The sequence below is a fragment of the Rossellomorea aquimaris genome (assembly GCF_020172085.1).
Taxonomy (GTDB): Bacteria; Bacillota; Bacilli; order Bacillales; family Bacillaceae_B; genus Rossellomorea; species Rossellomorea aquimaris_E.
The window spans coordinates 229,794-286,889 of sequence record NZ_JAIVAT010000003.1 but is presented as its reverse complement, the minus strand read 5'-3'; the positions used below and the strand labels follow the sequence as shown (position 1 = coordinate 286,889).

At 39.0% G+C, this 57,096-nt stretch carries 72 protein-coding genes and 3 pseudogenes (2 of these 75 running past the window's edge); 9 read left to right on the top strand and 66 right to left on the bottom strand.

Going from position 1 to position 57,096, the window contains the following annotated elements; genetic code table 11:
• A protein-coding gene (locus LCL96_RS02120) for a pyruvate oxidase (protein ID WP_224939839.1) crosses the window boundary here: on the top strand, nt 1-714 show its final stretch. Its footprint begins 987 nt before the window's first position; 714 of the gene's 1,701 nt are visible here — the last part of the coding sequence; its start codon lies beyond the left edge, outside the window; the stop codon is at nt 712-714.
• A gap of 75 nt (nt 715-789) precedes the next feature.
• Here LCL96_RS02120 and LCL96_RS02115 read toward each other — a convergent pair whose 3' ends face one another.
• From LCL96_RS02115 to LCL96_RS02045, 15 genes and pseudogenes are all read right to left on the bottom strand, one after another.
• Nucleotides 790-1,758, bottom strand: coding sequence for a glycerophosphodiester phosphodiesterase family protein (locus tag LCL96_RS02115; RefSeq protein WP_224939838.1), 969 nt, complete (start codon nt 1,756-1,758; stop codon nt 790-792).
• Nucleotides 1,759-1,881: 123 nt separating this feature from the next.
• Nucleotides 1,882-4,473: a phosphoenolpyruvate synthase gene (gene ppsA, locus LCL96_RS02110; RefSeq protein WP_224939837.1), complete on the bottom strand. Its 2,592-nt coding sequence runs from the start codon at nt 4,471-4,473 to the stop codon at nt 1,882-1,884.
• Between the two features lie 231 nt (nt 4,474-4,704).
• Nucleotides 4,705-5,538 (bottom strand): permease prefix domain 1-containing protein, encoded by an 834-nt coding sequence (locus LCL96_RS02105; RefSeq protein ID WP_224939836.1) that lies wholly within the window; start codon nt 5,536-5,538, stop codon nt 4,705-4,707.
• Nucleotides 5,535-5,876 (bottom strand): PadR family transcriptional regulator, encoded by a 342-nt coding sequence (locus LCL96_RS02100; protein ID WP_224939835.1) that lies wholly within the window; start codon nt 5,874-5,876, stop codon nt 5,535-5,537. The genes LCL96_RS02105 and LCL96_RS02100 overlap by 4 nt, the downstream gene beginning before the upstream one ends.
• A 128-nt stretch (nt 5,877-6,004) precedes the next feature.
• A complete protein-coding gene (locus tag LCL96_RS02095; protein WP_224939834.1) occupies nt 6,005-6,427 on the bottom strand; it encodes an SRPBCC family protein in 423 nt (140 codons plus the stop codon).
• A gap of 283 nt (nt 6,428-6,710) precedes the next feature.
• A complete protein-coding gene (locus LCL96_RS02090; protein ID WP_224939833.1) occupies nt 6,711-7,253 on the bottom strand; it encodes a DUF402 domain-containing protein in 543 nt (180 codons plus the stop codon).
• 16 nt (nt 7,254-7,269) lie between these two features.
• On the bottom strand, nt 7,270-7,479 hold the full coding sequence (locus tag LCL96_RS02085; protein ID WP_224939832.1) for a hypothetical protein: 210 nt from the start codon (nt 7,477-7,479) through the stop codon (nt 7,270-7,272).
• Nucleotides 7,480-7,500: 21 nt separating this feature from the next.
• Nucleotides 7,501-8,274 (bottom strand): class I SAM-dependent methyltransferase, encoded by a 774-nt coding sequence (locus LCL96_RS02080; RefSeq protein WP_224939831.1) that lies wholly within the window; start codon nt 8,272-8,274, stop codon nt 7,501-7,503.
• 27 nt (nt 8,275-8,301) lie between these two features.
• Nucleotides 8,302-8,472: a hypothetical protein gene (locus LCL96_RS02075; protein ID WP_224939830.1), complete on the bottom strand. Its 171-nt coding sequence runs from the start codon at nt 8,470-8,472 to the stop codon at nt 8,302-8,304.
• A gap of 54 nt (nt 8,473-8,526) precedes the next feature.
• The gene (locus LCL96_RS02070) at nt 8,527-9,189 is read right to left on the bottom strand and encodes an AraC family transcriptional regulator (protein WP_224939829.1); all 663 of its coding nucleotides are present in this window, start codon (nt 9,187-9,189) and stop codon (nt 8,527-8,529) included.
• Between the two features lie 30 nt (nt 9,190-9,219).
• A pseudogene (locus tag LCL96_RS02065) lies at nt 9,220-9,384 on the bottom strand (GNAT family N-acetyltransferase); the annotation flags it as partial.
• A gap of 33 nt (nt 9,385-9,417) precedes the next feature.
• The gene (locus LCL96_RS02060; protein WP_224939828.1) at nt 9,418-10,086 is read right to left on the bottom strand and encodes an HAD family hydrolase; all 669 of its coding nucleotides are present in this window, start codon (nt 10,084-10,086) and stop codon (nt 9,418-9,420) included.
• An 81-nt stretch (nt 10,087-10,167) separates the two neighbouring features.
• The gene (locus LCL96_RS02055; protein ID WP_224939827.1) at nt 10,168-10,557 is read right to left on the bottom strand and encodes a hypothetical protein; all 390 of its coding nucleotides are present in this window, start codon (nt 10,555-10,557) and stop codon (nt 10,168-10,170) included.
• 39 nt (nt 10,558-10,596) lie between these two features.
• Nucleotides 10,597-10,818: a hypothetical protein gene (locus LCL96_RS02050; RefSeq protein ID WP_224939826.1), complete on the bottom strand. Its 222-nt coding sequence runs from the start codon at nt 10,816-10,818 to the stop codon at nt 10,597-10,599.
• Between the two features lie 21 nt (nt 10,819-10,839).
• Nucleotides 10,840-11,163 (bottom strand): hypothetical protein, encoded by a 324-nt coding sequence (locus tag LCL96_RS02045; protein WP_224939825.1) that lies wholly within the window; start codon nt 11,161-11,163, stop codon nt 10,840-10,842.
• Nucleotides 11,164-11,598: 435 nt separating this feature from the next.
• On the opposite strand from LCL96_RS02045, the gene LCL96_RS02040 reads away from it, so the two are divergent.
• Complete coding sequence (locus LCL96_RS02040) at nt 11,599-14,631, top strand: efflux RND transporter permease subunit (RefSeq protein ID WP_224939824.1); 3,033 nt, start codon at nt 11,599-11,601, stop codon at nt 14,629-14,631.
• A gap of 168 nt (nt 14,632-14,799) precedes the next feature.
• Here the strand turns inward: LCL96_RS02040 and LCL96_RS02035 are convergent, their stop codons facing one another.
• Entirely contained in the window at nt 14,800-15,231 is a 432-nt protein-coding gene (locus tag LCL96_RS02035; protein ID WP_224939823.1) for a hypothetical protein, read from the bottom strand.
• 266 nt (nt 15,232-15,497) lie between these two features.
• On the opposite strand from LCL96_RS02035, the gene mraY reads away from it, so the two are divergent.
• Nucleotides 15,498-16,454 carry a phospho-N-acetylmuramoyl-pentapeptide-transferase gene (gene mraY / locus LCL96_RS02030; RefSeq protein WP_224939822.1) on the top strand — a complete coding sequence of 319 codons (957 nt, stop codon included), beginning with the start codon at nt 15,498-15,500 and terminating at the stop codon, nt 16,452-16,454.
• A gap of 82 nt (nt 16,455-16,536) precedes the next feature.
• Here the strand turns inward: mraY and LCL96_RS02025 are convergent, their stop codons facing one another.
• The 20 genes and pseudogenes from LCL96_RS02025 to LCL96_RS01925 form a co-directional block, all read right to left on the bottom strand.
• The gene (locus tag LCL96_RS02025) at nt 16,537-16,965 is read right to left on the bottom strand and encodes a hypothetical protein (protein ID WP_224939821.1); all 429 of its coding nucleotides are present in this window, start codon (nt 16,963-16,965) and stop codon (nt 16,537-16,539) included.
• Between the two features lie 50 nt (nt 16,966-17,015).
• Nucleotides 17,016-17,549, bottom strand: a complete 534-nt coding sequence (locus tag LCL96_RS02020) for a GrpB family protein (protein WP_224939820.1) — start codon at nt 17,547-17,549, stop codon at nt 17,016-17,018.
• A 40-nt stretch (nt 17,550-17,589) separates the two neighbouring features.
• On the bottom strand, nt 17,590-17,916 hold the full coding sequence (locus tag LCL96_RS02015) for an antibiotic biosynthesis monooxygenase family protein (RefSeq protein WP_224939819.1): 327 nt from the start codon (nt 17,914-17,916) through the stop codon (nt 17,590-17,592).
• Between the two features lie 64 nt (nt 17,917-17,980).
• A complete protein-coding gene (locus LCL96_RS02010) occupies nt 17,981-18,517 on the bottom strand; it encodes a 2'-5' RNA ligase family protein (RefSeq protein WP_224939818.1) in 537 nt (178 codons plus the stop codon).
• Between the two features lie 39 nt (nt 18,518-18,556).
• Nucleotides 18,557-19,081, bottom strand: coding sequence for a GNAT family N-acetyltransferase (locus LCL96_RS02005; RefSeq protein WP_224941261.1), 525 nt, complete (start codon nt 19,079-19,081; stop codon nt 18,557-18,559).
• 35 nt (nt 19,082-19,116) lie between these two features.
• A complete protein-coding gene (locus LCL96_RS02000) occupies nt 19,117-19,632 on the bottom strand; it encodes a DinB family protein (RefSeq protein WP_224939817.1) in 516 nt (171 codons plus the stop codon).
• A gap of 293 nt (nt 19,633-19,925) precedes the next feature.
• Nucleotides 19,926-24,002, bottom strand: a complete 4,077-nt coding sequence (locus LCL96_RS23575) for a S8 family serine peptidase (protein WP_318246395.1) — start codon at nt 24,000-24,002, stop codon at nt 19,926-19,928.
• Between the two features lie 362 nt (nt 24,003-24,364).
• Nucleotides 24,365-24,595 carry a cyclase gene (locus LCL96_RS01980; RefSeq protein WP_224939816.1) on the bottom strand — a complete coding sequence of 77 codons (231 nt, stop codon included), beginning with the start codon at nt 24,593-24,595 and terminating at the stop codon, nt 24,365-24,367.
• A gap of 106 nt (nt 24,596-24,701) precedes the next feature.
• Entirely contained in the window at nt 24,702-25,604 is a 903-nt protein-coding gene (locus LCL96_RS01975; RefSeq protein ID WP_318246394.1) for an alpha/beta fold hydrolase, read from the bottom strand.
• A 367-nt stretch (nt 25,605-25,971) separates the two neighbouring features.
• A pseudogene (locus tag LCL96_RS01970) lies at nt 25,972-26,386 on the bottom strand (M23 family metallopeptidase); the annotation flags it as partial.
• A gap of 50 nt (nt 26,387-26,436) precedes the next feature.
• Nucleotides 26,437-26,616, bottom strand: a pseudogene (locus tag LCL96_RS01965) (phage holin family protein); the annotation flags it as partial.
• Nucleotides 26,543-26,875, bottom strand: a complete 333-nt coding sequence (locus LCL96_RS01960; RefSeq protein ID WP_224939815.1) for an ArpU family phage packaging/lysis transcriptional regulator — start codon at nt 26,873-26,875, stop codon at nt 26,543-26,545. The gene LCL96_RS01960 and the pseudogene LCL96_RS01965, both read right to left, overlap by 74 nt.
• A 56-nt stretch (nt 26,876-26,931) precedes the next feature.
• A complete protein-coding gene (locus LCL96_RS01955; protein ID WP_224939814.1) occupies nt 26,932-27,657 on the bottom strand; it encodes a hypothetical protein in 726 nt (241 codons plus the stop codon).
• 179 nt (nt 27,658-27,836) lie between these two features.
• Nucleotides 27,837-27,959, bottom strand: coding sequence for a hypothetical protein (locus LCL96_RS23365; RefSeq protein ID WP_263628039.1), 123 nt, complete (start codon nt 27,957-27,959; stop codon nt 27,837-27,839).
• 9 nt (nt 27,960-27,968) lie between these two features.
• Nucleotides 27,969-28,247, bottom strand: a complete 279-nt coding sequence (locus tag LCL96_RS01950; RefSeq protein ID WP_412103553.1) for an ATP-binding protein — start codon at nt 28,245-28,247, stop codon at nt 27,969-27,971.
• A gap of 158 nt (nt 28,248-28,405) precedes the next feature.
• Entirely contained in the window at nt 28,406-28,858 is a 453-nt protein-coding gene (locus LCL96_RS01945) for an NUDIX hydrolase (RefSeq protein WP_224939812.1), read from the bottom strand.
• Between the two features lie 64 nt (nt 28,859-28,922).
• Nucleotides 28,923-29,393, bottom strand: coding sequence for a GNAT family N-acetyltransferase (locus tag LCL96_RS01940; protein WP_224939811.1), 471 nt, complete (start codon nt 29,391-29,393; stop codon nt 28,923-28,925).
• 38 nt (nt 29,394-29,431) lie between these two features.
• Nucleotides 29,432-29,902, bottom strand: a complete 471-nt coding sequence (locus tag LCL96_RS01935; RefSeq protein ID WP_224939810.1) for a GNAT family N-acetyltransferase — start codon at nt 29,900-29,902, stop codon at nt 29,432-29,434.
• Between the two features lie 34 nt (nt 29,903-29,936).
• The gene (locus LCL96_RS01930; RefSeq protein WP_224939809.1) at nt 29,937-30,203 is read right to left on the bottom strand and encodes a hypothetical protein; all 267 of its coding nucleotides are present in this window, start codon (nt 30,201-30,203) and stop codon (nt 29,937-29,939) included.
• Between the two features lie 49 nt (nt 30,204-30,252).
• The gene (locus LCL96_RS01925) at nt 30,253-30,711 is read right to left on the bottom strand and encodes a hypothetical protein (RefSeq protein ID WP_224939808.1); all 459 of its coding nucleotides are present in this window, start codon (nt 30,709-30,711) and stop codon (nt 30,253-30,255) included.
• A 275-nt stretch (nt 30,712-30,986) separates the two neighbouring features.
• Here LCL96_RS01925 and LCL96_RS01920 point away from each other — a divergent pair, with 275 nt between their 5' ends.
• Nucleotides 30,987-31,673, top strand: a complete 687-nt coding sequence (locus LCL96_RS01920; protein WP_224939807.1) for a DUF4386 domain-containing protein — start codon at nt 30,987-30,989, stop codon at nt 31,671-31,673.
• Here LCL96_RS01920 and LCL96_RS01915 read toward each other — a convergent pair.
• Nucleotides 31,670-32,266, bottom strand: coding sequence for a Crp/Fnr family transcriptional regulator (locus LCL96_RS01915; RefSeq protein ID WP_224939806.1), 597 nt, complete (start codon nt 32,264-32,266; stop codon nt 31,670-31,672). The two genes, LCL96_RS01920 and LCL96_RS01915, sit on opposite strands and share 4 nt — an antisense overlap.
• 192 nt (nt 32,267-32,458) lie before the next feature.
• Here LCL96_RS01915 and LCL96_RS01910 point away from each other — a divergent pair, with 192 nt between their 5' ends.
• Together LCL96_RS01910 and LCL96_RS01905 are read left to right on the top strand one after the other, a co-directional pair.
• Nucleotides 32,459-32,629 (top strand): hypothetical protein, encoded by a 171-nt coding sequence (locus LCL96_RS01910; protein WP_224939805.1) that lies wholly within the window; start codon nt 32,459-32,461, stop codon nt 32,627-32,629.
• Between the two features lie 167 nt (nt 32,630-32,796).
• Complete coding sequence (locus tag LCL96_RS01905; RefSeq protein WP_224939804.1) at nt 32,797-33,714, top strand: class I SAM-dependent methyltransferase; 918 nt, start codon at nt 32,797-32,799, stop codon at nt 33,712-33,714.
• Between the two features lie 69 nt (nt 33,715-33,783).
• On the opposite strand, the gene LCL96_RS01900 is transcribed toward LCL96_RS01905, so the two are convergent.
• The 4 genes from LCL96_RS01900 to LCL96_RS01885 all read right to left on the bottom strand — a co-directional run bounded on the left by LCL96_RS01900 (nt 33,784) and on the right by LCL96_RS01885 (nt 36,056).
• Nucleotides 33,784-34,212, bottom strand: a complete 429-nt coding sequence (locus tag LCL96_RS01900; protein WP_224939803.1) for a hypothetical protein — start codon at nt 34,210-34,212, stop codon at nt 33,784-33,786.
• A 182-nt stretch (nt 34,213-34,394) separates the two neighbouring features.
• Nucleotides 34,395-34,811: a hypothetical protein gene (locus LCL96_RS01895; RefSeq protein ID WP_224939802.1), complete on the bottom strand. Its 417-nt coding sequence runs from the start codon at nt 34,809-34,811 to the stop codon at nt 34,395-34,397.
• On the bottom strand, nt 34,798-35,574 hold the full coding sequence (locus LCL96_RS01890; protein WP_224939801.1) for a GNAT family N-acetyltransferase: 777 nt from the start codon (nt 35,572-35,574) through the stop codon (nt 34,798-34,800). The genes LCL96_RS01895 and LCL96_RS01890 overlap by 14 nt, the downstream gene beginning before the upstream one ends.
• A gap of 98 nt (nt 35,575-35,672) precedes the next feature.
• Entirely contained in the window at nt 35,673-36,056 is a 384-nt protein-coding gene (locus LCL96_RS01885; protein ID WP_224941258.1) for a DUF4181 domain-containing protein, read from the bottom strand.
• Between the two features lie 309 nt (nt 36,057-36,365).
• Between LCL96_RS01885 and LCL96_RS01880 the strand changes: the two genes are divergently transcribed.
• The gene (locus LCL96_RS01880; RefSeq protein ID WP_224941257.1) at nt 36,366-37,895 is read left to right on the top strand and encodes a BCCT family transporter; all 1,530 of its coding nucleotides are present in this window, start codon (nt 36,366-36,368) and stop codon (nt 37,893-37,895) included.
• Between the two features lie 440 nt (nt 37,896-38,335).
• On the opposite strand, the gene vanY is transcribed toward LCL96_RS01880, so the two are convergent.
• The 17 genes from vanY to LCL96_RS01795 form a co-directional block, all read right to left on the bottom strand.
• A complete protein-coding gene (gene vanY / locus LCL96_RS01875; protein ID WP_224939800.1) occupies nt 38,336-39,202 on the bottom strand; it encodes a VanY-A/VanY-F/VanY-M family D-Ala-D-Ala carboxypeptidase in 867 nt (288 codons plus the stop codon).
• A gap of 103 nt (nt 39,203-39,305) precedes the next feature.
• The gene (locus LCL96_RS01870; protein WP_224939799.1) at nt 39,306-40,403 is read right to left on the bottom strand and encodes a sensor histidine kinase; all 1,098 of its coding nucleotides are present in this window, start codon (nt 40,401-40,403) and stop codon (nt 39,306-39,308) included.
• Complete coding sequence (locus tag LCL96_RS01865) at nt 40,396-41,097, bottom strand: response regulator transcription factor (RefSeq protein ID WP_224939798.1); 702 nt, start codon at nt 41,095-41,097, stop codon at nt 40,396-40,398. Before LCL96_RS01865 ends, LCL96_RS01870 begins: the two co-directional genes overlap by 8 nt.
• Before the next feature lie 277 nt (nt 41,098-41,374).
• Nucleotides 41,375-41,722, bottom strand: a complete 348-nt coding sequence (locus LCL96_RS01860) for a hypothetical protein (protein WP_224939797.1) — start codon at nt 41,720-41,722, stop codon at nt 41,375-41,377.
• A 92-nt stretch (nt 41,723-41,814) separates the two neighbouring features.
• On the bottom strand, nt 41,815-42,102 hold the full coding sequence (locus LCL96_RS23675) for a TIGR04104 family putative zinc finger protein (protein WP_224939796.1): 288 nt from the start codon (nt 42,100-42,102) through the stop codon (nt 41,815-41,817).
• A gap of 65 nt (nt 42,103-42,167) precedes the next feature.
• Nucleotides 42,168-42,680, bottom strand: a complete 513-nt coding sequence (locus LCL96_RS01850; RefSeq protein ID WP_224941256.1) for a DinB family protein — start codon at nt 42,678-42,680, stop codon at nt 42,168-42,170.
• Nucleotides 42,681-42,827: 147 nt separating this feature from the next.
• Nucleotides 42,828-43,031 carry a hypothetical protein gene (locus tag LCL96_RS01845; RefSeq protein WP_224939795.1) on the bottom strand — a complete coding sequence of 68 codons (204 nt, stop codon included), beginning with the start codon at nt 43,029-43,031 and terminating at the stop codon, nt 42,828-42,830.
• A gap of 64 nt (nt 43,032-43,095) precedes the next feature.
• Nucleotides 43,096-43,296 (bottom strand): hypothetical protein, encoded by a 201-nt coding sequence (locus tag LCL96_RS01840; RefSeq protein ID WP_224939794.1) that lies wholly within the window; start codon nt 43,294-43,296, stop codon nt 43,096-43,098.
• Nucleotides 43,297-43,536: 240 nt separating this feature from the next.
• Nucleotides 43,537-44,037, bottom strand: a complete 501-nt coding sequence (locus LCL96_RS01835; RefSeq protein ID WP_224939793.1) for an AAA family ATPase — start codon at nt 44,035-44,037, stop codon at nt 43,537-43,539.
• 475 nt (nt 44,038-44,512) lie between these two features.
• A complete protein-coding gene (locus tag LCL96_RS01830; RefSeq protein WP_224939792.1) occupies nt 44,513-44,884 on the bottom strand; it encodes a VOC family protein in 372 nt (123 codons plus the stop codon).
• 27 nt (nt 44,885-44,911) lie between these two features.
• Nucleotides 44,912-45,121 (bottom strand): hypothetical protein, encoded by a 210-nt coding sequence (locus tag LCL96_RS01825; RefSeq protein ID WP_224939791.1) that lies wholly within the window; start codon nt 45,119-45,121, stop codon nt 44,912-44,914.
• A gap of 15 nt (nt 45,122-45,136) precedes the next feature.
• Nucleotides 45,137-45,481: a cell division protein FtsK gene (locus tag LCL96_RS01820; RefSeq protein ID WP_224939790.1), complete on the bottom strand. Its 345-nt coding sequence runs from the start codon at nt 45,479-45,481 to the stop codon at nt 45,137-45,139.
• A gap of 96 nt (nt 45,482-45,577) precedes the next feature.
• Nucleotides 45,578-46,408, bottom strand: a complete 831-nt coding sequence (locus LCL96_RS01815) for an aminoglycoside N(3)-acetyltransferase (RefSeq protein WP_224939789.1) — start codon at nt 46,406-46,408, stop codon at nt 45,578-45,580.
• A 78-nt stretch (nt 46,409-46,486) separates the two neighbouring features.
• Nucleotides 46,487-46,693, bottom strand: a complete 207-nt coding sequence (locus LCL96_RS01810; protein ID WP_224939788.1) for a hypothetical protein — start codon at nt 46,691-46,693, stop codon at nt 46,487-46,489.
• Between the two features lie 24 nt (nt 46,694-46,717).
• Complete coding sequence (locus tag LCL96_RS01805) at nt 46,718-47,614, bottom strand: hypothetical protein (RefSeq protein ID WP_224939787.1); 897 nt, start codon at nt 47,612-47,614, stop codon at nt 46,718-46,720.
• 15 nt (nt 47,615-47,629) lie between these two features.
• Nucleotides 47,630-48,259: a hypothetical protein gene (locus LCL96_RS01800; RefSeq protein ID WP_224939786.1), complete on the bottom strand. Its 630-nt coding sequence runs from the start codon at nt 48,257-48,259 to the stop codon at nt 47,630-47,632.
• Nucleotides 48,260-48,298: 39 nt separating this feature from the next.
• Nucleotides 48,299-48,736: a VOC family protein gene (locus LCL96_RS01795; RefSeq protein ID WP_224939785.1), complete on the bottom strand. Its 438-nt coding sequence runs from the start codon at nt 48,734-48,736 to the stop codon at nt 48,299-48,301.
• Between the two features lie 249 nt (nt 48,737-48,985).
• Here LCL96_RS01795 and LCL96_RS01790 point away from each other — a divergent pair, with 249 nt between their 5' ends.
• The gene (locus LCL96_RS01790) at nt 48,986-49,558 is read left to right on the top strand and encodes a dienelactone hydrolase family protein (RefSeq protein ID WP_224939784.1); all 573 of its coding nucleotides are present in this window, start codon (nt 48,986-48,988) and stop codon (nt 49,556-49,558) included.
• A 119-nt stretch (nt 49,559-49,677) separates the two neighbouring features.
• Here LCL96_RS01790 and LCL96_RS01785 read toward each other — a convergent pair whose 3' ends face one another.
• The 8 genes from LCL96_RS01785 to pgsA all read right to left on the bottom strand — a co-directional run bounded on the left by LCL96_RS01785 (nt 49,678) and on the right by pgsA (nt 55,633).
• Nucleotides 49,678-50,127 carry a hypothetical protein gene (locus LCL96_RS01785; protein ID WP_224939783.1) on the bottom strand — a complete coding sequence of 150 codons (450 nt, stop codon included), beginning with the start codon at nt 50,125-50,127 and terminating at the stop codon, nt 49,678-49,680.
• A 168-nt stretch (nt 50,128-50,295) separates the two neighbouring features.
• Nucleotides 50,296-51,024: a GNAT family N-acetyltransferase gene (locus LCL96_RS01780; RefSeq protein WP_224939782.1), complete on the bottom strand. Its 729-nt coding sequence runs from the start codon at nt 51,022-51,024 to the stop codon at nt 50,296-50,298.
• A 157-nt stretch (nt 51,025-51,181) separates the two neighbouring features.
• Nucleotides 51,182-52,219 carry a serine hydrolase domain-containing protein gene (locus LCL96_RS01775; protein WP_224939781.1) on the bottom strand — a complete coding sequence of 346 codons (1,038 nt, stop codon included), beginning with the start codon at nt 52,217-52,219 and terminating at the stop codon, nt 51,182-51,184.
• A gap of 182 nt (nt 52,220-52,401) precedes the next feature.
• Nucleotides 52,402-53,199 (bottom strand): aminoglycoside adenylyltransferase domain-containing protein, encoded by a 798-nt coding sequence (locus LCL96_RS01770; RefSeq protein WP_224939780.1) that lies wholly within the window; start codon nt 53,197-53,199, stop codon nt 52,402-52,404.
• Between the two features lie 91 nt (nt 53,200-53,290).
• Nucleotides 53,291-54,037 carry a GNAT family N-acetyltransferase gene (locus tag LCL96_RS01765; protein WP_224939779.1) on the bottom strand — a complete coding sequence of 249 codons (747 nt, stop codon included), beginning with the start codon at nt 54,035-54,037 and terminating at the stop codon, nt 53,291-53,293.
• A 144-nt stretch (nt 54,038-54,181) separates the two neighbouring features.
• Nucleotides 54,182-54,376 (bottom strand): hypothetical protein, encoded by a 195-nt coding sequence (locus LCL96_RS01760; protein WP_224939778.1) that lies wholly within the window; start codon nt 54,374-54,376, stop codon nt 54,182-54,184.
• Between the two features lie 99 nt (nt 54,377-54,475).
• A complete protein-coding gene (locus tag LCL96_RS01755) occupies nt 54,476-55,009 on the bottom strand; it encodes an HAD-IIIA family hydrolase (protein ID WP_224939777.1) in 534 nt (177 codons plus the stop codon).
• Between the two features lie 48 nt (nt 55,010-55,057).
• Nucleotides 55,058-55,633 (bottom strand): CDP-diacylglycerol--glycerol-3-phosphate 3-phosphatidyltransferase, encoded by a 576-nt coding sequence (gene pgsA, locus LCL96_RS01750; protein ID WP_224939776.1) that lies wholly within the window; start codon nt 55,631-55,633, stop codon nt 55,058-55,060.
• A 425-nt stretch (nt 55,634-56,058) separates the two neighbouring features.
• Here pgsA and LCL96_RS01745 point away from each other — a divergent pair, with 425 nt between their 5' ends.
• Nucleotides 56,059-57,096, top strand: partial view of a M3 family oligoendopeptidase gene (locus tag LCL96_RS01745; RefSeq protein WP_224939775.1) — the 5' portion only. Its footprint extends 657 nt past the window's final position; the window shows 1,038 of its 1,695 coding nt (coding positions 1-1,038); its start codon is at nt 56,059-56,061; its stop codon lies beyond the right edge, outside the window.

The following is a 57,096-nucleotide window of genomic DNA, read 5'->3' as shown; positions in this document are numbered from 1 at the left end:
AATCGAGAATTCCTGGAGAAGAATCAGGAAAGGACGAGCAAATGGTGGGACACGCTGGAGGCACAAGAAGAGAATGGTTCAGTTCCACTCAAGCCTCAGCGACTGATCCATGCCCTCAAGGAAGTGGCGTCAGATGACGCCATCCTGTCTGTGGATGTTGGTAATGTAACGGTGTGGATGGCACGTCATTTCCCAATCACCAATCAGTCCTTTATCATTTCGAGCTGGCTCGCAACCCTTGGCTGTGGTCTGCCGGGAGCTCTTGCCGGTCAAATCGCCTATCCCGATCGACAGGTGTTCGCGATTTGCGGAGACGGCGGATTCGCCATGACGATGGCAGACTTCGTAACGGCAGTCAAATATGACTTACCCATCATCGTCGTGGTCCTAAACAACCATAAAATCGCCATGATCAAATTCGAACAGGAAGTGATGGGGAATATTGAATTCGGTACAAACCTTCAGAACCCTGACTTCGCCAAATATGCAGAAGCCTGCGGTGGAGTCGGATATCGAGTTGAACGCCCAGAAGACATCCTGCCATCACTGCAAAAAGCCATCCAACAAAAGAAACCATGCATCATCGACGTCGTCGTCGATGCCAACGAAGCACCAATGCCGGCCAAAATCCAGTTCTCCCAAGCCGCCGGCTACACCAAACACATGCTAAAACAACTATTCGAAGAAGGAAAATTTGACCTTCCACCGTTGTAAAAGAAGAGGGACGGACCTTCAAATGCAAGGTCCGTCCCTTTAACTTTTTGAGAAACAAGGTCCGTCCCTCAAAAATTATTCCTTCACAACCGGAGCAATCCGATCAATCCTATTTGTCCAAATCCAACCTGTATACCCTTCTGGAATTCGCTCAAGATCTGACTCTTCATCAAACCCTTCGGACCAATTCCCGTCTCCAGCTACAAGGATCACCCTCGTATTGACCTCTTCCATTCGATTTACGAACTTAGTTGGAAATCCCCAGAGGTAATGAGCATACTTTTCCGGTATATGAATTTGCGTGTTTTTACAAGCGTCAGGTATGTAGCCGGTCCAGCTTATTGCTTCGTAGGACAGAACACAGCTTTTGAGTGTTTCTTTGGACATTGCACGCAAGCCAGGCATCTTCTCTTTTAGAGTTTTGATTGGTTCATCCCCGCCGTACACAGATAAATCGTCCATCCTTGTCTTTGAGTAACGGGAAAGGTACTCTGCCAATTGTGTTCCTTCCACAGGGTCATTACTCTTAATGTGGATGAGGAATTCTTTATTCGGGAAGTGTGTTAAGACTTCGTTTAAGGTAGGCATCTTTCCTACCCCTTTCCCTCGAAAAGGATACGTCTTTCCATTGTCAGCCGTATAGCCATATCCGACATCTAACTTTCTAAGCTCATCCATCGTATAATCTCTCGTTTTCCCAGTGCCATCGGTTCTGCAATCCAGGGTCCAGTCGTGGAAAATGGCAAATTCCCCATCTTTCGTAGGTTGAATATCAATCTCGACTAGATCTGCCCCCTCTTTGAAGGCTGCTTCCATCGAAGGAATCGTGTTTTCCAAGTATGGATGTTCAGGTTCATGGATGATTTCAGCCGTACACGTATCCCCTGTTACGCCTTCCATTGGAAACGTTTGAGCCAATCCCCGATGAGCCAGAAGCAACGGATCCCCTACTCCTTCCTTTGTAAACAAAGAACTATTGTTAAGAAAAACAAAAATGGACAACGCTAGGAAAAACAGAATCGTACGTTTCAAACCTTTTTTCATTTGTTCCCCACCTATCACCACATCTAGTAAAACGATGAAAATACTACTCTAAATCAGTTTACCATTTCCCATAAAGTAAGGCGTAATCCATTTAAGGAACTACGCCTTTTATACCTTCATGAATTAATCCAATATCTCAACATACCCATCTGTTCCATGCAACCGGATCCTTTGGCCGTCCTGGATCCTCTCTGTAGCACGTTCAACACCTACAACAGCCGGCAGTCCATATTCCCGTGCAATCACTGCTCCATGAGTCATCAGTCCGCCAACCTCTGTGACTAATCCTTTGATGGATACAAATAAGGGTGTCCAGCTTGGGTCGGTAAACCTGGTAACGAGTATATCTCCCTCTTCCAGATTGGCGTCTTCCATGTTGACAATCACACGTGCCCGCCCCTCTATTACACCAGATGAAACAGCCAGGCCGGCGATGGCATCTGCCGGTAAATCCTTCCGCTTATATTCACCGGTGATGATTTCTCCGTCAGACGTGATCACCCGAGGTGGAGTGAGCTTTTCATAAAAGTGGTACTCTTCTTTTCGCTTACAAATGAGAGCATCTTCCGGTTCAAGCGTTCTCACTAAGTGCTGCAATTCCTCAAATGTAAAATAGAAAATGTCTTCTTTTTCTTGAAGAATATTCTGTTCGATAAGCTGTTCAGCTTCTTTTAATAATGCCTGCTTATAAACGAAGTAGCGGTGAATCATGCCGTATTTCGGATATTCCCTGTACCCGCTGAAATGTCGGATGATATCGATCCTGCGTTTCGTCTCTTTTACCTTTTGTTCGCCATCTGGTGATAAGCTTAATCGCTCCAGTAATTCTTGTTCTTTTTCGAACGCTTCCTGCCGCCCTTGCTCAAATTTACGCTTGCTTTCCTGCGGCTCAAACTGTTCGATGTTCCTGAGGATCATGGGGACAATGGTTGTTGGCTTTTCGCTCCAACGTATTCTCGAAATATCGATTTCTCCACTGCATCTCATCCCGTATTTCGTGAGAAAGTCTTCGATGGCTTTCCGGGCTTCCTGTCCACCGTCGATATTCACCAATTCATCCAGGAAAGTGTCCTCTTTTACCTGACGCAAGTAATCGATTACTTCTTTGTGTGGCCTTATCACATCGGCGACGTCCATCAATGCCAAGCCCATTTCGGAAGTGATGTTATTCGGGACCGATTGAGACAGGGTATCTGCCACATTTTTTTCTCCCAACCACTTGGACATATGGTCATTGATCCAGAATAAAGCATCCATCGCGGCCATGATCACTTGAGAACTTTGCGGATCAAATAGAATCCTCTTTAATTCCTTCATATCCTCTAAGATGAAATCGATTAACTCGGATCCTGTTTTCGTATGGATGGTTTGTTTCAACTCTTCGATCGAGGACTCAGTTTTCTTCATTAATTCAGCAACGATTGCAGGATCGGGGTCAATTGGATCGACTCCACCTTTCCCCTGTGATGGGATTCCTTCACCCTCGACTGTTTGGATGAAACCTTCCCGCTCTACAATTTTTGTGAGAGCATTTTTTATAAGCGGTTCAGATTTGCCCATTAGATCAATGAATGATTGTCTGATTGCCGGGGATGACAATCGAGGTGTGCAATCAACAAACAACCGTCCACCGGCTACTTTCATCGGTGCAGGGGTCGTTAACAGGAAAAAGGACAACCCCAGCGGCTTCATGGCATCCGTCATCATTTGCTGATGCCCGACAGAAAGATACACACGATTCTCTTCATCCGCCGCTTCCGGAATCGGGAATAAGGTCGTAATTGGCCGGCTTTGGACAATATAAAAAGTATCATCCTCTAGACACCACTCAATATCTTGTGGAGAGCCAAATTGTGCTTCGATCTTTCTTCCAAGGCGTGACAATTCTATAATCTGTTCATCCGTAAGGACTGTGTCTTTCTGCTGATCAGGATGAATGGACTGCGTCACCGTCCCTCCACCACTTCGTCCATAGATAGCCAATTTCTTCGTTGGAATCTTTTTATCTATAATCATTCCGTCCTGTACTTTATAGGAGTCTGCTGAAACCAAACCGGAGACCAAGGCTTCACCAAGCCCGAAGCCTGCGTCGATGGATACGACCTTCCGATTAGAATTCATTGGGTCAGCCGTAAAAAGAATGCCTGAAACCTGTGGGGATACCATCCTCTGAACGATAACGGCAATGTGAACTTGACTGTGACTAAACCCATTTTGCATACGGTAAATCACTGCACGATCTGTAAATAGGGAGGCCCAACATTTGCGGATATGCTCCAGAATGGCTTCTTTGCCGATGATATTGAGGTACGTATCCTGCTGCCCGGCAAAAGAGGCATGTGGCAAGTCCTCAGCCGTGGCACTGGAACGAATGGCATATGCATGCTCCTCTCCAAACTGGAAGAGATAGTAAGTCACAGCTTCGACCACTTCGGGAGGAATCGTTACACCAAGAATGATTTCCCCAATCTCCTTACTGATTTCCCCAACTTGATTCCTGTCTTCCGGTGTAAGCTTGGATAACCGAGCAAGCAAAGTGTGATACGTTTCATTTTGTTCAACCGATCTTTGAAATCCAATTGTCGTCACACTGAATCCGTCCGGCACCAGTACCCCTTCAATCTTCGATAATGCACCGAGGTTCACCCCTTTTCCACCTACAAGCGAAAGCTGGGATTGTTCCATTTCCTGAAAGCTGAGAACCAATGAACTCATACTGCCACTCCCCCTATCCATGAATGTTATTTGATTTTAGCAGGAGGGTAGTGAAAGAAACAGTCTGTAATACATTTTTTCAGCGTGGTATAATGAAAGTAGGAAGAGAAGTTTGGTTTGTAGATAACAACGAATAAAATGGATACATATGAAAAAGCTCAGAGGTGTTTGCTCTGAGCTTTTTTCATTCATTTACTCTTATCAAATTCATATGTTCACTTACCTAAAAATTTATGCTTCCTTAAAACTCATATAACGCTTTTTTCTCCCCACAACGTAATAAACCAAATATCCCAAAACATTAAACAAAGCAAACACCACTATCCACCCAATGTTTAATCGCCTATGATGATAAGCATTAATGGTTGCCCAAATCGTGAACAACGTGATATAAATCGCCATTCCCGAGAACAAAATGATCGACAACCAGTCTCCTATATGTCTTGTTTCCATTTGGATATACCACTGCTTTCCATCCCCGTTTCCGTATGGAAAGAAATCTGCTTGTAACCATTCAGGATTCCACACTTTCTGTTCAAAACGGTAATCGGGCTTTGCGTCTCTCACATAATCAAAAATCATATTATTATTCTTCACACTACTAACATCATAAATCTCAACACTTGCGATTTGATCCGTCATTTCAATTAAACTATTTATTTTCATTTTCATCTCATCCGTGAGACTTGTCTTATTTTCTAAAACATAAGCGACCTGGGTAGCGATTTCAGCATTTTCCAAAGCATTTTCTTCTTGGATCGACCATACATATCCGAATGCCGAAATGGTAAAAAGAAGTACTGCCAGTGCAAGATAAAGGACCCATTTAGCAAACGTTTTTTGAGCCTTAAAGAGCTGCCCTACAATCGACCGCATCTCCTGCTCTCCACCGAAACGGTCAATAGCCATGTCAACAGCTTCTTGCTCAAGCATACCTTCCGCTTTAAGTTCATGAACGGCCTCTATTAAGTGACTTTTCATCTCAGCTTTTAATTCCTGAATTTCTTTTCGATTACCCCCGATATTCTCATAAACAGAATCTACATATGCATCAATCTGTCTCAAGATATCTCTCCCCCTTCGATAAAGGTATCAATCATTTTCTTTACGAATTGCCACTCCCTGCGCTTATCTTCAAAACCTTCTTTGCCGATTGGAGTGAGAGTGTAATATTTTCTTCTTCCCCCAGGTCCCCGTTCATCACCCCAGTAAGAAGAGATCCACTGGTTTTTTTCCAACCTTTTCAAGGATAAATAAAGCGTACCTTCTTTTAGCTCGAATTGATCTTCGCTTTTTTCGCGAACCGTTTTTGCTAATTCATATCCATACATATCACGGCTATTCAAGAGCGAGAGAATCAATGTATCGATATGTCCTTTTAAGACCTCTTTATTAATTTCCAAATTTTGCACCCCCTTACATATTTATAATATACATTACCTTATAATGCAAGGTATTCATTTATATAAAAATCATCCTTCAGTAAGAGGATGATTTTTATAAAGGCACTCATTTAGACTAACTCTACACCTCACTTAACAAGCGATGCTCTAAGATTCACACCATACTCCATGTATCCCTTCAAGCATGTTAGCATATACACCCAGCCTTCTTTATTGTCTACTAACTGGCTGATCAAATTTTCATTGTTCTCGTCGAATCCCTTTTCTTTCACTCCAACGATCGTGCTGCCATTTTCTTCTTGAATAAAGGTTATGGTCACTTTATGGTTTCCTGCCCATTCGAAAACGATCTTCTTTTGTTCTTGGATTTCTAATATATGTATATCACCTTGTGCGTCATACTCCTCATATCTCAAAGTAACCGTCTTTCCTTCCTCCCACCGTTCAGAGCTTGAAGAAAACCAGAACCCCCCTATCTTTTCAGGATCAACAAATGCCTCGAAAATTTCATGTGCCGGCTTTTGAATTTTCATTTGAGAGATAGTATTCATTCGTCATCCACTCGCTTTCATTTTTATACTCACAATATTATTTATCACTCATTATACCTTAGGCTCTTCCATTCGAAATCCATTGATTTACAAATTCTAAAGAAGGTATATTCATTAAATTTGAGATCAACAGAAGATCAGTGGAATCACCTGAATGTTTAGTAGGTTTGAGAGGAAAGTTAACTAAGGCAATGAAGAATAAATCGAAGTATTTCGGAAAGGATTTTTAATATAAAAAGGGTGTCTGGCTCTTTATGCTGAGGTTCAGACACCTTTACACTGTTTACTTAAGTTTGTTCTCCAACATTCTCATATGCTCGGGAGCCAGTTTTAGTAGCATAAATTCATCATTTTGAATTTGCTTCATAATCTCTCTGCTTTCATTCATAGTCAAATCATACAAGCTATCAGAAATCATGCCTTTTGTATGCGCCTGCTCCAGCTCATTCTCGTCCAATAGATAGACCTCACCTGATGGCAGCACTACAACATCCAAATAGAGATCATCCATCCATGGAACATCATCCTCCACTCCATTTTCCAGGCAAATATCGATGTACCATTGCACAACCTCTCCATTTGCATCAAACATGGTAGTAACGGAATGATGTTTCCCAACAGGGAACTGCTGAAGCCACATATACCCATTATCAACGATGCATATTTCTTTATCTCCGTATCGGGCGATTAATGGTTCGTTCACTTTCATTGTATTCAACAGAGTAATGTATCCATGGTATTCCTTCGTATTAAGATTGGTTTGAGCGTATTTCCTTTGGTTTACTCTCTTCCAATCGGCACGGTTTCCGTACTTTCTTTTAAGCATGTAAGAACCCCTTCAATTAATTTTCAGCCAATCCCAATAGGTCAGCAACAATTTCAGCGCTCCCAGGTGTAAACATAAAAATAGATAACCCAATCAATGCAGCACCCATTACACCATAAAGAAATACCCTAGGCTTAAAAATGGAGCCCTGCTTAAACGCCTGCAAACCTGCCCTTAAAATAAGAAAAAAACCTAAAAATAGAATAGCAAAATAATAAACTCCCACTAGATCACCCCGTTCAATTTTTTAAACGACTAAAAAGAAATGGCCACAGTCATACTCATTTAATTTCAAGATGTATTTGTAGTTTTCATGCCATTGTCCATTCTCCAGATCCGTATGCAATTGATCCAGGCACCTCTTAACTTCCTCTCCTTTCGCAAGAGGAGAAGTGCCGCGTTGAAAATCCTTGTCTAAGTATAGTTCAGGTTTTCTCCAGCCAGTAAAGAAAAACTGATCCATCAAATCATAAGGCAGTGGATAAGGAACGATATCAACTGGACGTTCCACCTGCTCTTTAAGCAATTTAGCTAACTCCTTCACTGGAGGATGAATCTTATATGCATTTTTTAGAATTGGACCAAAATAATCAAACAGCCAGCATTCCTCTTCGCATAATCTAGGATCTAGAGTCAAAATTACAATTTTACCATCTTCCTTTAACACTCTTTTCATCTCACGAAAACAAAGGGATAAATCTTGAAAATGGTGAGAAGCAAGCGTGCAAATAATCCCGTCTACAGACTTATCTTCTAAAGGGATCCTCTCTGCAAACCCTTCTTTCCAAGTCATATTTATGTGTTGCTTGCCTTGATTTCTCATGATTTCAGATGGTTCAAGAGCGATAACCTTATAGCCTTTATGTGCAAGTTCACAGCTGTAATTTCCAGTACCCGCACCAATATCTAAAACGGTTGCATGTGGTTGTAGCATAAGTTGTTGAAGTATCTTTTCAGTGATGCGTGGATCAGCTTTTCTGGTTGTGTTATAAGTCTTTCCTATTTGATTGTATATAGGCATTCACTCTTCACTCCTCTTTAGCAAATATCAATTTCCCAGGAACCAAACCACACTGAAAACCACCATAAGGCTCCCCCACACCACACTCGAGAATAATAATGTTTTTCCTTTTTTATATCGTTTAAAAATGGTCAATCCAATCAATTCAACCGTAACGGCTATTACAAACAAAATACACAGCAACACGAAATGATTCAATGATATTCTCCTTCACACTCATTTCCTTTGCTGAATGACTGATTTAAAAGATTGTCATCGATTCTGACGACACTCCTTAATCATTTCAATATACTGCGTATCCCCTAATCCATACTCTTTAAAATTCTCGATCAAAAGAGACACGAGCTCCTCTGCCGGGACGTCATGATGTCTCTGAATATACAGCATAAGATCGCTATCCTTCTCCAGATAATTCAAATATCGTTCAATCCCTTTAGATAAAGGAGTCAGACCAACATCCTCAGGCAACGTTTTATTGATCATCACTTGTTTGTAAAGTGCGGCATATCCTTTTGCCTCTAAGCTGTAGTCACCTACAGGCTGATACTGATGATCGACAAGATGGAGATCAATCTCACCCTTATAATTTCTTTTGTCCAACCAGGCGAGTATCGTCAGAAGGTTCATTTGACAGAACATATCTTCATCAAACCACAAGGCTATTCGTTCAACGCTTCCTTTAAAAAGGGGCTGCAACGGTTTTAAAGTGATCTCAGCATATTGAGCCGGTGTTACATGATGAACCATTGCGCGCATCTCAATAAACGCCTCGGAAAATATGTCTTCACAGGTTTCCCCATAACACATGGCTTCGTTAAAGGGAGTCATCGTTTCTGGTTCAAGAAGCTGTGTATTTTCGAAGTTCTTATACATCTCTGTTCCATTTAGAATATGTACCGTTTTTGTTTGAATCATATGGAAACCTCCAGTGCACAAAATCTAAAATTAACCTAAATTCTTCACAAATAAAACCCTATCTTGATCGAGACCATCATAATCGGAAAAGACAGGTACGCAGTTGACTCCTTTGTCACCTTTCTCCATTTCAAATCCCATCTTGGTGTGATAAGCAATCGATACCATATTTACTGGTGAAGTCACGACCCGGACATCAACTTTAAGAAAAATCAACTATTGCCTATTTCATTTAACACTTTGAATTTTTTCAGGAACAAGTGTTTTCAATTCCAGTAAGTCATCAATAATCAGATCGGCTTGAGCAAGCTCCTCTTCTCTTGCGAAATCAAACCGGCAGCCAACTGACACCAAATTATTGTCCTTCCCAGCATTTATATCAGACAAGCGATCCCCTATCACAGTTCCACTCGTAATCTTGTATTTATCTACAATATGTTGGACTAAATCTGATTTATTCAGTGTGTTAATTTGCTGGATACTAAATGTTTCCGTTACCCATTTGTCTAAGCCATAATAACCGACAATCGCTTTTAAGTATTCTGTTAAACCATTACTGGCTATGTAAATGGAGTAATCATTCTCTTTTAAAAAGCTGAACACTTCTTGAACATGAGGATATAGTTCACCTTTTCCATTACTTATATTGTGGATTAACCTCTCTAGGAAAAAAGCATCCGTCTGTTCTCTTTCTTCTAGAGAATGATCAGGCAATAGCGCCTCCCACACCTTAGGCAAAGGAACCCCCATTATCTTTCGGTATGTATCAATGGGTGTGTCAGCATCCCATCTCTTTTGTGACCGTAAACGATTAAACGCATCATCAAGGGATATTTCTAATATTTTATCTGTTTGAAAGAGTGTTCCATCCATATCGAAAATCAGTGCTTTTGTCATTTTTATGTTCCTTTCCTAACCATGAATAAGACTACTTTACGTCATTGTGATTTCACTTAATGCTCTCTTCTCTCGTTCTGCTCACAACCCAACAACTTCATCAAAAACGGCAGGCTCCTCATCAACCAGTACATGTATTACTTCTTGACCTGGATCTCTTGTTAAATAATAAACATGTTGCTCCACAGTATCCCCTTGTGAATCAGAAGTACTGAACTTTATCGTGACCGTATCGTCCATTGTTTCAACATTGGTTTCTACTTCTCCACTTGATTGAAATACGATATAAGAACCTTTTTCTCCTTCATCCATCAACTGAAGTTTCAAATTCGAATCAATATTTTCTTGTACATTATGAGGTACATTTTCAATTTCATGAAAATTGAACGTGGATGAATCATTTGATGATGATAGATTACATGCAGATAAAATCGAGAACATGAACAAGGCTAATCCAACGATTCTTTTCATTCCCACTCTCCTCCTGCCTTTGAAGAACTTGCGTAGAAGTTATTTCTCATAAGCATACATAATAATCTCCATGCCACTATGTGTCTTACGCCAATCGTAGACCACGATGACCTCCTGACCATTTCTATCCTCAACATCTGTCTTAAATTCCTTTATCACCTCTTCAATGATCACTTTCTTATGATCATATTTCCCTGAGTTCACTTCTCTTCTGTCATCATATACGATGGTGTAATCAACTAATTTATTTGATATATTCATATCGTGCATTTCCTCCCCTTTTTACGGACCTGTCCCACAAGCCACTTCATACTCTTCATTCTCATTCGCCTTCGCATAACATATGCTGGCTGTTTCACCAGTAGGACTATTATAGTCATACCAATAAACATGGTACTGCTGACCATATTCTTGATCCTGATAATCCTCTTTTTTAATGAAGGCAAAAAAGCTTTGATAAGGATGCCCATCCTTGTAAATAGCTTCTCTTAAAGCTGACCTCGGTGAATCATGATCGTGAATTTTTGGAGCCAAAAGTGGTGGCAATGCAACGAACACCACTGCTATCAGTAAAATAAACGCTAAAACCTTTTTTCTCTTCGTCACATGTTCCCCTCTTTTCTACTTGCCTGCACACTAGCTCAATTCCAATTATTCCAAATTCTTCATTATTAGACAATCCCTCATGTGACTAAATCCCATTCACCTCTCAAACTTTTTCATATTTTTGTAAAAAATACCAAGAATATATTCCCATGCTTTTCTATTCATACTATAATTCTATATTGTGACATGTATCTTTTTACATATAAAAAACGATCACAGCAGAGACCAATCTTAAAAATAATTTACATTTTTTTAAGAATAAGAGGCTCTTTTCCTCAGTAAAATGAACTTTGTGGTCACCTGTTGGGAAAGTCAGGTGAACTACGCCTCAAGACCTAGGCGAATATTAGTCTGGAGGAGGCTGTGATCAGGTCAGAAATCAAGTATCTTTAAAAAGAAGGTTTGAAAACCAAATCAGTATTAGGGGGGAAACACATGCAAGCTTTAACCAATTGGGTATTCCGCAATAAGGCGGCCATGGGACTCTTTATCGTCATCACATTGCTTATCGGCATCATTAGTTATTTCCGTTTGCCTATGGAATTCTTGCCAGAAGCGGATAATCCACAAGTCACAGTCGTGACCTTGGGACAGGGGTATGACGCCGGATCCATGACAACGAATATCACAGAGCCCGTGGAACAAGCGGTCGCATCCATTTCCGGAAAAACATCGATCCTATCCACTACAGGGGAAGGGTATTCCCAGATTTCCATCAACTTTGATTCCAAAACAGATATGAAGGAAGCCAAGTTGAAAGTGGAGGATGCCATTAAAGGGATTCAGCTTCCTGAGGGAGTCGGCCAACCGCAGATCTCTCAGCTGAATACGTCAATGATTCCAATCGGTCAGGTTTCCGTGACATTTGATGACGGATTAACGAAAAAGAACCTGGATCTCGTCAACGACGAATTCAAACCACTGTTTGAGAATCAATCCGGTCTGTCTCAAGCCAGTGTCGCCGGTGAAAACACTGCACGTGTCCAAATCAACCTTGACCAAGATAAACTGGAAAAGTTACATATCCCGGTTAACGCGGTGATGGGAGTGCTGCAAGGACAACATGTATCTGCTTCTGCCGGAAGCACAACGATTGATGGGCAGAAGAGTACAATCAATGTAACGGACAATTTGACTTCCGTAGATGCGTTGAAGAATTTGCCTATTCCGCTGCAAGTCCAGAATGCTCCTGTCGTTAAACTGAAAGACATCGCAACCGTTGAAAAAGTAAAAGCAGAAAACACAATCACACGGGTAAACGGGAAAGAAGCCCTGGCCATCATCCTGTTCAAAGAAAGTGATGCCAGTGCGGTAACAGCAGGAGAAGAAGTAAAAGACACAGTAGATAAAATCAATAAAGACTATGACGGTGTCGAAGCAAAGACATTGTTCACAACAGGGGATATGGTCAAGAACTCGGTGAACAGCATGGTTCGCGAAGTCGCTTTAGGCGCTCTGTTCGCAACGCTTGTGATTCTTTTATTCTTAAGAAAATTCAAGCCGACCCTGATTACCGTCGTTTCCATTCCATTATCACTTTGTATCACTCTATTCCTTCTCTGGTTATCCGGAGTCACCTTGAACATCCTAACTCTGGGAGGAGTCGCTGTGGCTGTCGGTCGACTGGTCGATGACAGTATTGTCGTCGTCGAAAATATTTTCAGGCGCAGCCAGAATGAGAAGCTGTCTAAACAAAATGTTCTACTTGCTACCAAGGAAGTTACCCGTGCGATTACGTCGTCCACACTCATTACCGTGGCCGTATTCTTGCCGATGGGACTTGTCAATGGATCATTGAAGGCGTTCCTGCTTCCATTTGGATTGACGGTTACGTACTCATTGCTCGCTTCCCTGCTTGTAGCCGTGACGGTCGTGCCGTTGTTAAGCCGAAGTATGTTGAAAAATACTACACTGCCTAAACACAACACGCCTCACCGCTACGTAAATGTGTTGAGATGGTCCTTAAATCATAAGTTCGTTCCGATCCTTTTGGCCATTCTTGTCTTCGGAGGTTCGATCGCTCTTTATATCACGTTACCGAAAGCAGCGACAAGTGCAAACGATGCATCATTTGTAGCTGTATCAATGAATTTCCCGAGCAATACGCCTAAAGACACCATTAAAGAGCGTATGACAAGCTTTGAAGATAAACTATCGGAGTTTGAAGGATTCGATTTCTTGATCACCCAGTATGGATCTAGTGAAGAAGCAGCTCAATACGGAGAAGTAAGTGATCCAGATACCGTTTCTTACAGCGTGATCATGAAGGAAGATGCTGATGCTGAAGCCTTCATAGAAAAGGTGAATGAAGCGAAAAAGGATGAAAAGGACGTCATTATCACGGCATCACCTGCATCCATCTTTGGAGGATCACCCAATTCAAGTATTACGTATGATATCGTCGGAAATGACACCAATGAACTTCTGAAGACTTCCAAATCGATCATGGATAAGATCAAAGATATCGATGGCGTAAAGAAAGTCTCCAGCAATCTGGAGAAAACGTCACCTGTCTTTACGGTGAACGTCAACACGGAGAAAGCAAATGCCCAGCAAACGGCTATGCAAATCCGCTCATTACTGAATCCACAGCCGATCGGGGTAGTCAACCTGGATGACCAAACAACTCCTGTGTTCCTGGACGCCGGTGTCGACCTCACGAAACAGGCCGATTTAAAAGGATTAACGATTGCAACGAACTCGGGCATCCAGCCACTATCCGATGTGGCATCCATCACGGAAGAAGAGAAACCGAGTACCGTCCTGCATAAAGACGGTGACTTATATGTCCGAATCACAGCCGAGGTAGACCCTGAAGAGCTTTCAGTCATCTCGAAAAATATCGATACCAAAGTCAAGGATGTTGAACTTCCAAAAGGTGTGTCTCTTGATACCGGAGGCGCCGCTGCCCAACAGGCCGACGACTTTAAGGATCTTGGAATGACGATGCTTGCTTCCATCATGATTGTTTACCTGATCATGGTCCTTACCTTTAAGACATTGAAAGCACCACTTGCGATATTGATTACGTTGCCGCTCGCTTCCATTGGTGCCGTTCTTGGACTGCTTATTGCACGGGTTCCTGCAGACGCAACGGCTCTCATCGGAGCATTGATGCTGATTGGAATCGTTGTTACAAACGCCATCGTCTTAATTGACCGCGTGAAGCAGAATGAAGAAACGATGATCATTCGTGACGCGATTTTAGAAGCATGCGGCACTCGTCTCCGTCCAGTTGTCATGACAGCGATTGCCACCATTTGTGCTATGCTTCCACTTCTATTCGGTCACACTGAAGATGGAAGTCTTGTATCAAAATCGCTGGCTGTTGTCGTCATCGGTGGTCTTGCCGGTGCTACTGTGCTGACGCTTGTGGTAGTTCCTGTGTTCTACGAATTGCTGTATTTCAGGAAATCGAAGCGTCAACGTGCTCAGCAGTTGGAAAGTGATGAGAAAGTAGCTCAGTAAGGTTTATGTGTGCTGAGTGTATGATAGAAAAAGGTGCTTATCCGATTCTGGATAGGCACCTTTTGTTTTTTAATATGGAATGGGTGTATGAATGATTCAGCTGTTAAACTTAGGCTTATATTCAGCTGCTAAGAATCAGCAGCTGAATCCAACACCTATCCCCTTACCTCAATAATGATTCACATATTCTTTCAATTCCTGATACATTCTTTCAATGACTTCATTCTTTCTTAGTTCAGGATTTCTCATCATACACTGAATGATCGCCCCCACTAAATCATTCAGATCACATTTTTCTTCAAATACTGTTTTTACATCATACCCTTTTTCAAAAACCCGAATGGCGACATGTGTTTGATCTAATCTATTGAATTCCCATGTGTACTCAACCGGTTCATCCAGCATTGTAAAACGGAGTTCCTTTCTTGGGAATGCAGCCAAACCAGGTAATAATTGATAGACAGCCTTTAAAAACTCTTCCAATGGATTATGGAATAAGTAGGAACACACAAATTCAAATCTAGTTTGATCAATCCTTATGAAACCTGAAGCCCACCCTGTATCCGTTAATGCATATTGAAATTCTACGTCATTTGGCAAATGTATCAACTCCAAAAGGTTTATATCAGTCATCCTATCATTAATAACCATCTAGGTTCATGATGAATTCAGCTGTGGAATATCCACTTATAATCAGCTGCTGACATAATTGGAATATTCAACTGCTGAATATCGTTATAAAATCAGGAGCTGATCCCACCTCCATTTACTCACTATCTCCATTAATTTAAAAACACATTAAAGGATATCCATACTCTTCATAGAACTTATGTATAGATAGTTTATAAAAGAGGAGTAGATAAGAAGTGAGTGATCAAATCATACCGGCAGTCATTGCTTTTATATTAGTTGTGGTACTATCTCCCCTATTCATTGAACTCTTAAGAAAATTAAAGCTCCTGCAACCGATAAGAAAGGAACTTCCCTCCAATCATCAAATCAAAAAGGGTACTCCGTTAATGTTTGGAATCATTCTTTTTATAGGAGTGGTTGTATCCTTATTTTTCTCCCCTACGCCACTAATGTTCTTCTTGGCTATTACGTATATTCTATTCAGTTTTATAGGATTCTTGGATGATTTTTGGAAAGCGTCACGTCAAGATCCTGGAGGTGTATCGAGTAGAACCAAGCTTATTTTCCAATTTCTATTTACCGGTGGCCTTCTTTTCTACGTGATAAACGAGCTTGAGTTAGACACGACGATTCGTATTTATCAACATCTCTCAATTGATCTTCCAATGGTCGTATATTTCATAGTGATCACCTTATTTGTTGTGGCCTCTGCCAATGCCATTAATTTTACAGATGGCTTGGACGGGCTTTTAGGAGTGGTGGCCATTCCTACATACTTTTTCTTCTTTATGATTTCAGACAAATCAGAGGTACAGCTCTTCTGTTTAATCATGATTGGCTGCTTACTTGGCTTTCTCATCTATAACATCTTTCCAGCCCGAGCTTTTATGGGGGATACAGGGTCATTGGCGATAGGGGGATCCCTTTCCTTTCTTGCCGTTATCGAGAAAGTGGAGATCCTCATTCCCCTATTATTCTTTATTTATTTCGCTGAACAACTTTCGGTCATCTTACAAGTTGCATCATTTAAATCGACAGGGAAACGAATTTTCAGGATGACACCCATTCATTATCACTACGGCTTAAAATATGGTTGGGGTGAAACGACCATTGTCACCGCCTTTGGGTTTGTTTCGTGGATTTGTACGTTTATTTGTTTCGCTTATTGGAAGTTTATTCTCTATCCATAAGGGATATAAAAGGAACTTCGTATGTTGAAGTTCCTTTCTTCATTCTCGATTAAAATCTCCGTCTTCGTCATGTAGAATGTTTTTACGAATCTATAGATTGCAACGCGTCAAACAATTCTTCCTGTACCTTTTCATCTTCACTCACATAAAACACCAATAGATTATGTATTCCATATACCTGATGTTCTATTAAATCATACGTTGCTGTTTTCTCTTCAAACGCCTGCACTGCTTTTCCCCGTTCATTTGAAGTGGGAAAAATATAAATGGATAAAGTGTTTCCCTCCAAACCGTACACTTCAGGGGTAACACCGTTTAATTTTTGAATAAAGACGTTCTCTTTTGGTAAATCTGACGTGTCTTCTAATTCCAACCCTTGTTCTCTGATTACATTTAAAACTTTTTCTAAAGTAATGTCTTTCGTATTTTGAGAGGAGTCTTCTGCTTCTTGTTGGTTGCAAGCACTCAGTAAAAGGATGAATAGTACAGAGAATAATAGTTTTTTGGTCATATTCTTACCTCCAATCCTATTAGTCTTTTTTTAACTGCTCTCCTTTTACATCAAAGCATACCTTTTCTCAATATGCGATTGATAAATTCTGTTTTGCCTTCTGTATAAGAGTCTCGGCTAGTTACTGTATTAGCTAATCTCCTTTTAATCTGTTCATACTCGATAACAGCTTGTGGGTTATCCCTCATATAATCTCTGAAAGCTAAATGCCTTGCCAGCTCTTTACTATCTTTGTGACATACATAGAGATGGTGCGCCATCCATTGTGTGCCTTTTCCGTCCCATGGAGTCAAAAGATTCTTTCTCCCAAATGCTTCTCTACCTTCAAAACTCCATTCTTTCTGGTGAAAATACCCTATCTGTTCAAGTTGCAGAATGACACTATGGAAAACATCATAACTTTCTATCACAATATCAATATCCAAAACCGGCTTTGCACCGAGTCCTGGTATGGAGGTGCTACCCACGTGTTCAATCCAGATTATGACATCCTTTAAAGCAATACTCAAAACCCGTTTTATGGAATGAAATTCTTCTGACCATCGATCATCATACTGAACAATTTCTATGCCAAGTTCCGCCAATTTGCTCCCCCTTAATCCCTAACAGAACCTTACAACTCCTTTACATCTCAAAAAAACGATCTCTTTCAACCCTACATACTCTTACAGCAAAGTTTTTGTACCATTCTTTTTTTCCTCTATCCTGTGCCACTTGATGGGCTGAATGTTCTTTCCACTGCTTGATGGCTTCTACAGATTCCCAGTAAGAAATCGTGATTCCCAGACCTTCATCGCGGGCGCTTTCTATCCCTAAGAAACCTTTCTGTTGCGATGCTAACTCTACCATTTTTTCAGACATCTTCTCATACCCTTTGTCATTCTCGGTTCGTTCTGAAGCAAATATTACCGCATAGTAAGGTGGTTGAGGAGTTTTTGCCAATCTATCCAATTCCAGTACCCCCAATGCTTTTTTCTCAGCTCAATAGATATTTTTTAAAAATACATATATAAGGTTAGATTTTATCCCCTAGATAAAGATCATCAAATTTCACATACTTATTTTGTTCCATTTCTCTATAAATCCTAATAAAGTTTACATCGAGTACGGGATATGGACCAATTTCCGTTTCTACTACTGCAGCCATATCTTTCAAATCTTGTTTTGTAAGGCCATAAGTTGTCTTCCCTAAAGTCAAGTGGGGTACGAAATGATCTAGTTCAAAATACTTTTCTATTACCTTTGAAGGTTCTACTGAGTTTACTATTTTCTCGTGTAACTTGTGAAGGTCTTCTGATAGCGCACTTAAATATAGTATCTCTTCACCAAAAAACATGGCTTTATTTAATTCAATGCGAAAGGGTTCTGTTTCAGAACACACTTCCTTGATACGACTTATCCACTTTAAATTTTCAGTTAATCCTCCTTGTGCTTTCAAAGTAATATGAGGTTCAACAATCTGATCAATGCGGTTATTTTTCCATCTGTTTCGAAATGCTGAAATCCTATCTTTATATTCCTCTGGTGGAATAATGCCTATAAAAAATTTCAATTGCCCTCTCCCTTTATTATCTCTAGAATCTTTCTACAACTAAACAAACTTGTACATCAAAACGTCGTCCACATATGTATGTTCATTTATTTTAAATTCCTTAATCTTACGGCCTTCCTCAATAAATCCCATACTTTTGTATAATGAAATAGCCCTATGATTTGTAGAAAACACTCCCAAACTCACCTTTTCGATTTGTGGGTGGTTTTCTGCCCAATCGAGCATTGCTTTAAGAAGGAATTTACCAATCCCTTTACCCCTATATTCTTCCATGATCGACATCGAAATCGATCCCGTATGAGATAATCTTTTTAATTGATTTGACCGAAAGACAATGGATCCTACAACCATGTCATTTACCTCAGCAACAATTAAATTTTCTTTATCATTATTTACTATGTCCTGAATGATTGCTCTTTGCTGTTTGATAGGCTTCTTTTCGAGTTCATCAGGCAACGAGATGAAGTAGTCTCCTTCAGTCATAATGGAAGTTGATATTTCTAATAGTGTTTCTGCATCTTCTTGCTTAGCAGTTCGAACGATGCACTGATGATTGTTTACTATCTCAGTCAATTGAATCCCCCCTAGTCATAAAATTGTTAACTCAAATACCGTTCCTCAATCAACCTACGATGATGAATCTCATGCCCGGCAATAATGTATCCAATAGCCCTCGCCGTCACTTCTCCACCATTTGCTCTTCCTCTCTGTACCAGGGCTTCCTCATCCAAACTGCCTAGAAGTAGAATAGTATGTTGGCGGACAAGAGATTGATGATGTAAAAGCTCCTGTAAGGAAAACCGATTAAATTTCCCCTTTTTCACATACTCATCATCATGATATCCCGGCAGCATTTCCTTTTCTCCTCTTCCTATAGAAAGAAGACGGTAGCTCATAATCCGTTCGGTGTCGGTTATGTGACCTAGTACTTCCTTGATTGTCCACTTTTCAGGGGCATATCGGAACTCGGACTTTTCTTCGTTTACATCTTTTAATAGATTGATGGTTTCCTTTAGTTGAGCATCAAGAATCTGGAGCAGATCTCCATCTGGTACGTGGTTCACATATCCCTCATAATATGGAGGATACTCATTCATTTCTGGTTTATTTAGCATCGTTTCTACTCCTTTTGTATGTACGTTATTCACATTCCAATTATTTCAAAAACGAAGGGTCCTGACAATCACTTTACTCAATTGATAAGCTTAATCGCCACGCAATTCCCCAGGCAATTATAGACCTGACCTATACTATAAGGATTGTATTTCCAACCTAAAACACTTTCCTCTTCAAGTGATACATTCTACTAAAATTTAAATTTTCCTTTTTTACTCTTAGGTTAAAGAGATTACCCCAGCTTTATTTAGAAAAAAAGAAGTGGATTCAATCGAATCCACTTCTTACGTTTTTAGTTGATGCCCAACTCTTTCTTTATGCTTTCCAAGGTTTGGCCTTGATACATTTGCTTTGGAGTAGGGGCTTTGTCCACTCCAGGATCTGTTTCGAGGTAATTGTATTCGACAAGCTCAAAGTCTTCTTCATTGATGACTCCATCGAAATTCAAATCCGCTTCTTGTTTATCTGTTCCCCATGATTCTTTCAACGCTACAGCATCAAAAATATCAATGACGCTATCCTGATTAATATCACCGGCATCTTGTTTGCGAATAGGGAATTCACGCCATGTTCCAATGACTCTTTCTCCACGCTTCTCATAGATTTTAAAGGAAGTGTTCACCGGGAAGTGTCCGGGGATCTTGACTTCAAGATTAAAAGGTTTGTCCGTTATAGGTAAGTCTGACACTGAGAAAGACGTTTTATTGATAGTTCCTTCATGTTTCACTCCATCAGGGTCCGTCACCGTTAGGGAGATCGGAGCATTGGAGAAGTCCTTGTCGTAGTCAAACTTTCCGTCCATACCATAAAATCCTTGTGGAACAATACTTCCGCGAGCTTCGGAATAGCTGCGCAACAATTCCGGAATATCTCCTTTAAAGTAACCTCTCATATTTTTTGTTTCTTGTCCGTCCGTATTGATGTAAGAAGCTGCTAGTGATGGTACTTTTAATTGATTTCTTTTAGTATATTTCGCTTCTTTTGCTTCTAAAATTACGTCAACGACTGGGGTATCTCCCGTTACTTCTATAGTTGAACCTTCGTTAAGGGAAACGGTGATATCCAAATTATTCTGGAAGCTAGATTTATCTTTGATTTCATGCTTGATAGTGGATTCACTATAAGACTTGAATGCTGGATTAAGGACTACATCCTTTACTTCCATTTCGTTTTTATCATACGTAACGGTAAAGTTACCTTCTTTGAATTTCATTAAGTTATTAGCGGTTAACGTCAGTTTGAACTCTTCTCCTGCCGTCAGTTCGCTCTTATTACTCTCAGTGGTCATATATGGGGTCCCTTCGGCCACGAAAGCATTAATGATTGGTCCACTCTCTGCCAGGTTCCCAACTGAATCATAGGCGAAGAACGAAAGCGGATAACGCTCCAATAGAGGACTCATTAGAATCTCTTCGTTCAGGTTCCCGGAAGCGTCAGTGATTAATGGAACGGGACTAGGGAACGGTGATGCCCAGTAATAGGTGATGTAATTATTCGATTGGTCTACATCGAATCCCGCTGCTTTCATTTGATCGATTTCGTTATCGTATAGCTTTAAAGAAACGGGTACCGTTTCTGTCCCTGGTGCATATTCATATACACCATTCGGTAAGCTGCTGGATATTTTCGGTGCCGTATTATCGATAAACGTATCTGTTTCCTTTGTAAAGATTTTTCCTTTTGCATTTACCCCAACAAGTTTCAATTTGTAATGTCCTTCTGGTGCAAGGGTAGGATTCACAGAGAATGGATTATTCTTGTTCCCGGTGTAAGGGTAATAGTAACCCGAGAACATGGAATTAAATACAATTCTTTGTCCTTCTTTTATTCCAGTTGGATTGAACGATGCAATGAGCCCTAAATCTTTGTTTGTTTTTGGATCCACCAATACGAGACTCATTTGTTCCATCGGGGATCTTAGCACAAATGATCCAGGTGTAAAGTTAAACAGTGTGCCGAATTGATTGTTCTGTTTGGTTGAGAAGTTAAACGCCTCAAGTGCTTCTATCCCTTCTTCCGATACCCTTATGCCAAATGGAATTTGATATTCTTCAGACGGATCCTCACTATTTACATACGTCACGTACCCTTCGTAATATCCCTTTTCAGCTGTAGCCGGCACATCCAGGAACACCTTCGTTTTCTTTGATTTTCCGGCATTTATCGTCAATTTGTCAGCATAGGAAAGTGAAACGTTGTTTCCAGCTGCGTCCAGGGATTTACTTGTAAACTTTACGCTGGCATGGAACGTCTTGTTCTTGTCACCTGAATTCGTTATTTCGATTGTTCGTTGGTCATGCAATGGTTTTCCGTCTACATAACGTAACCCGAAGCTCATACCTCCAGTTCGTTCGTCAATCGTCACTTCTTCCCCGTTATGGATGGTTGTCGTTTCGTCCACCACCTGGAAGTTGACACTGGAGTGAATGGCTTCATATGGGTCCACCCTTCCTGCGCCGACTTCATACACGCTGTAATCACCATTCAGTGGGTCGGCGGTATTCATCAATTTGGATTTCACATCAGCAGGCGTATAGCTGTTATTCGACTGTAATAGAAGTGCAGCAATCCCTGCTACATGTGGAGAAGCCATGGATGTCCCGGACAATCGGGTATAAGCATAGTCATAGGTTCCATTTTCTTTATCATTGATATAAGAAGGAACCGTCGATAATACAGATACACCAGGAGCTACAACTTCAGGTTTGATATCGTAGTTCATTTTAGAAGGTCCCCTCGAGCTGAAGCTTGCAAGATGGTCCCCATCTGTTTTGAATTCATCTAGATCACTAAATGTGATGGTTTTACCTTCTTCTAGACTATTCTTTAACATTTCACCTTCTTCTTTGGATAAAGAGAAGGTTGGGATGTTATCTACACCCTCACCAAGATAATAAGGGATCTGGCCTTCTTCGTTATTATAAATGATGATAGCTTTGGCACCATTTTGTTTAGCATACTTAATCTTGTCGGCAAATGAGTAAGAACCCCGACTAACAAGAGCGATATTCCCATTTACTTTATCCTTGATGGATGAGTAATTGGAATTCCCGCCAAGTCCAGCATCCAATACCTCAAGACTCGCACCCTCGAAGTCAGAAATCTTATCGCTGAAGTTTTTAGCCATTAATTGAAGGTGCACTTCATTTGAGCCATAGTGACCGTTTAACGTCGGAATGTCGAATGGAACATCACTTGCGCCTACTGTCAGAGCAAGCGCGGACGTTCCAGGTGAACCTAGAGTGAATGCAGCACTTCCGGCATTTCCTGCAGATACAACGGCTGTCACTCCACTGAGGACCGCGTTGTTAACTGCTACACTTGTTGGGTAGAGAGGGTCATTCACAATCGCACCCAATGATAGATTGATTACATCCATTCCTTGTTCAACGGCCTTATCGATCCCTGCAATGACATTTTCACTTGTTCCGCTTCCGTATGGGCCTAATACACGATACCCATAAACGTCCGCTTCGGGTGCCACACCTTTTACACTATATTCAGATTCATCGTTATCCCCTTGACCGGCAATCGTACCCGCTACATGGGTTCCATGTTCGGTGTAGTAGCTATTGCCACTATAAACCTCGGGTTTCCCGGATGCTTGCCAATCCTTATAGGTCGTTTCCATCGGGTCTGTATCGTTATCGACAAAATCATAGCCGCCTTTGAAAACACCGTCTAAGTCAGGGTGATTGTAATCGATACCTGTATCAATCACTCCCACTTTTATCCCTTTACCAGTGAAGCCTTCACTATGTAATTGGTCGATCTTTAAATAAGGCATACTTTCAACGATATACTCGTCTTCTTGTTCTTCAGTATCATTCGTTACAGGTGGCTCCACCTGTACTTCAACGTCACTCCATACAGCTCTCACAACGTCTAGATTTAGTAATTCTTGCACTCTATTAGCTGGAACCTCTAATGAAACACCGTTCATGGCGTTTTCATACGTTTTTCCGATCTTAAATCCAGATTGACCCTTATCCTTAAACATATGATCCAGATCTTGCTTCAACTTCTTTTGATCATTAGCGACATTATCCTTCGCTTCTTTTTGGGTAAGTGTTTTACCTTCAAGTTGTGCTTTAAGCATAGCGACTTTTTCAGGATGATGATCCAGTTGAACAATGACCTTGATCGAGTCATTACTGTCCAGATTGACATTTTGAGATAAAAAGAGTCCTTCTTTTTCAACACTTTGTAGCTGTTTGTAGTTTTCAAGCTGCTGGGGGGTTAAGTTTGAGAGAGCATCTTCGATGGTGGATGGCTTTTCTGCCAGAACGTTTACGCCAGGTATATTGACTGAACTCAACATCATGCCTGCACCTAAGACGTAGATTAATAGATTCTTTTTGGTGTTCATTAAGTTATCGCAACTCCTTATTTCTGAATTTTTTAACAACTTAACGGTACCATAGGGAGTCAGATAAAATGTATGGGGAAAGTTTAATAGAAGTCGACAAAGCTGGTAAACGACAATCACTGAATTGTACCTATTAAAACAACATAATTCCTTTACTCGACAATGCACATCAATGAAATATGACCTACAAAACACTGAAAGCTATTGGGAAAATTCAACAACTAGACAAAAGGATGGGGACAAGGATATTTTTATATGTATTTTCCTATTTTCAAAAATAAAACCCATTAAAAAAGGTGCATTTCTTTAATAGAAATGCACCTTTTTGTATAAGCAATCTCTTACGAAATAACTCAGTGTCACTAATTGGTTTCCTTTTCACCCGGCTTTCGTTTATGCTTTTCAGTAATGATTTTTTTATTCAAAATCCTCACTTCCCCAACCATCAACAGCCTCATGTCCTCAACGATATATGCAGCGAGCTCTTGATCAGAGATGTCATCCCCATCAATATCAAGACGGAATTCCTGTCCCTGTATGCCGCCTCCGTTTGTAAAGTCGATTTCAAAGTCGAACTGAACCCGTTTATCCATCTGAATCCTCCTTAGGTTTGGTCATATCAGAATTCAACGAATATTAAGTAAACCTTTTAATCGCGCTCAGCTGAGATTTGAATTAGAGAAGACGATAGCAAAACGCTTAGATCAATTGATTAAAATCCTTCACCATCTCACTGAATTTTTCTCTTTCTTCTAAGTGTGGTGAATGGTTGCTATTTTCGAAAATGTAAAAGGATGAATTGGGAAGAAGATCAAAGATTTCTTCTGAATACACAAATGGGCATTGAGAGTCGTATCTTCCACAGAAAATAATGGTCGGAGTGGTGATGTCCGAAATGCTTTCTCTAATATCATACGTTGGGAGTTCGGTATTAGAATAATAATCTAACCGTTTCTGGACCACTCTGCCACTGCTTGGCTTTGAGAAATATTCATCGAATCTTTCCGGGTCATACAATGACATTTCGGTCCATTCTCTACCTGCTTGTACTCGTTCTTCTTTCGTTGAATCTTGAGATTTCATCATGGAGATTAGTTCTTTTAAACGATTATTACCTGGATTTTGATCACAATAAATACTTTCCTGATGTTCCATATACGCATTGGTAGCGGATGCTCCACCGACAATTAAACGCTCTAAAGAATTTGGGTGATTAGCAGCATACACCAACCCGAGCATTCCTCCAGTGGAATGGCCGGCAAAGTTCCAGTGAACTAACCCAAGCGCTATCCGGATAGCTTCTAAGTCTTTACATGTCTCACTCATACATAGCTCATCTTCATTTGTCACTTCAGTCGATTTCCCCGATTCTTTCAGGTTTACAAGAAACACTTTGAAATCATCTACAAACATATCAGCGAAATAGTAGCCACGCTCGTTAAACTCGCTATAAAGATGAGTCACACATAATGGTTCACCATTCCCCGCTACAAATATTTCGAAATTTCCTCGTTCTGTTTGAATTAGCTTTTGTTCCCACATCATTTCTACCTCATCCACCTTTCTTTCCGTAATGTTGCCCGTTGTCGAAGGAGCGAACATCCAGCTGCCCTCAAAACACCGTGGTCATAAGCTGAGGATAGGATACCTTGCAGGTTTCTATTCTCTGTTAGATTTTCTTCAGAATTTTTTTAAAATACTCTATATTAATTAGACGAATGAGGAAATCGATAGGTTTCATTTATTTTTTCTTTGGTAGAACAGTTAATAAATGAAACCCTTTTAAACGGAACAACTATCACATATGAATATGATAAAGTTGTCAACCCTATTCATACGACTTAAACGGAAACTTAATTTCTGATGATATTTATACCTATTTCTATAATGATTTAGATCAATTGGTAAAAATTCATGATCAACAGAATAATGTTGTAGCTGAATATGGTTATAATAATGAAGGAAAGCGCTTCCCTAGATAATCGAATGGATCTACCGCGTGACTCTTATCTCTGTTCCACCTGCCTTTATGCAGCTCAAAATGAAGATGTTGCCCTGTAGAATCGCCTGTGTTTCCCATATATCCGAGGAACTGTCCTTGCTTCACTTGAATCCCCTGTACATACTTTTCGACTGCCTGAGCGCATGTGAGCGTACACCGTTTCATAGGTTTCTCCATTGAGGCTGTGAACAATGAAAACAACTTCTCCATAACTGCTAGATCGATAGGATCTAGACACCATTCCAGAAGCTGCCGCCACCAATTTCACCGTGCCATTCTGTGCGATATCAATCCCATTGTGAATCCGTGCGACTCCATGAAGGAAGTCTTTCCCGAAACGTGATGTGATCTTACCTTGTGCTGGATAAATAAACATCAAAATCTCTCCCTTACATTTTTTTAATATAAAAAGAGCCACCTTTAAGGCAGCCCTTAGTTCTTCTCTTCACTTTGATTTTCAATAACCTGCAAACGTTCAGTGATTGCCTTTGGCACCTTCACTCCGATTTGCGCAAGGTTCTCTGCGATCGACAATCCTTCATTGGCGATATAAAAAAGAACGGTTCCAAAGGTGAGGACCCCGTTCAATCCAAGGATTTGGTCTATGACATTCCATTTTACTTAGCTTGTTAACTCCCCTTAAGACCCATTCAATATGTCTGTTCCTGGCAATGTCCCACTCAATCCGATCTATAGCTGTCTGTTCAGTTGATGAATGAAACTCATTCGAAAATGAAGGAGGAACAAGTGAATAAGTAGCAGTCACCTTAGGAAGCTTATTCTCTGGAACAGTTAGTAAATAGAATCGATATTTTTCTAATGCTGATTCAACAGCTTCCTTTGTTTTCTCTCTGTCGATCTCAGGAAGCATGAACAATTATTTTCCCATTTAAGCTTCCTCCTCTTTCAATTCTAATTGACAAAATTTTAGTTATCTTGTTTCACAACCATTAAAATATTATTAAAGTATCCTATATCTGGAGTTGCAGATTCTATTATCACTTGGATAAGGTCATTCACACTTAATGAGAGCATAATTGTTCTTGCGAAAGTATTATTTATCACATCTGAAGGTGGAATTGAGTAATATCGTATTTCTGACAATTCATTTATTGGTCCCTCATTTAATCTAACGTAGGTTTCTAGAATATCAACCTCAATTGAAGTTGAAGCTGGAAATTGAGCAATAAATGAATAATGTATGGAGTACACTCCTTCACTACTTATTCTTATTCCTTGTGTCGTTCCAAGAATTGGTGTAACTCCACTATATGGCCCAATATTAGTAAAGGTCATCAAATCTCCGCTGACTGCACCGGTAATGCCATTTCGATATAATGAACCATAAACAGGTGTAATCCCTGGTCCTTGTGGCCCCTGCTCTCCTTGTGGTCCCGGTTCTCCTTGTGGGCCCTGCTCTCCTTGTGGGCCCGGTTCTCCTTCTGGTCCCTGCTCTCCTTGTGGGCCCGGTTCTCCTTCTGGTCCCTGCTCTCCTTGTGGGCCCGGTTCTCCTTGTGGTCCCTGCTCTCCTTGTGGGCCAGGTGGACCCGGAGGACAATTACAATTGAATGGATATATATCACAGCTCTCTGGTGGCATTATTTCTTTTGGGAGATAAATATTGTTTCTTCTTAACTTAGGGATTTTTCTCATTCCACACACCTCGATACACTATTCTTAACTTATTATATGGAAGTATCAAAATCATGATTGGACATAGGTACAACAAATGTATATTCTTCAAAATATAGAGTTTTGCATAGGGTGATGCACACCTTCTCCCTATCTTCTATCTGCTGTCATTTCGGACGATCATCAGGGATATATTTGCATCATTCAACCTGATCTTCTTCTGATTCCACTTCTTCAATACTCAACTGATTGTCTGGTACATCCACATTCCCGTTTTCCTCAACCGTGTATTGAGTACCCTCATAAAGCTCCTCGATACTCATCTGAGAAGGCTAAATGGATAAGTTCACGTTTCGACCAGCATACTTGTAATTCACATTGAATTTTTCTGCTAGACTCGTTCCTTTATGAATCATTTCATCATATAGGCAAGGACTATCAAATATTACTTTATTGCCTGGGGATAATATAGATTCAATGATAGCCCAATCAAAATTGTATGATATTTTCCCTGACGTATGGCCGTCCATTTCGGCTCCCTCACTCGTCTCTAATAGTGATGTCTTACTAACATCATGGTCAATGATTATAGCTCCTGTTCTTTTGGCCATTTCACGAGCAAGTGTAGATTTTCCCGCACCTGGAAACCACTGACATCTGTATGAATAACATGAACATTCCCCTATTCTTTGTTGGTCGTACACTCCCTCAATCAGATTCTCTGTTAGGCAAGAGGCAGACAGACCGTCCATTATACACACCTGTAGCTCTATAATTCCTTTTGTATAAATTCATTTATGATAGGTAGGTCAGGTGGGCTAATAGTAGAAGGAATGTCAGCCATATTAAAGAATTTTAATTCTTCGACCTCATTTTCGTCTTTCCTTAATCGACCTTCATAATCCCTGCATATATAAACGGTCACCACATTATATACCTCATCACCATGAGGATATTGATAATAAAAATCACTACCAGAATATACGTTAAATAAGGTTAATTCATTTGCCAATAAACCTGTCTCTTCAAGTAATTCTCTCTTAGCTACTTGTTCTAACGTTTCCCCAATCTCTAATGAGCCACCAGCTAAACCCCAACAATGATTGTCCTTTCTAAGTTGTAATAATAGCTCTTTATTGGAATTAACAATAATGACGCATGCACCAGCCATAATGAGTGGGCGACTCCCCACTATTTCTCTTAAATCCATAATATATCCCATAATATCCTCCGCCATTTTGTCCCAGTGTAAGTTTATTATTGTGGTTATTTCCCTATGAACTACTTTATAAATCCATCCCCATCCGCCTACTCTTTGTCTTTAATTTCATCGACTCATAAAATTTTATAGCTCCTTCGTTGAACTCCCATACACCTAATTCTAATGAGTCTGCTTCTATACTCTTTGCGAACTCTATTATTTTCTCAAAGAAGATTCTCCCCATTCCGTTTCCTCTGTACGTATGGTCGACACCAAAGTCATCCATGTAGACCACTTTCCTTGGGATGAGAATGGATCTTTCTTCTGTACGTTTTATCGTAATGATCGAATAAGCGATCGGTTGGCCTTTTTCTAACAAGAATACCTTTGTGTTTTCTCCATCGATCAAGCTGTTGAAGTACTCTTGATCTAACGTGGCATCAGCCATTCTATAATGGTCTGGTCTTTCCTTTGTATGCATTTCGTGAACTTGTCTTTGTATGTAATGAACCGCATCATAATCGTTCTTGGTGGCCTCTCTCATATGTATATCCAATCTATATTCCCCCTGTGGACTTTAACTCTTGAAGCAAGTTAACAAATCTTTTTATAAAAAATAAGTGTGGCATGATCATTTAATTTCTTACTGATTCCCGTTTTGCTATAGCCCATTTTTTCATACAGATGACAGTTTCTTTCCTCTTCTAATAGTGTCGCTAATTCCCACGATTCTGCTTGAGGAAACATTTCTTCAACTAAGAGTATCGTTTTCTGTGCGATCCCCTTCCCTTGAGAAGAAGGTAAAATAAACATGGGACTAATCCAGAACTGAACATCTTCTTTCCAATAGACGCAAATGGCCCCTACGAGTTTATCCTCAGTCAAAATCTTATAGAAGCCACCGTCAGCCCTATTGATCCTTTTTTGTACTCTTTCAATCGTCTCGTTCGCCGGATTGGTTTCAGAATCTTTATACGTGTTCAACAGTGGCATAAATGCCTCAACCTGAATGTTAAAGATAGATTGTGCATCTTGGTTTGTTGCTTTTTCTAACCGAACCTCCATGGCTACACCCGCTCTTGATTTAGATTTTAAAGAATTAAGTCAAGAATGTAATAAGAACATTCCCGATGAAAAACACTGCTGGCAAAGCACTGATCATTAAGCCGAATGTAGCAATATTCTTATTAAAAGAGAGCACCGAACCGATGATCCAGACAGCTATGACTAAAAGAAATTGAGGGTAAACAAACGTATGATCGGTGTAATTCTCACCTAAGCCACCACTCGCGAAGAAAAGAGTAATAGGTATAGTGAGTATGCCTGTAATGACAAGATGAATGATTCGATATATTTTCAGATTCACAGAATCCCCCCTCAAATTCTTCAATTAATTCCTATTCCCAAACAAGCAATCAACGTTTATTCATTTTCTCAGTCCATTCCTCTAACATCTCATCATCTAATTCCTCCATTACCTCCTGAGTTCCATCTTCCATCACGATCTTTACTTCTACATCCTTTTTATCACTGACGGCATACCAGAACCTTTTATCTTCTTCGACCTCAATGATTTTGGCTTTTTCTCTCCCTGCATACACTTCCTTAATAGAAGGATCACTGATTGCCCCAGAATAGATATACGGTTCCTGGTTCATAGCCGACCATTTTACAGGGGTATCCCATTCAGCTCCTCTCGTATGTTTCCATTCCCACTGTCCATCTTCTTGTTTAAAATAGGCAATAAATATTTGCTCTCCTTGAGGATTATTTTCTGTAAATACAGCGATCGCATCGTTTGTTTGAACCACATCTTCATCTTGGTGAATGAGTGAATAAGAATAATTTACTTCTTGATCATAACCCTTTGACATTTCCTCCATCTTTTTATGGAAGAAGTCTTCAAAGGAATCCTTAGTAGAACACGCTGCCAAGAAAGCGATGAGTGTAAAAATACTTAGTGCAAAAAATTTATTAATTTGGGATCATCCTCTTTTCTTATTACGGTTTATAGTATAATACAGCGATTTTTTTAATATTTTCTACTCGCCAAAAAACCTAATAAATTCGAACTCCTTGATTTAAGTCAATGAAAGCCTCCCTCATCCGAACTACAATCTAAATGAGATCAACTTAAAGGAGGTATTATATGAAAGCAACAAATCAAACCATGCAGCAAAAAGCAGCAACCTCTTCGAGTGTCGCACTTCTTGTGATGACGTGTGCTGCATTCTTTGCTCAAGGGTACGCTCACAGCTCATTGGTCATAGATGGAGACGCGGCAACCACATTAAAAAACATCCACGCATCTCAATCTTTATTTCGTCTTGAGGTACTAGGATGGCTGATCATTGTCATCATGGATTTAGTCGTATCATGGGGATTTTATGTGTTTCTGAAGCCCATCCATCCTAGTTATGCCTTATTAGCCGGTTGGCTTCGTTTGCTTTACACAGCCATACTGGCGATTGCGATTTCACATCTTGTGATCGCCAATGGCATGATTCAAGGACCAGTATCTGGTGTGGCACAGCAAGTAATGGGGTCCATCACGGCGTTCGAAGCAATCTGGTCCTTAGGATTAATCATCTTTGGGCTTCATCTTATTACAGTCGGTTTCATCGCAATGAATACAAGAAAGATCCCCAAAGTGCTTAGCATTCTATTAGTTTTAGCCGGCTTCAGCTACTTCATCATTCATTTCATGTACGGGTTTATCCCACAGATTGAACGTTTCACAGGAATACTGGAATTGATTCTTATGGCTCCCATGGTAATAGGTGAATTAGGCTTTGGTGTATGGCTATTGGTAAAAGGGAGAAAGTGGACTCCTTAATCAACATTTCGAAGGTGACTGGCTTCTGAGCGTTTCTTGATACGACTTAGAGATTCCGGCTTGATTCCCAGGTAGCTTGCCAACTGGTACTGAGGAACCCGGTCAATTAACTCTGGCCTTTTTTCCATCAATGCATGAAACCGCTCTTCCGGTGTCGAAGAAATGAAGGAGGAGAAATCATCCCGCATAGCACCCATATCCTCTTGCATCATTTTGCGAGTCATTACTTCTAACACCGGATGCATGTCGTAAGCTGCCTGCTCTGTAGCTAAATCACCCACTACAAGCGTACAGTCCTCCAAACAGCTAAGAGAGTATTTTGAAGCCCTATCCGTCACGTGCTGATTAAAGATCGTCACACTCTGTTCTTCCGTAAAGAAATTGTACGTATGCTCAATCCCATTTTCATTTACAGCGTACTGTCTGACACACCCTTTTAAAACAAAATAGCACTTGTGGGGAACTTCTCCCTGATGCAAAAGGATCGTCCCTTTCTTATAAGTAGCAACCGGAACATCCACTGTCAGTTTTTCCAACTCTGAATCACTGAGATTGGTAAAACGCTTCATATACTGGATAAGGACTTCTTTCATGTTTTTCTCCTTTCTCAGAACTGTAATCACCCTTCAATTATAGCAATATTTAACAGGTACATGGAAGGTTATCGGAGGTGTAAAATCGGGTCATGCAATAAGAAATGAACATAATATATATACTTATTAGTATATTTAATGAACAAAGATTAGAATCATTCTGTTAATCTTATAACTAAGGGGGAGATACGTTTGGACCTGTTTTTATTTATTTCAGTCATTGTTGGTTTGACTTTTATTTTTTTATATTTTGTACTCCGTTATGACTTAAAAAAGAAGAAATTAGAACTGGAAGAAAATAAAATAGAGCTGGAAAAGTTAAAGTTACAACACAAGGAAAAACAAGAGGAAGAAAAGCATTAAAAGAAATCCTAAAGACCATTCCTATACGCCATTTCAACATAAGCAAACAAGAACGAAATAATTGACAAAATTTTTAATTTATGCTATAATTTACAATTTTACAAAAATTATGTACAATGAGATTCTCCTGGCCAGGGGAATCTTATTTTTATATGGGGGTTAATGGAATGAAGCAAAATGAGTCCAGTGTCACTTCCTTAGTATCTGCATTCGCTCGGGCCTATCATAGTCAATATGATACTCCAAAGATTTTCGATGATTTTCTTGCAAAAGATCTCCTTTCCCACGAAGAGTATTCAGGGATCAGAACAAATATGATCCAAGGTATATCGTTTTTCAACCAAGAGATTGGTCAAAGGTTTCAAGATCAACCAGATGAAATTTTAAAATGGATTAATCAGGTGCAACTCTCTCCAACACCCTTAGCTCGTGCTGCATTCTGTGAAGACGTGATACGCAATGAAGTGACATTAGGAGTAAAGCAGTTTATGATTCTCGGAGCGGGGTTAGATACATTTTGCTTTAGACATCCAGAATTCGAAAATAGATTAGAAATATTTGAAATCGACCACCCCGCTACACAGGAATTCAAAAAAAGAAGATTAGCGGAGAATCATTTCCAAATCCCAATAAACCTTCATTTTGTTCCGATGGACTTCACGAAGCGGTTTTCCAATCAAAGCCTCATCGATGCAGGATTTGATCCTAATCAAAAAACATTCTGTAGTCTTTTGGGTGTTTCCTATTATTTAACAAAAGAGGAAATTTCAAGCTTATTCCATGATCTATTCGCCGAACTACCATCTGGAAGCTCCATCGTATTTGATTATCCAGACGAAAAACTCTTTGAAGAAAAAGGAATGTCTAATCGAGTAAAAAATATGATCAAAATGGCATCAGTAGGTGGAGAAACGATGAAATCATGTTTCTCTTATGAAGAAATTGAGAATGTATTAGAAAAAGCAGGTTTACTCATTTATGAACATTTATCTCCAAGGGCGATCAATGAGCGTTTCTTTAGCAACCGGTCGGATTATTTTACGGCATTTGAAACGATCCATTATATACATGCTGTAAAAAAATAATGACTTGATGACATGCCGCTCAATGCTTAGGATGATTGAGCGGTTTTTCAAATTCAAAAGTAAACCTACCTACTTACTTTCTTGAATAAGTTCCCTTGATTGAGAATCATAAATTTTATAGCCTATTTCAAACGCATGATCCTTTGTAACCGTAAGCTCACAATAGTATGGAACGGCCCTTCCGTAGGAATCCAAGTCAGGGATATCTACAAAATAATATACATCGGAGGAATGTTGCATGTTAAATACCGCTTCACTGGATCGGCCAGATGAATCGATTTCAATTGTGCAACTCCCTTTTACAACATCGTACTCCTTATTGATCATATATTTTAAACTAGGGAGAGTTACTACTAGCAGTAGTCCGCTTAGTAATAATGAAAGAAAAGCTTTCCCTATATTCAGGAAGGTAAATTCTTTTTCTTTGAACATAAAGAATAACCAAAACACACTTATACAAAATAACAAGCCACCTATTGCTAACAGCCCATAATACATCTGCATCCTCATTCCCATGATGTAATTTGTAGTTTACTGTATTTACGTATCAATCTATTAAAAAGTTTCGAAAATCTCTTGTGACCTAGGGTGAAGTATGGTAATCTGTTAGCATTCTTGAAATTGACCTCAGAATCATAAGGAAACCCACCTCTCTTTAAATGAGGTGGGTTTTCTATATTTCAATTTCTCTTAAGAGTAAATTCATCTTTTTTGCCATCCCATTTAATGACTACTTTGAATTCATCATCTTCATTTGGTTTGGCACATCCTGAACAAGCCGTTGAGGTAGTAAACGTTCTACCGTAAACATACCTGTTACCATCATGATCACCAGTGTTCGAGGTAATTTCATAGACGATTTCTCCTACATCTCCTTCACCTTCTCCTTTGTACCCAAACACAAACTCCCCATTCTCCCTGTCTGAAGTTTGATTGCTGGTATAACTTCCTTCCCAATAATCTCCTTCTCCTTTATAGTAATACGTTTCCTGCTGACATCCTGATAGGAAAATCAAAAATAAAAAGAAGGCAAGAATAAATAAAAGCTTTTTCTTCAGGTTAAGAATGTTAGCCACCTCTTTCTTATTTTCTAACAAATAGCGAATACCTAATAGGATGTTCAAATCCTAATTTTTCTGCTAACTTAATGGATGATACGTTCTCAACGTCACAATCCCAATGAGGTGTTAGCCCCTTTTCTAAACATTCATCAATAAATAGCTTTCCTAAGTTGAAGGCTAAACCTTTGCCTATAAAGTCCTGTTGTGTCGCAATGTCAATCTCAACAATCGATTTGCTATGAAAAATCGAGGTACATTCACTTACAACTCTGCCTTTATATAATGCAGAAAATCCCATGCCATTGGTAAGAAAATTAGATACGGATCCCCAATATAGAATATAGTAGTCTTGATTAAATTCAGGACTTCGTAAGATCATATCGTTATCGGTTTCCTTCACAATATAGTCCGCTGATAATTCTTTTACTTCAGTTGAGAATTTTTCCTTATTAAACAAATGCACATACCTACTCAATTGAGTGATTTCATTTTCGAAAAGACTACATATTACTTCGTCCCATTGTTTAGTAGCTGAAAACAAAGTAAACCTGAATCCTTTATTTTGCTGATGAAAATCCCTAAAGGAACGATTGAACGCACTATTTTGTTCATTTCCTACGATAAAATATATTCCGGAATTCGTACCGATTAGAACCGTGGCTGGGCAATCCGCACGATCAGCCCGAACAGTGCCTTCAATAATATTTTCAATAACAGCATAAGCAAAAGTAGGACAAGTTTCACAGTTATCCAAAATCGTTAACACTTTTTGAAACTCATTTTTCTCCAATACTTCCATAACTCCTCCTTGACGAAAACGTTTTTCTTTCCCCTTTAAGTCAGTTACAATAAAAAATGCACTTTCATACATACTGAAAGAATGTTGAATGATAAGAACTACGTAATCCAAAATTGAAACGTTAAGATGGCCGATAACATCAAGGTCATTTCAGCTATTGTTAAAAAAGCTTGTTTGGGATATTCACTATATTTCCATTCAAAGAATGCTCTAACAGCATAGTCCAGTGCCAATAACATACTAATCCCAATTAAATATAAGTAGATCATGATTTTATCGTTTATCACCAAAATGGATAAAATCATTAGAGTCAGTGCATTGATGAGTCTCATCCATTTATCCACTTTACGATGAGATTCATTTATATGATTATAGGAAAAGAAGTTTCTCTTCACTTTTTTCACTTTAAAAATCTTTCTTAATAGAAATTTAACGATGGATATCAAAACAAAAACAACGATTGCTATGAAAATATATTTCACCAAAACGCCCCCCACCCGATAACCTTATACCAATTATTTCAAATTCCAAGAATCCACTCAAGAAGAATTTTCACAAATCCCTAACGGAAGGAGGATACTGTTATGTGTTCAAGAAAGAGGATAAGGAAGCATTCACAACCATATCTTAGCAATTGTACCCCTAACATGGATGAGCTCGCCTCTACGTTGAAAACCGCGAAATTTGACGAAATATGAAAAACTTTGGCTTTTTTCTATGTTCTCACTTTATGTTTTAATGAAAAGATGTACTCGTTACATAGTGTTATCTATTAAAGTAGTAAAGGATTGATGCAAATGGATAGGTCCGTTTTTAGGATCTCAGTAGGAATTGCAATCGTTTTTGTTCTGGTAGGGGTATTAATACCTGAACAATTGGGATCTGCAATGGATGTAGCAAAAGGATTTGTACTTGAGAAATTTGGCTGGTTTTATCAGCTGGTCGCCACCTTCTTCCTCTTATTCGCCACGTTTATGATTTTCAGTAAATATGGAAAAATCAAATTAGGAAAACAAGACTCAGAACCTGAATTCAGCCGACCAACTTGGTTTGCCATGCTGTTTTCGGCCGGAATGGGAATCGGTTTGTTATTTTACGGTGTCTCTGAACCCATTTCTCATTTTTCCTCACCACCTGTAGGTGAAGGCAGTACGGCACAATCAGGAATTATGGGAATGCGATATACCTGGCTTCATTGGGGACTGCATGCCTGGGCAATTTATGCGATTGTCGCATTGGCACTGGCCTATCAGAAGTTTAACAGGGGAGCTCCTGGATTAATGAGTGCGACTTTACATCCTGTAATTGGTGAAAGGGTGAAAGGCCCAATCGGTAAGACCATTGATGTTGTTGCCGTATTTGCGACATTATTTGGCGTTGCGGCATCATTAGGATTGGGATCACAACAGATCAATGCTGGACTGACATATCTTATAGGCATTCCGAACAACTTTTTTGTCCAGTTCATTATCATGATGATCATCACTGTACTTTTCATTGTTTCAGCAACTACAGGCATTTCAAAAGGAATCAAGTTATTAAGTAATATCAATATGTCGTTAGCGGTCTTATTATTTATTGTTATGCTCATACTTGGTCCAACACTATTCTTGATGAATATGTTCACCACCACTATGGGTAGCTATTTAACAAATGTCCTTCAAATGGGCTTGCGCTTGTCTCCTTTCAATGCGGATGAAGCAGCATGGACCCAAGGCTGGACGGTATTCTATTGGGCTTGGTGGATTTCTTGGACTCCATTTGTGGGAATGTTCATTGCACGTGTTTCTAAAGGACGTACCATCCGTGAGTTCACAATCGCCGTCTTATTGGTACCATCCCTGGTCTGTGCCTTATGGTTCACAGTATTCGGCGGAACAGGTATCCACCTCGAGATGGTGAAAGGCTTGGATGTTTCAGGACAAAGCCTGGAAACAGCTTTATTCTTTACGTATCAACATCTTCCGTTCGGTGCGATTCTATCGGTATTGACTGTGGCTCTTATCACGACCTTCTTCGTCACATCAGCCGACTCGGCGACGTTTGTTCTTGGCATGCTGACAACAGGTGGGCAAATGAACCCTCCTAACCGCGTGAAAGTTGTATGGGGAATTATCCTCGTTGCATCTACACTTGTTCTAATGGCATCCGGAGGTCTGACCGGACTGCAGACAGCCATCATTGTAAGTGCACTTCCCCTCACATTCGTCGTGCTGGTCATGTGCTACGGATTGGTGAAGGAGCTTGGAAGAGAATATGATATCCAAATGAATCAATGGAAACCAAATAAGAAGGATAAATCGAATCAAAAGATAGGCTAAGGAAAAGACCTGTCCCGGATATGGGGCAGGTCTTTTGTGTTGAGTACAGTCTATTCGAATTGGATGAATATTTAAGGTTTATTTAATGGCGTTTTTTATGTCGTGGTGTTTTTCACATGGTACAATATATGTCTTCCAGACTCATGCAAATGAAAACATAAAAGCAAAAACATATAAAGTAAAGTAAATAAAATTGGCGGTGAGTGTATGTTGGAAAATATATATCTATTCATTTATCTCGTTTTAACAATAGTATACATATCTGTATTTTATTCTAAAAAAATTAAATTTAGAATGATATATGCTTTATTATATCTGATTGTATTTGTAGTGTTTTTCAAGTATACATGAATGAATCTACTAAAAAGAAGACCCATCCGAATAATAAGACATAGTATACTCCAAAAAAGGGCGCATCGAAACGCCCTTTTTATCACTTATCATTCATACACCGTCACAATGACTCCATCCATATTGTTTCCTGAAATCTCAAATTGACTATTATTCAGTATAGGGATCGTCCTGCTCCCCGAGATGGGATAATAAGTAATACTGTAATTTTCCTCATTCATCTTAACAGAAATGTGCTTTTCATCCTTTAAGTAATCTAAATATTCTTCTAGAACAAAATCCTTTTCCTTCATAATCGCACTATGTGGCAAGCCGACATATCGGATATGCCAGGGCTCATATTCAATTCCTGTTATATCCTTTTTATCCTTTGGATAGCGTAAGACGAATCCGTATTTCCAAGCATTTTTTTCAATCCACTTTCCTTCAAGTGCTACAGCCATTTTCATTTGCGTGGATCCTACATCAAGCGATAACCCCAGGTTATGTTCGCTAAACCCTGCCGGTAAGGCATAGTCAGAACCGATTTCTTGATAAAGCACACTTTGCTCTTCAAAGTCGCGAAATCCACTGGTGATGGAGAAATGTCGAACTCCTTCTTTTTTTGCTGCAGCGATCATATTTGAAAATTCAATGGCAATATCCTTTGACAAATAAATGTTACTATCCATCAACCCATACCCTTGTGTTAATTCACTATGAGAAAATAAATTGATAATATCTGATTTAATACTCTCTTGTTCGACTGGGTATTCTTGGTTGACCAAAAGTAGGTTTCCTTGATGAATTTGTTTTTCTGTAATCTCTTTTTTGTGGATTTTTTTAGAAGTCGATTTATCCTCTTCTTTTACATAGTCATCAACTTTCTGTATTTCTACTTTCGGTTCCAGAATTGTAGTACTGAACGTTAGATACGCGCACGATAATAAACAAAATAAAAACCCCCACTTTTTCATCTATCTGTTTCCTCCTCTTTTTCTTCTATGCTAAAAAGAATAAGGAAAACTATTTAAAAAAAGTGTGGGGTAAATATAAAATTTTTCTTAAATCAACTATATTTTATTCATTTTCCTTTGGTAACCGAACTTCAAAAACGGTCTGTATGACGCTGCTTTCGGCAGTAATGGACCCATCATGCTGCTCCACAATATTCTTGGCAATGAATAAACCAAGACCTGTACCATCTTCTTGATGAGTTCTTGCTTTGTTTCCGGTATAGAACATATCAAAGAGATGCGGGAGTTCATCCGGAGGAATGCTATCTCCATAATTCACAATTTGAATAACCACTTCATCTGCCTCAATAAAACCGTTAATATCCACGTACTGCCCTTCATATCCATAACGAATTGCATTCGTCATAAGGTTCTCAAACACACGTGCGATTAAATCTCCATCTCCAACAATAGGTAAATGAGGCTCACAATTCAAACGGGTATCCACATGATTTTTTTCAAATACTGGATACAATTCTTCCGTTAATTGATGAAGCAATTCAGTCAAATCTAATCTCTTCTTTTCAATGGAGAGCATGCCGTAATTCATTCGGGTAATCTCGAATAATTCATCAATTAGCCTTTCTAAACGTTGAGATTTAGTGAAGGCAATCGTTAAAAAATGCCTGACTTGTTCTTTCGACAAGCTCTCATCCTTAAGGATCAAATCCAAATATCCTAAAACAGAGGTAAGAGGAGTTCGCAAATCATGTGCCAAATTCACGACTAATTGATCCTTACTGCTTTCTGAGAAATCTCCCCGTTGGATGGCTTCTTCCAATTTTTCACTTGCCAAATTAATGTCCAGTGCGATATCTCTAAACTCATCATTCGATTGGATATGTACCTGGTGTTTAAAGTCACCGCGAGCAAGGTAATGAATCCCGTTTGATATCTCTCTAAAATAGGTAGAATAGCGCTTCGTAAGGAGAAAGAAAAACAGTATGGATAGTGGAATAAATAGTAGTAGAAAGAAATTGATGTCCCCGATTTTATACATGAATGTACGAAACTCGGCCAATGGTTCACCGTAATGAACATTAGTATGATAATAATATTGAAGTAGTTTAAAGATGATATATGTTATCGTACCAGACAAGCCCATACTTAAACCGAATAACAATACCATCTTGGAACGAAAGCTGCGCATCATGTTAACCATTAAATGTATACCCTACTCCCCATACTGTCTTGATCCACTTCGTTTTATGCTTATCTTCTTCAAGCTTTTTCCGGAGCGTCCGTATATGAACCATAACGGTATTTCCACCTTCAAGGTAGGCTTCCCCCCACACCTGTTGAAAGATATTTTCCACGTTAAAAACTTTCTTAGGATGACTGGCCAGTAAATATAATATATCAAACTCCTTGGGTGTTAGCTCAATGCATTTACCATATAGTGTAACGGTTCGTTCTTCAGGAGAAATCACCATTCCACCATATTCTACGCACGTTTTTTGATTGGTGTCAGCTTTAGGCTGATTAAGCTTCATAAAACGGCGGAGCTGGGCATTTACACGCGCAACCAATTCGATCGGTGCAAAAGGCTTGATCATATAATCATCTGCTCCAATGACCAGTCCTTGTACTTTATCAAAATCAGATGTTTTCGCACTCAAAAAAATGATCGGCATATTATGATGTTCGCGAATACGACGAGTGACTTCATACCCATCCATCTTCGGCATCATAATGTCCAAAATTAGCAAATCAAACACCTGCGACTCTACAGCACGAACAGCCTCTTCCCCATCCGAAACGGTACGAACTTGATACCCTTCTTTTTCTAAATGAATCGAAATCAGAGTAGCAATTTCCTCTTCATCATCTGCAACTAGTATTGAAATAGATCTCATCTTCCCACTCCTAATTCACAATCAGCTAGATCCCTGTTTACTTTCTATTCTTTCCATTCCTAGACTAAAAATATATTCTCTTTGTTGTAGAAAACGTCAACACCACTCTTCTACTAACTGTTCTTTAGTTTAGGTGTAGTCTTTGACAATCACAAGATAATTTTTCTGTAATTCTAAGTTACATGAAACTACACTATGAGTAACAGTGAAAAACCAGGCCAATCGGCTCTGGTTTTTTTGAGCTTATTATTCTCTTACGTCCCCCATATAATGAAGATTACTGAAATGTTTGAGCTTCGGTTTCGGTTAACCACTTATCTATTGCCTTTACAGGAAAGTAGGTCTCATATCCAATTTTTATATAGGGGATTTCACTGGTAGTAATATCACCATCATTTTTGGGTAAAATCTTTCCTAATTGCTCGTCACTAATGCCCAGATATTCTTTTAATTCTAGATAACTTAATAACTGATGTTCTTGAGGTGTAATCACCGTAACCTGATCAACTGCCCCAACTGCTTTTTGGTTACCGTTATGATTCAGTGCATTAGAAACCATCCAAGCTCCACCTAACACACATACTCCCAAAAATATGAGAGAAAAATTGATTGTTGTTTGTTTCATAAAATTAAATACACTCTCCTCCACTGCCTTAAGTAATAAACTATTCTATATTCCAATTCAAAAAAGCGCCTCCCTTGATAAAGGGAGAATTCTTAAAGTATACCCTTATATCTAACAACATAAGGAGTAAACAACGATCCAACCAAAAGTATGATTAATTGAATTCCAAAATTAAGAGCGAAATTTTCAAAAGGGGATATGAAATGAAAGAAAACAAGCGCGGGTACAATGGTGTAACTAACGAAAGTTAACCTTCCTAAAAGGGTAATTTTATGTACCGTTCCACAATTCCGACACTCAATTGGGGTGTATATCCATATATATGATTTAAAGATTTCACTCCAGCTAAATTGAGTATTACATTTATCACATTTCTGCAAAGTAAAACACCTCGATCGTTAATCAGACTCTATATATTACTTCTACTAGAGATCCTTTCAACTTATTAACTCTTTGACAACATTTTTTTAATCAGTCTTATTTGACCTCTATGGTTAATTTCATCTTCAAAGACGTGGAACCAAATAAAATAATGATTTGATTGTTGGTTATCCCATAATCTGTTTTCATACAACCATGTATCATTTTGCTTCGCAAATTCTTCTAGCGTTTTTTGCCGTACATCTTTCAGTTTAGTGATGTAAAAATCCAAAGAGTTTCCTTTGATATTTTTTCTCCCTTTATCGCCAAGACTATATGGATCTCCCCATTGAGCAATCTCTTGTTGATTCGGCTTTCTGCCATCAAAAATCTCAATTTGAAATCCTTTTTCTATTGCTGCAATATGTAATAACAATGCTCCTATGCTATTAGAATCATCGCTTGGCAAGAAATCTAACTCTTCTATAGTTAATCCTTTAACAGCGTCTATTGTTGTCTTTCTAACGTAATCCATCTGCGAAACTAAATGGCCAATTTGATACGTAAAACCCTGTAATTCTGTAACCTTATATTCCAATGAAAAAGCACCCACTTTGTCAATATTCAAATCAGGATTTGAAAGTATGCCCAGGTCCATTACTCCTTGATACTCTTCAATAATTGAAGAAGAGCAATAGCCTGATCGATTAGCTGATTTTCAGTTATTGATCAGGATTACAGACGATTATACTCTACCATTCTCCTTATCTGATATAAGCTTATCCAGTTTTTCTTCAACACGTTTTAGCCTGCTATTTCTTCTTCTAAGAACAACTATGAAGATTATAATCCCCACTGGAATAGTTAAAAGAAATAAAAGTGATAGTAACTGAAAAATAATATCACCTGTGTTAAATGTTGCTGTTGATTGTGCTGATGCTAGTAACATGCGTAACTCCCCCTCCCTATATTTATTGTCCGAATTGAAGACTTACCGTAGCCTGATTCATAGTTCAATTCGTTATGTTAGTGTTCTTCTGACTTTTTGCATTTCTATATAAAGCAATAAGATGAAAGACTAATATACCCAAACCACCTATTAAAAAGAAAGATGATAAAATTTCTCTTTCTCCCCAGTGGTTATATGCTTGTAAAAAAGCAATAATAACCACAAAGAAGCCTATGATCATTTGAAAATTTGGAACACGTCTCACCTTACTCCCCCTTAGTTCTAACCACATAAAAACCTAAATCCTTCCATATAGGCAGCCCTTTTTGCTACCTAATTAGACAAAAGCCATTCAATAAATGTTTCGGCACGTTTCGTTATCCTGATCGCTAATGAAAGATGACAATAGCCTGATCAATTAGCTGTTATTCAGTTATTGCTCCTGTGAACGCAATAACGGGACCAGAGTATTGCACTGTTTGCGAGCGAACCCAAGTGAATCTCATTAGCGTTTATTTACTTTGCATTGACGGACGATCGCATCTACAACATGCTCGATCGGCGCAGCTGCGTCGATTATGATACCGTTCTTCGGAATGTCTTCTTTCGTTTGGTGCAAACGAGCAATTAGTTCCCGTTCTGTTTTCTTTCCACCAAACTCATTTTCTGGTCGCTCGTCAAGTCGTCGATTTAATGTTTCCATGTCAACCTCGAGGACGAAAACACCATCAAACAGATCTATGAATTTCGAAAAGTTCCTAGAACCACCACAGAAAAATGTTACCGGCTCATCCTGATTATCTACTAAAGTTTTTACTTTATCTACATGCCAAATGTGGTTCTCGTGCGAGGCAGTATCTGTACGTGTACCAGATTCCGGATCGCCTTGATAGGCCAATTCACGGTCACCATGAATGGCATGATAGCCGCTCCTTTGCAATTCGTTGCAGACCGTTGTTTTACCAGTGCAGGAAACGCCTTCGATTAGATAATTTCTAACGCCCATGGTTAGACCCTCCATTCATCAACTTATCTGTCTTTGATTCAATACCAATTATTTCAAAATCTAGTTGCTTACTCAAGAAAAACTTTAGATAAAAAAGAAGCTTATCCTGTTCTGGATAAGCCCATTTAAACTAAATACAGCACTCGAGATATTTTAATGCTCCCAGTTGCGATAGTTGCGTACTCCTATATCTTCTTTGAATCAAAAAGTACTCCTCGCACTATTTTTCTTTTAATATTGAATACTTACGAAATGCTTTAGAATAACTCCCCTCCAAAAAAACAACCATAAATACAGGAAACAACTTCAATAGGACAAATGGAGTTTCAAAGATAAACGCTTTCCAAAATAACTCATTCTCCATACTCCAAAGTCCTTCATGATAGTTCAACTAAATAGCCAACCATATTTTTGAAATTCCATTACAAAAGCCGATTTCCGGTGACAAACAGAAATCGGCTTGCGGTATGAACTATTACCAGTGGGCCTGCAGTTTATTGCCATCTGGATCATAAAAGTGGAAAAAGGCATGACCATGATCTTCTTTAATCTCATCAACCTTCACCTGATGATCCATTAAATGTTGATGAAACTGAGCCAGCTCCGGACTTGCAAAGCCAATACTGAATTCTTGTTCTTCTTTCACAGTAAAATGGGCAAAGGTTTCATCTTCAGTCGGGATGAGGATCAGTAAAAATGGTCCTTCGTTTACTTTGATCGTGGCAAGTTCCTTCGTCATGTTGAGTAACTGGAGTCCCAATACATCTCGGTACCATTGTGCAGATTTTTCTACATTTTTAACAGGAATTCTAATATAGTGTACTTGTTCAATGAATGATGTACTCAATTTCTTCTCTCCTTCTTTGGTCATCTCTTAGTCCATCCTTTTGCTATCAACGCTCTCATTTTCTTCCTCAGGGTCTCTCACTTTACCGTCCAGGATATCGTCTAAAGGTGTGTAATGATTATTGGGGAGTTTCTTCTTTCTGATGGCTCTAATGATAATAAACGCCGGAATGGCAAGATAAACAATAAAGGCTAGTCCAAGAGACAATACCTCTTGTATGCGATTGATGATCTCCATCTAACCTTCCCTCCCTTATAGAATGAGAACGTGAATCGCTCCCACAATATGCATATACAATCCCGTGAGAGATAGAACCGTCCCCAGGAAAAACGTCCAAGGGTTGTCTTCTTTTTCTTTATCAAATGTCCAGATGGTTAGAATTGCTACTGTCAACGTGATGACAGGGAAAATGACATATTGCGGTCCAAAGGCGAATGAAATTCCACCAAAGATCAATACAAAAATTCCATAGGGATTGGCATTCTTGATATTATCAATGTATTCTTTCTCAGCAGCCGAAAAACCTTCATCGTCATAGGAGTAAAACACTTGCTTAAAACTATTTAAGAAAGTGACAACCTTTTTAAATACACCCATTTGCTTCCTTCCTTTGTGCAGTATTTTGGGAGCTTTATGGAATAATAGAAAACCGCTTCATTGTGTTGACCGGCAATTCCGGATGCCACTTCTAGGTTAGCGCCCAGAGTGCTCTTTTAACACTTTTTTTTCATCATATGCCTTTAACCATTTTTCAGCAAAATTAACGCCTTGCTTTAATGAAAATAACCGACTTTCTGCAAGTCCAATTTGGTTTACAGATACTTCATATCCACTCTCGAATTCTCTACCTATCTCTTCAAACAGCTCTTCTCTTGTTTCTATTTCTTGATAGGTTTTCCAAACTCGTTCATCATCTATCAAAATCGGGTTTCCTTTACTTACGATTTTGCGATATGGAATTCTATATTCTGCAAGGTGGAATGAGGTGTTACTGTCGTACCCAACGCCTAATAGAAGAACTAAACCATTCATTTTATATAATGTAGCCAGAGGTGATTGTTCACCTAAACCAAATTCCAAGCTATGTTCTCTAATGATGATTTCTTTATCCTTTCCCCAGGCAGCAAACGAAACCTCTGGATGATTGCTTCTTATAACACCAGGAAAGTTCCGAAATGCTTCAGGGATTTTCCCCATTGCATAAGTTGGTGTATAGGAAGGATGAAAAGCAGGCATTGTATCTCGAATAGGCTGCCACCATTCTCTAGGAACGGGAGGCATCTCCCACTCTGAAGGATCTGAAAGTAAGGCTGATTGAGTTGGCATGATGATAGTACCTTCTTCTGTTATAACCTCCATCAAGGCTTGAATAACAGCTACTTCTCCTCCATTCACCCATCCAATCGAAGATAATGAAGAATGAACGATTACGGTCATTCCCTCTTTAACCCCCATTTTTCTGAGGTCACCCATAATAGAGTTTTTGGTATTTGGAAAATCAACTCTCTCTATTGCTTTCTTCATTATTTCTCCTCCAAACTTGTTTATCAAAATGTTTGACTCTATAGTTGACAGCTCTTCCGTTACCTCGAGAAGTTCTATCTATATTTTACTTTGCACCTTTTTTCTACCATCGAGTTTTCTAGAACTGTAAAAACACAACAAACTGGCAGCCACAAAAAGAAGGAATGGAATGATGACATAACCCGGCATTACAATCGTCCCATAAAGTAGGTACGCACTAATGGCAAACAGAAAACAGCTGATGATCAGTAAAAGACTTGAGGTCAGTTCTTTGAATGTAATCATGGATCGCTCCTCCCTTTCAATTTTTCACTGTATCGATTCTGCCTTTCGAAAGGTCTTCCTATGATAACGGCCCCAATCCTCTTTCAGGTCATCAACATGCACAATACTCCACGCATTAAAAAACGTCTGTCCACGTTTATTAAAGAAGAACTGACCGTCAATACAGTAAGAGGCATGCTGAATGATCCCGTCCTCATTTTCCCACGTCACCACATCGCCAGCCCTCAATTCCTGAGAAGTGACACGATAACCTTCAAATTCTAAACGTTGAAGAAACGTTTGAGGATGGACCCATTCATGTACGATCCATTCCTGTTGGGTAATGGCGAATAAGGTGGCCGATAAACAATTACTTCCTGCTCTGGATGGAAAGGTGTTAGCAAACGGAATTAGGTGTGGTGGTGTTTGGCTCGGAACATCATAGCAGGTCCAAGCCTCCCATTCCTGGGCAATATCTGTCATGATGTCTTCTTTAAAACTATAAGAGAGTTCTTCCCACATCGCTTTATGAAAGACTGCATACTTCTCTCCCTCTACTTCAATCACATTGTTACCAAGGGATGATGCGTAAACAAAGGAGTCAGAGATTGGATGAATCAGCCCCCTGTCCACTGCCACTTGAATCTGAAAAAGGTCGATTTTCTTTTCAGCTGGTAAATGATTCACCCATCCTGGAGGTGTCACAAGTACATAGGAAACGTCCTTTGATAGATTCCAATACTCATAGCTGTTCGTAAGTTGAACTTGTTTATATGTTGAATGGTTGTTGAACTCTTCGTGGGGAATGACCAAGGCATCCCTTACGTATTCTTTAAAACTAGCAAGGGTGGTCTCTGGGAGGAAAAAGAAGTCTCTATCCGGTACATAGGTTTTTATCCATTCTTTCATTGTGTCAGTTGTTGGTTGGAGCTTTCTTTTCAAATTCATTCACCTCGTTCATTCTCTGCGAAATTCCAGGACAAGTCCTTCTCCAATCTGAGAAGACTGTTTCAGCAGCTCCTTGCTGGCTGGATCAATCCAATAGTATTGAAGGGTCTCTCCAAAATACGTTTTCACTTTCCAAGCATCAACAAATTCTTCAAACCCTCTTTTGACTTGCTCTAACTCTACTACTTGAATATAAATATCGACTTCTGACTCAAGCGTTGCATTGAAACCATCCAATTGTAGAGAGTAACCAGACTTCAACGGAAGCACACGCAATATAAGCTCAACAGAAAATGTGTCAACGTAGTCTCCATTTAGTTTGATAGTATTTTTATTATCTTCAATCGTGATATGTACTCCTTCATTACCATATTCGGCTTTCAGCTGTTGACTATCATTTAAGTAATCAGTGAATGAAATGGGTTTAAAGGCTGCCTTTTCCATTATTGTGATGCCTTTTTTATTTCCTAGCATCTCGGAATTTAATGTTTGCGCTCTCTCAATGGCATCTCGACCATTGATACGAATAAACTTTATCTTCTCCGTAGTAGAACCAATCCTTTTTTCTTTTCCGTTCTCAATAAGATAAATACCTTTTTCATCTTCTGTCTCAACTAGTGTCTCTGCACTTATTCTCATTGATGTTGCCCTACTCTATGCCATTTCCCCGCCCCTTTCTTATCTGATCTCCTCCGCCAGCTCTAAAATAATCCCCTCCGGACCACGTACGTAGCATAGCTTATAACTTTCTTCATATTGCTGTATCTCACTAAAGGTTTCCGTACCTTTCTTTTTCAAATGGGCAATCATGGTTTCAAGATCATCAACAGCAAAGCAAATATGTCGGATACCCAATGTGTTGGGAAAGGTTTGCTGAATACCTTTTTCATCCGACGGTGTACGATACTTGACGAGTTCTATCCATGTCTTCCCGCCCGGTACCCCCATCCCTACACAAGACGTTTTCACATCTTTAAGGCCAACGACCTTGTCCAACAGTTCTCCATCCATCTCCCATTCGGCTTTTACCTCGAGTCCTAAATCTATAAAAAACTCTTTAGCCTTTGAGAGATCGTTTACGTTGATACTGATATGATCCATTCTGGTGATTTTCATGTTTTTGACCTCTTCCACAATTAGATTCCATCAAAGTTCATTATCTGCTATTTACCATTCCTGACTCTAGCTTAATACCAATTATTTCAAATCAATAAATAAAACTCAATGTTTTTTGATTACGTTATGAGATCCAGTGGAGTTTTTTCTCCACTAATTCTCGGAGAAGAACTTTCAGCAGGTCAAACAAGATTTTTGTCGAACCTTATACATGAAACGTAGTAAGAAATTCATATATTGGGGGAGTAAATGATGGCTGAAGTTTTGTTGTTTCACCATGTTTTAGGAAAAACGAAGGGGATTGAGGCAATCGCGGATCAACTGAGAGATGCGGGGCATATAGTGCACGCGCCGGATTTATTTGATGGCCGCGTATTTTCCACTCTGGAAGAGGGCCTAGGATTTGTTAAGGAAATCGGATTTAAAGAAGTGACGGCGCGTGGCATTCGGGCAGCCAACGACCTTTCCAGAGATATCGTCTATGCTGGTTTTTCACTCGGTGTCCCGGCCGCACAACAGCTCGCTCAATCCCGCGAAGGCTCAAGAGGTGCACTGTTCTTTCATGCCTGCCTTCCGACCTCCGAGTTCGAATCTCCATGGCCCGCCGACTTACCTGTGCAAATTCATGCCATGAATGAAGACCCCTTCTTCGTTGAAGACGGTGACATCGATGCGGCGCGGGAACTTGTGGAGTCGGCCAATCATGCTGAACTTTTTCTATATGAGGGCAAGGAACATCTCTTCACCGACAGCAGTATACCTTCTTACGATGCTGACGCGACGAAGCTTGTGATCAAAAGGGTTCTCGACTTTCTCTCATAGTCACCAGGAAGCACGGGGACGGTTCTTGTGCTTCTTTAGTATCTTACCTGATAATTGAAGAGGGCCAATAGCTTAATCAACTGATCTTCATTATTCCCCTTGTTACCGAATAAGAATATTTACTCCTTGTTTAAAGTCACTACATCCTTTTCTCTACTAACACGAAAATTCAAATCATGATCATTTTTCAGCGAAGAACCTTCATAAAATATCCCAAACCCATTATTGGAAGGGTATCCGTATACATAACAAACAACTTCGCCATTATTCAAGAAAACGATTTGATTCATTCCCTCACTTACTGTTGCAGAAATACGATCCCATTCATAACCGACCGTTTTATATATCTCTTTTGCTGGGGTGTAGGGATCGAAGAAATAAGCGATATCCCATTCGAAGGGAGTTACATCAATTAAACGTACTGTTTCAACCGATTGGTCGATAGATAGAACTTCCTTCCTCAGTAAATCGTAGTTTGCATCCCATATTTCCTGGTTTAATGCCTTTATTAGAAAAAAACAGCCAATTAAGGCACCGAGAATAATACCCATTCTTATTTTATATTTCAAGCTGCTTCCTCCTTATGAAATGACACTAACCACCGTAATGTTCAATAAATGTGCATCACATCAAATTCTTGCACTATTTATTTTAGACATTAAGACTTCAAATCTGATTTTTTCAGTAAGTACTTTTCCTTTTGAGATTTTTTTGAATAAAGGAGAAGCTTGTGCCCATTAACTCAATCTAATTGCAAGGGTCCTCCCTAAACGCACATATCCCAATGACTGAGCAATCTCAACCGACGATGTATTGGATTCAAGAGTTTGATAGTGCATCATGGTACCGCTTGATAATCCTCGCTTTGTAAGATCATTTACCACTGCTTTTGCATGTCCTTTTCCTCTATGTGTAGGATGGCTAATAATCCCGACACTTAGAAATCCTGACTCCCCTTTTCTCCAAGACCCTGCTGCGACTGCTTTTTCATTGAGTATCCGTAAAAAAATGGGACCCTTCTTCTCATCTATGGAGCTATGTTGCCACTCCATTTCTGTGCATGCTTCGCGTAACTCTTTAAGTAACATTTTGTGTTGCTCCGTCTTCAGTTCAACTACTGATGCCGAAGATGCTTGAAGGAAAGAATCACTGTCTACATACCCTTGGAAAGCTGGTCCTATGATTCTTTCATATTGATCACCAATTGAATGAACAAGCCATTCAGCATCAAATGCTTGGTCGGGTCCGTGGCCACTTACCGCTTTGTGTAACTCCGCCACGTATTTAGCAGGAGCGGATATTATACATGAGGTTCCATTGTTGAAACAGTAAATCCCGTTATATCCACTTAAGCTCTCGGAATGCTGGACTACACTCACGGTAGGAGTAATCAATTCTGAATAGTCACATCCCAAAAAATCAGCCCAATAAGCATACACACGATATTTAATATTTTTCTGAGGCACTCAAGCTCCTCCTTTTATTCTTTTTTCACATACCTGCACTTTAACTTAATACCAATTATTTCAAAATCAAACAGTTTGCTCAAGAAAAACTTCGCACCAAAAAAGCTCATCCTATTCCGGATAAGCCCTTACGGTTATAGTTGATGATAAAAAATACTTAAAAAGGATATGCTTTGTAGATCTCTCCAATAATTCCTTTTAATTGATGAACACCTGTGTTTGTATTTGTCATAATGACTAATCCTTTTTCTAAATATGGATAAGCCACTATCATACATTGGTAACCAACACCCCAACCCAGTGATGAAATTTCAATTCCCTTTTCGTTTTTATCTAGAAATACTCCAAGTCCAGTCCATTCCTTACAACCTTGTGATGTTATGATTTCCTTTGCTTTACTAGTTGAAAGATTGAGCTTACTTTCACCTTTTATAGAATTCATTAATTCAATCATTAAGAGACCTAAATCTGAAGGTGTTGTCCATAGTCCTGAAGCTGCTGGATATGGATAAATGGGATGTTTTTCATTTACTAATTCTCCAAGTTTGTTATGACCACAAGAGAATTCACGTCTGATTGTTTTTGATGTCGGAAGTTCAAATGTGCTTTTTTCCATATTCAATGGTTGAAAAATTTGTTCATTCATTACTTCCTGAAAGGACTTATTCATAACATCTTCTATTAGCAACTGTATAATGCAAAAACCTGCGTCTGAATAATGAAAGTCGCTTTCGGGCTCATACTTCGTTTCAATCGGAGTCTTACAATAAGGTGTTTTCCCTTCTAAAATCTCGACCATTGTAGGTGTATCTATTATTGAATTACGAATAGAAAAACTGCCTTCAGGGTCAATAATGCCAGCTTGATGACTAAGCAAATTTCTTAGAGTCACTTTTTTCTTTTTATTTAGTTCATTATATGGAAACGCCCACGATGTAAGTTTCTCATTTACATCTTCATCTAAATCTACAATTCCTTGTTCAGTTAATTTCATTACTAGAATGGAAGTTAGAAATTTACTGATTGAACAAGCACTAAAGATAGAATCTCTTTCAACACTTTTATTTGTTTCTTCTTCAAGTAATCCAAAACATTCTGTATCTCCTATGTGACCTTCATCTATTGTTGCAATGCTTATTCCAGTTATATTGAATACTTCCATCCTTTTCTGAATGTTGATAGTTTGTATTTTCATATTCGCCCCCAAATTACTCCTTATACTTTAATACAATTTCATTCCAAAAACCGATTCAATAGTTGAAAAATAGCATCTCCAAAGTTCATTTGGGTTTTCTCCATTATGTCCTGATGTCATTCTGTCTTTTTTCAATATTCACCAGTAACGGATCAATTAGAGAATCTACAGTAATGTCCATCTTAACTTAATAGATTCTGTACATTACTAGAAACATATTTCCTAAGCATAAAAAGTTCATCATTCTCAAATTCATGATCATCTTTTTTACTCGTATAACATTCCATTACTTTATTAACGGTACTTTTCAATTCTTTTGGCAATGTTGTTAAACCCCAGCGACCAGCTTCTTCTTTTGAAGAAATGATGCCTTCTTTTAGATACCAAAACACTCTAAGCATACTTAACGTACAATAAATCGGGTCCTTTTCCATGCAAATTAAACATTCCTGAAAGTCACAGACTATGGAGGATATATAATCTGAACGAGGCACAATTGGGAAGACTTCTGCAATGGGTTTGCCTGCCACACAAATACCCTTATGATTTATGATGGTTATATGGGCTGCTAAATCCGGATCAGTGGGACTATCTCCGTTTATGAAATCGTATGTACCTCTTAACAACTCATTTTCATACCGATCTCTCCAGAATTCACTAAAATGGAAATCAAATGGGCAGGGGTGCTGCCAGTCATTAAATTGTTCCTTATTGATAAAACTGATTTCGACCGGGTATGGGGAATTGGAACAATTCAAAAAGAACTTAGCTAGTTCCCTTTTCGTCTTAACCGCAATAGGCTTTTTCGTGACGGCCAATACATCAATATCGCTTCTGTCTGGATTAAATCCACCCATTGCAATAGAACCGTGAATATAGAAACCAAGAAGGTCATTGTTTACTATTGCTGTAATTTCTTTTTGGATACTATAAATAAAACTTTTAACATCAGTTGAGCAGGTCTGCAAATTAATATTCATTCACTACTCTCCTTATTCTACTTCCGATAACTTATCCAATGTAAAGTAATAGCTTGATCACCTGGCTGGCATTATGTTATTGCCTTCGCTACTAATTTTTCCTTTTGAATACTTTATTTCGTTCTATGACCGTACACCCGTTATTTTGGAATGTTTTAAGCATCGGGAGGTTGTTGTGACCAGTAGAGCCAATGTAATAAGAAGCCTTAAAGTCTTTTTTTAAGATAGCTAGAGATTGTTGGTGGAGAAGTTTACTTTTTCCTTTCCCTCTTTCGCTTGGAATGATTCCAAAATAAAAAATCCTCCCCTCATTTGTAGTCCCTGGTTCTATATGAGGCATCGTGACTCCGATTGGAGATTCATTTTCATAAGCAATCATACATGACTTCTTATAGTTCGGACCTAATTCCACTTCTACGCTTCGCATATGTTCATCGATACTTAACGAAGATGGTGCATTTAAAGATTCCTTCATTGAAGCTTCCCAGACCCTCTTAAACTCTGCTACCGGAACATCGTGTAAATCCTTTAATAAAAAACCAGCTTCCAAGTTAGATGATTCATCAAGCACTTTGTAAACAGTTACGTTTTCGTCATGTAACGTAAACTCATATTCTTTTAAAAGAGAGTCTACCTCTTCGCTACTTTGACTATCAACAAGGATATTTACACTTTCACAAGTTTTAATAAACGACTGCCCCATCATATATGGTATAAGTTCAATGAGCTCTTGATTTGACAGACTTTTTGTATTTTCGATCGTTACAAAGTTTTCTCCTCTTACAAATTTAACTCGTTCCATTAAATCAGAAAGGTTGTGAAACTCTTTTCTCCTCATTCATTACACCTCTTTTACATCACAAATTATGGAGCATGTAATCGCCCATCAGCTACCCATATGATTCTGAAAACCTGCCTTTTACTTGAACAAAGGGACGGCGGTTTGTTCAGAGCAAACGCTACCGTTAACAGAAGATTGTATTTAGAGGTCATATGCAACTAAAAGAAAAGAAAAAAGAATAAAAAGGGATAACCCCAGACAAACAATTGCTGCTATTCTTGACTGAATAGCAACTCGTTTATCACCTTCTAGTAGGTTTTCAATAAAACTAAGAGTAAAGAAAAAACATAAAATTATCAGCGAAATTGAAATAAAACCCACCAAGCCTAAAGTCATATTACCTCCTCCTCTGACTATTCCAATAACCTGCCCATTTATTGATGCAGGGCAATACAGAATCAATTTGAATTTTCACCGGAAGAATCTAAATAAAAATTATCCTTCACATTTACTTATGATCCATTTAACAGCTTCTAAAAAATTTTCAGCAACATAATCTGGTTCAATCTCTGCCCATGATTCCCTGTATTGTTTAAGAGAACCATATCCCCATCCTGTAAGTACTAATATTTTCTTTGCTCCAACAGCATGAGCAGCCAACATATCCGTTGAACCAACGTCACCAATAAATACTGTTTTTGTTAAATCTAAATTATATTTCTTTGATGCTTCCAAAAGCATACCTGGTTTTGGCTTATGACAATTGCAGGCATCATCTGAACTGTGAGGACAAATGAAGGCATCATCAAATCCATATGATTGAAATTCCTTGTTAAAGTCATCGAGGGTAGCTTCTCCTCTACTTATTCTATGTTGATTCGTACAGGCAAACGTTCTAATATTATGATCCTTTAAAATTTGTATGGCATCTCTACTAAACGAATATGGGGCGAACTCATTGGGATGAATAAAGTGTCCAGTACCACCAATAGTTCCATCACGATCAACAAAAACGGCTTCAATATTCATTCGCGCTATTCTCCCTTTTCTGATTGCTTAAGGTGACTAAAAGTTGGACTAAATAGAATGAAAAAAGTGTCTGTTTTTCACAAAATAATCCCAACCAGACACAACGGTAATAATCAGTGCCGCCCATAGCGAAATCATATTAAAAGGTAAATGAAAATAAGTGAAAGGAATATTGTGTAGAAGCAAGGCGGAGATGGATACTACTTGAACTCTCGTTTTCCATTTTGCTAAATTACTTGCAGCAATTACGATTCCCTCTTTTACCGCAATCAAGCGTAGAGCAGTTACTGCAAATTCCCGACATAATATAATAATAACCATCCAACTCGGAACAATGTCCATTTGCACCAAAGCCACTAAAGCAGCAGTGATTAATAACTTATCTGCTAGAGGGTCAAGAAACTTCCCGAGATCAGTAATTAAGCTATATTTTCTTGCATAATAACCATCTAACCCATCAGTGACCGATGCAATAATAAATAACATTGCAGCAATGAAATGAGACACCGCAATATTCCCACCCGCAACAGAGAACTCGCCCAGCGGAAAAGGAACTAATAAAAATAACAAAAAGACAGGAATAAACAATATTCTAATGATCGTTATTTTATTGGGTAGATTCATACATTTCTCCTTCAAAATAAATTTTTTTCATGACTCTGTTGGAACTGCACAACATTAAAGGTACAGTCACCATCATACCTTCTTTCCTTCATATGTCACAGTAGACTCTATAGCCTTATTCCTCACTTCTAGTATATATTCCTTACCAATATATTCTTTTCCACCGTGTCCTTCATACCACTCTTGGATACGTTTAACGTGGAACACGCTTAGCTTATATGTGAAATGTATTCAAATCGCATTCAACAAGACTAGCCCATAATTCCAATTATTTCAAAACTAGGCAGAGTACTCAAGAAAAATTCGAAATAAAAAAGCTTAATCCACCTACTTCTAAGATTTTATTACTCTTAAAAATAAATACATTTACTTCGAAGAGTAATCAATATACAATATATAGTAATTACTTAAAAGGAGTTGAATCTATGAAAGTTTTAAATGAGAAGTTCATTCACATTGATATTGATAAGTACGAAAGCAAGTTCTATGACCTTTTGCATCAATTTGAAAATGCAAACTCCGCTAAGGAGCAGTCCAAGTGGTTCATGAAACTAAATGACCACCGTTTTATTTTTGAAACCAATTTTAATTCTGCAAGACTACGACACTATCGTGAAATGAATAATGAATTATTTGCGACTGAATTAAATGTTTTCACTAAAATGGAACCTCGTTATCTCGAACTGGTTGGATATTATTATAGAACGATTCTCAGGGCGACTTATAGAGATCATCTTGAAGGCATGTGGGGGAAACAAATATTTCGACTCGCAGAATTGAAGCAAAGTTTATACTCTGACAAGATAGAAGATGAACTAGAGAAGGAAAATCAACTCATTATGGAATATCAGTCCCTCCTCGGGAAAGCAGTAATACATTTCTCAGAACAGCAAATGAATCTCTCAGAACTTACTCCCTACCTTAACTCTTCAGATAGACAAATACGTAAAGATGCTCATTTGGCTAAATACCAGTTTTTCCAAAAAAACGAAAGACGCTTTGATGAACTTTTAGACGGACTTGTTCATGTAAGGAATACAATAGCAAATAAGTTAGGACATTCATCCTTTGTTAAACTGGGTTATCAACGAATGCATCGAACTGGCCATACGCCAGATGACTTGGAGAAGTATCGAACTCAAGTTGAGAAATACGGAGTTCCATTCGTATCCAAATTACGAGAAGCTCAAGAACAAAGAATCGGCGTTGATAAACTCAACTACTATGATGAAGGCTATCTTTTCGCAGATGGATCTCCGTCCCCCAAAGGTACCCATCAGGAAATGATTAATAAGTTCAAAACGTTTTTTTCAGAATTATCACCAGAGACAAAAGTCTTCATTGACGAAATGCTAAGCCATGATTTAATTGATCTCACCCCTCGTAAGGATAAAATGGTAGGGAACTTCGCTACATACATTGGACCTGACAAACACCCTTTCATGTTTATCAACCTTCATGGC

Coding starts and splice junctions, on each gene's coding strand:
- LCL96_RS01815 (WP_224939789.1), bottom strand. CDS start 46,408: ATGAAGAAAGCAATAGAGAGAGTTGATTTTCCAAATACCAAAAACTCT.
- LCL96_RS02050 (WP_224939826.1), bottom strand. CDS start 10,818: ATGAATATATCAAATAAATTAGTTGATTACACCATCGTATATGATGAC.
- LCL96_RS01825 (WP_224939791.1), bottom strand. CDS start 45,121: ATGGAGATCATCAATCGCATACAAGAGGTATTGTCTCTTGGACTAGCC.
- LCL96_RS01835 (WP_224939793.1), bottom strand. CDS start 44,037: ATGGGCGTTAGAAATTATCTAATCGAAGGCGTTTCCTGCACTGGTAAA.
- LCL96_RS01845 (WP_224939795.1), bottom strand. CDS start 43,031: ATGTTACTAGCATCAGCACAATCAACAGCAACATTTAACACAGGTGAT.
- LCL96_RS01795 (WP_224939785.1), bottom strand. CDS start 48,736: ATGAAAATCACCAGAATGGATCATATCAGTATCAACGTAAACGATCTC.
- vanY (WP_224939800.1), bottom strand. CDS start 39,202: ATGAAAAAGTGGGGGTTTTTATTTTGTTTATTATCGTGCGCGTATCTA.
- LCL96_RS02025 (WP_224939821.1), bottom strand. CDS start 16,965: ATGACCAAAAAACTATTATTCTCTGTACTATTCATCCTTTTACTGAGT.
- LCL96_RS02055 (WP_224939827.1), bottom strand. CDS start 10,557: ATGAAAAGAATCGTTGGATTAGCCTTGTTCATGTTCTCGATTTTATCT.
- LCL96_RS01820 (WP_224939790.1), bottom strand. CDS start 45,481: ATGGGTGTATTTAAAAAGGTTGTCACTTTCTTAAATAGTTTTAAGCAA.
- LCL96_RS01980 (WP_224939816.1), bottom strand. CDS start 24,595: ATGGATAAACGGGTTCAGTTCGACTTTGAAATCGACTTTACAAACGGA.
- LCL96_RS01900 (WP_224939803.1), bottom strand. CDS start 34,212: ATGTATTATGGGCTGTTAGCAATAGGTGGCTTGTTATTTTGTATAAGT.
- LCL96_RS01810 (WP_224939788.1), bottom strand. CDS start 46,693: ATGATTACATTCAAAGAACTGACCTCAAGTCTTTTACTGATCATCAGC.
- LCL96_RS01975 (WP_318246394.1), bottom strand. CDS start 25,604: ATGTTCGCTCCTTCGACAACGGGCAACATTACGGAAAGAAAGGTGGAT.
- LCL96_RS02115 (WP_224939838.1), bottom strand. CDS start 1,758: ATGAAAAAAGGTTTGAAACGTACGATTCTGTTTTTCCTAGCGTTGTCC.
- LCL96_RS02040 (WP_224939824.1), top strand. CDS start 11,599: ATGCAAGCTTTAACCAATTGGGTATTCCGCAATAAGGCGGCCATGGGA.
- LCL96_RS01955 (WP_224939814.1), bottom strand. CDS start 27,657: ATGAGAAAAATCCCTAAGTTAAGAAGAAACAATATTTATCTCCCAAAA.
- LCL96_RS01920 (WP_224939807.1), top strand. CDS start 30,987: ATGAAAGCAACAAATCAAACCATGCAGCAAAAAGCAGCAACCTCTTCG.
- LCL96_RS01960 (WP_224939815.1), bottom strand. CDS start 26,875: ATGCTTCCTGAGATCGACAGAGAGAAAACAAAGGAAGCTGTTGAATCA.
- LCL96_RS01945 (WP_224939812.1), bottom strand. CDS start 28,858: ATGGGATATATTATGGATTTAAGAGAAATAGTGGGGAGTCGCCCACTC.
- LCL96_RS23365 (WP_263628039.1), bottom strand. CDS start 27,959: ATGAGTATCGAGGAGCTTTATGAGGGTACTCAATACACGGTTGAGGAA.
- LCL96_RS01870 (WP_224939799.1), bottom strand. CDS start 40,403: ATGGTTAACATGATGCGCAGCTTTCGTTCCAAGATGGTATTGTTATTC.
- LCL96_RS01890 (WP_224939801.1), bottom strand. CDS start 35,574: ATGGAAGTATTGGAGAAAAATGAGTTTCAAAAAGTGTTAACGATTTTG.
- LCL96_RS01800 (WP_224939786.1), bottom strand. CDS start 48,259: ATGAGAATAAGTGCAGAGACACTAGTTGAGACAGAAGATGAAAAAGGT.
- LCL96_RS01760 (WP_224939778.1), bottom strand. CDS start 54,376: ATGACTTTAGGCTTGGTGGGTTTTATTTCAATTTCGCTGATAATTTTA.
- LCL96_RS01775 (WP_224939781.1), bottom strand. CDS start 52,219: ATGAAAATACAAACTATCAACATTCAGAAAAGGATGGAAGTATTCAAT.
- LCL96_RS01915 (WP_224939806.1), bottom strand. CDS start 32,266: ATGAAAGAAGTCCTTATCCAGTATATGAAGCGTTTTACCAATCTCAGT.
- LCL96_RS01755 (WP_224939777.1), bottom strand. CDS start 55,009: ATGAATATTGAAGCCGTTTTTGTTGATCGTGATGGAACTATTGGTGGT.
- LCL96_RS02070 (WP_224939829.1), bottom strand. CDS start 9,189: ATGATTCAAACAAAAACGGTACATATTCTAAATGGAACAGAGATGTAT.
- LCL96_RS01860 (WP_224939797.1), bottom strand. CDS start 41,722: ATGAAACAAACAACAATCAATTTTTCTCTCATATTTTTGGGAGTATGT.
- LCL96_RS02080 (WP_224939831.1), bottom strand. CDS start 8,274: ATGCCTATATACAATCAAATAGGAAAGACTTATAACACAACCAGAAAA.
- LCL96_RS01770 (WP_224939780.1), bottom strand. CDS start 53,199: ATGAATATTAATTTGCAGACCTGCTCAACTGATGTTAAAAGTTTTATT.
- LCL96_RS01950 (WP_412103553.1), bottom strand. CDS start 28,247: ATGGCCAAAAGAACAGGAGCTATAATCATTGACCATGATGTTAGTAAG.
- LCL96_RS02095 (WP_224939834.1), bottom strand. CDS start 6,427: ATGAATACTATCTCTCAAATGAAAATTCAAAAGCCGGCACATGAAATT.
- LCL96_RS01880 (WP_224941257.1), top strand. CDS start 36,366: ATGCAAATGGATAGGTCCGTTTTTAGGATCTCAGTAGGAATTGCAATC.
- pgsA (WP_224939776.1), bottom strand. CDS start 55,633: ATGAATCTACCCAATAAAATAACGATCATTAGAATATTGTTTATTCCT.
- LCL96_RS23575 (WP_318246395.1), bottom strand. CDS start 24,002: ATGAACACCAAAAAGAATCTATTAATCTACGTCTTAGGTGCAGGCATG.
- LCL96_RS01935 (WP_224939810.1), bottom strand. CDS start 29,902: ATGGAGGTTCGGTTAGAAAAAGCAACAAACCAAGATGCACAATCTATC.
- LCL96_RS01765 (WP_224939779.1), bottom strand. CDS start 54,037: ATGAGGAGAAAAGAGTTTCACAACCTTTCTGATTTAATGGAACGAGTT.
- LCL96_RS01925 (WP_224939808.1), bottom strand. CDS start 30,711: ATGTCAAAGGGTTATGATCAAGAAGTAAATTATTCTTATTCACTCATT.
- LCL96_RS02090 (WP_224939833.1), bottom strand. CDS start 7,253: ATGCTTAAAAGAAAGTACGGAAACCGTGCCGATTGGAAGAGAGTAAAC.
- ppsA (WP_224939837.1), bottom strand. CDS start 4,473: ATGAGTTCATTGGTTCTCAGCTTTCAGGAAATGGAACAATCCCAGCTT.
- LCL96_RS02060 (WP_224939828.1), bottom strand. CDS start 10,086: ATGACAAAAGCACTGATTTTCGATATGGATGGAACACTCTTTCAAACA.
- LCL96_RS01790 (WP_224939784.1), top strand. CDS start 48,986: ATGATGGCTGAAGTTTTGTTGTTTCACCATGTTTTAGGAAAAACGAAG.
- LCL96_RS02000 (WP_224939817.1), bottom strand. CDS start 19,632: ATGCTAAATAAACCAGAAATGAATGAGTATCCTCCATATTATGAGGGA.
- LCL96_RS01905 (WP_224939804.1), top strand. CDS start 32,797: ATGAAGCAAAATGAGTCCAGTGTCACTTCCTTAGTATCTGCATTCGCT.
- LCL96_RS01865 (WP_224939798.1), bottom strand. CDS start 41,097: ATGAGATCTATTTCAATACTAGTTGCAGATGATGAAGAGGAAATTGCT.